The sequence below is a fragment of the Pseudoalteromonas sp. CO325X genome (genome assembly GCF_004208955.1).
GTDB classification, from domain to species: Bacteria; Pseudomonadota; Gammaproteobacteria; order Enterobacterales; family Alteromonadaceae; genus Pseudoalteromonas; species Pseudoalteromonas ruthenica.
This window is the reverse complement of the sequence record NZ_SGPG01000021.1, coordinates 173014-230684: the sequence shown is the minus strand read 5'-3', so window position 1 is coordinate 230684 and position 57671 is coordinate 173014. Positions and strand designations below refer to the sequence as shown.

The 57671-nt window shown below is 46.6% G+C and carries 57 protein-coding genes (1 of these 57 running past the window's edge); 40 read left to right on the top strand and 17 right to left on the bottom strand.

Annotation, left to right across the window (positions count from 1 at the left end):
• Positions 1-116 precede the first annotated feature (116 nt).
• Complete coding sequence (locus EXT46_RS11810) at positions 117-650, top strand: thioesterase family protein (RefSeq protein WP_022945283.1); 534 nt, start codon at positions 117-119, stop codon at positions 648-650.
• 45 nt (positions 651-695) lie between these two features.
• Here the strand turns inward: EXT46_RS11810 and EXT46_RS11805 are convergent, their stop codons facing one another.
• A complete protein-coding gene (locus EXT46_RS11805) occupies positions 696-1349 on the bottom strand; it encodes an OmpW family outer membrane protein (RefSeq protein WP_022945282.1) in 654 nt (217 codons plus the stop codon).
• A 246-nt stretch (positions 1350-1595) separates the two neighbouring features.
• Here EXT46_RS11805 and dapE point away from each other — a divergent pair, with 246 nt between their 5' ends.
• The gene (dapE, locus tag EXT46_RS11800) at positions 1596-2765 is read left to right on the top strand and encodes a succinyl-diaminopimelate desuccinylase (protein ID WP_130147451.1); all 1170 of its coding nucleotides are present in this window, start codon (positions 1596-1598) and stop codon (positions 2763-2765) included.
• A 57-nt stretch (positions 2766-2822) separates the two neighbouring features.
• On the opposite strand, the gene EXT46_RS11795 is transcribed toward dapE, so the two are convergent.
• Positions 2823-4565, bottom strand: a complete 1743-nt coding sequence (locus EXT46_RS11795) for a lysophospholipid acyltransferase family protein (RefSeq protein ID WP_130147449.1) — start codon at positions 4563-4565, stop codon at positions 2823-2825.
• Positions 4566-4701: 136 nt separating this feature from the next.
• Here EXT46_RS11795 and EXT46_RS11790 point away from each other — a divergent pair, with 136 nt between their 5' ends.
• Complete coding sequence (locus tag EXT46_RS11790) at positions 4702-5625, top strand: glyoxylate/hydroxypyruvate reductase A (RefSeq protein WP_130147447.1); 924 nt, start codon at positions 4702-4704, stop codon at positions 5623-5625.
• A 319-nt stretch (positions 5626-5944) separates the two neighbouring features.
• Here the strand turns inward: EXT46_RS11790 and smrA are convergent, their stop codons facing one another.
• The 3 genes from smrA to EXT46_RS11775 form a co-directional block, all read right to left on the bottom strand.
• Positions 5945-6538 carry a DNA endonuclease SmrA gene (smrA, locus tag EXT46_RS11785; protein WP_053910275.1) on the bottom strand — a complete coding sequence of 198 codons (594 nt, stop codon included), beginning with the start codon at positions 6536-6538 and terminating at the stop codon, positions 5945-5947.
• 113 nt (positions 6539-6651) lie between these two features.
• Positions 6652-6876 (bottom strand): hypothetical protein, encoded by a 225-nt coding sequence (locus EXT46_RS11780; protein ID WP_231658063.1) that lies wholly within the window; start codon positions 6874-6876, stop codon positions 6652-6654.
• A gap of 115 nt (positions 6877-6991) precedes the next feature.
• On the bottom strand, positions 6992-7447 hold the full coding sequence (locus tag EXT46_RS11775) for a hypothetical protein (protein ID WP_165381112.1): 456 nt from the start codon (positions 7445-7447) through the stop codon (positions 6992-6994).
• A 135-nt stretch (positions 7448-7582) separates the two neighbouring features.
• On the opposite strand from EXT46_RS11775, the gene EXT46_RS11770 reads away from it, so the two are divergent.
• Positions 7583-7966, top strand: coding sequence for a response regulator (locus EXT46_RS11770; protein ID WP_022945274.1), 384 nt, complete (start codon positions 7583-7585; stop codon positions 7964-7966).
• A gap of 65 nt (positions 7967-8031) precedes the next feature.
• Here EXT46_RS11770 and rpsT read toward each other — a convergent pair whose 3' ends face one another.
• The gene (gene rpsT, locus EXT46_RS11765) at positions 8032-8292 is read right to left on the bottom strand and encodes a 30S ribosomal protein S20 (protein ID WP_022945273.1); all 261 of its coding nucleotides are present in this window, start codon (positions 8290-8292) and stop codon (positions 8032-8034) included.
• Positions 8293-8617: 325 nt separating this feature from the next.
• Between rpsT and murJ the strand changes: the two genes are divergently transcribed.
• The 14 genes from murJ (at position 8618) to tnpA (ending at position 23971) form a co-directional block, all read left to right on the top strand.
• Positions 8618-10198 carry a murein biosynthesis integral membrane protein MurJ gene (gene murJ / locus EXT46_RS11760; RefSeq protein WP_081604425.1) on the top strand — a complete coding sequence of 527 codons (1581 nt, stop codon included), beginning with the start codon at positions 8618-8620 and terminating at the stop codon, positions 10196-10198.
• 61 nt (positions 10199-10259) lie between these two features.
• The gene (gene ribF / locus EXT46_RS11755) at positions 10260-11213 is read left to right on the top strand and encodes a bifunctional riboflavin kinase/FAD synthetase (RefSeq protein ID WP_130147443.1); all 954 of its coding nucleotides are present in this window, start codon (positions 10260-10262) and stop codon (positions 11211-11213) included.
• A gap of 21 nt (positions 11214-11234) precedes the next feature.
• Positions 11235-14057: an isoleucine--tRNA ligase gene (gene ileS / locus EXT46_RS11750; protein WP_130147441.1), complete on the top strand. Its 2823-nt coding sequence runs from the start codon at positions 11235-11237 to the stop codon at positions 14055-14057.
• Positions 14058-14077: 20 nt separating this feature from the next.
• Entirely contained in the window at positions 14078-14575 is a 498-nt protein-coding gene (lspA, locus tag EXT46_RS11745; protein WP_022945269.1) for a signal peptidase II, read from the top strand.
• Positions 14568-15011, top strand: a complete 444-nt coding sequence (gene fkpB, locus EXT46_RS11740; protein WP_130147439.1) for an FKBP-type peptidyl-prolyl cis-trans isomerase — start codon at positions 14568-14570, stop codon at positions 15009-15011. The genes lspA and fkpB overlap by 8 nt, the downstream gene beginning before the upstream one ends.
• The gene (ispH, locus tag EXT46_RS11735) at positions 15008-15937 is read left to right on the top strand and encodes a 4-hydroxy-3-methylbut-2-enyl diphosphate reductase (protein WP_053910278.1); all 930 of its coding nucleotides are present in this window, start codon (positions 15008-15010) and stop codon (positions 15935-15937) included. Before fkpB ends, ispH begins: the two co-directional genes overlap by 4 nt.
• A gap of 17 nt (positions 15938-15954) precedes the next feature.
• On the top strand, positions 15955-17004 hold the full coding sequence (locus EXT46_RS11730; RefSeq protein ID WP_022945266.1) for a histidine kinase: 1050 nt from the start codon (positions 15955-15957) through the stop codon (positions 17002-17004).
• Positions 16985-17701, top strand: a complete 717-nt coding sequence (locus EXT46_RS11725; RefSeq protein ID WP_053910280.1) for a LytTR family DNA-binding domain-containing protein — start codon at positions 16985-16987, stop codon at positions 17699-17701. The genes EXT46_RS11730 and EXT46_RS11725 overlap by 20 nt, the downstream gene beginning before the upstream one ends.
• 107 nt (positions 17702-17808) lie before the next feature.
• A complete protein-coding gene (pilV, locus tag EXT46_RS11720; protein WP_130147437.1) occupies positions 17809-18366 on the top strand; it encodes a type IV pilus modification protein PilV in 558 nt (185 codons plus the stop codon).
• A gap of 2 nt (positions 18367-18368) precedes the next feature.
• Positions 18369-19376 carry a PilW family protein gene (locus EXT46_RS11715; RefSeq protein WP_130147435.1) on the top strand — a complete coding sequence of 336 codons (1008 nt, stop codon included), beginning with the start codon at positions 18369-18371 and terminating at the stop codon, positions 19374-19376.
• Positions 19364-19843 carry a pilus assembly protein PilX gene (locus EXT46_RS11710; RefSeq protein ID WP_130147433.1) on the top strand — a complete coding sequence of 160 codons (480 nt, stop codon included), beginning with the start codon at positions 19364-19366 and terminating at the stop codon, positions 19841-19843. The genes EXT46_RS11715 and EXT46_RS11710 overlap by 13 nt, the downstream gene beginning before the upstream one ends.
• A gap of 18 nt (positions 19844-19861) precedes the next feature.
• The gene (locus EXT46_RS11705; protein WP_130147431.1) at positions 19862-22903 is read left to right on the top strand and encodes a PilC/PilY family type IV pilus protein; all 3042 of its coding nucleotides are present in this window, start codon (positions 19862-19864) and stop codon (positions 22901-22903) included.
• The gene (locus EXT46_RS11700) at positions 22893-23306 is read left to right on the top strand and encodes a type IV pilin protein (RefSeq protein WP_130147429.1); all 414 of its coding nucleotides are present in this window, start codon (positions 22893-22895) and stop codon (positions 23304-23306) included. The genes EXT46_RS11705 and EXT46_RS11700 overlap by 11 nt, the downstream gene beginning before the upstream one ends.
• A gap of 230 nt (positions 23307-23536) precedes the next feature.
• Positions 23537-23971 (top strand): IS200/IS605 family transposase, encoded by a 435-nt coding sequence (tnpA, locus tag EXT46_RS11695; protein WP_130147427.1) that lies wholly within the window; start codon positions 23537-23539, stop codon positions 23969-23971.
• A 60-nt stretch (positions 23972-24031) separates the two neighbouring features.
• On the opposite strand, the gene EXT46_RS11690 is transcribed toward tnpA, so the two are convergent.
• A complete protein-coding gene (locus EXT46_RS11690; protein ID WP_130147425.1) occupies positions 24032-24559 on the bottom strand; it encodes a GspH/FimT family pseudopilin in 528 nt (175 codons plus the stop codon).
• 1205 nt (positions 24560-25764) lie between these two features.
• On the opposite strand from EXT46_RS11690, the gene pilV (EXT46_RS11685) reads away from it, so the two are divergent.
• Genes pilV (EXT46_RS11685) through EXT46_RS11660 form a run of 6 tightly spaced genes read left to right on the top strand, consistent with a single transcriptional unit; the run spans position 25765 to position 32191 of the window.
• Entirely contained in the window at positions 25765-26304 is a 540-nt protein-coding gene (pilV, locus tag EXT46_RS11685; protein WP_130147423.1) for a type IV pilus modification protein PilV, read from the top strand.
• Positions 26294-27310, top strand: coding sequence for a PilW family protein (locus EXT46_RS11680; RefSeq protein WP_130147421.1), 1017 nt, complete (start codon positions 26294-26296; stop codon positions 27308-27310). The genes pilV (EXT46_RS11685) and EXT46_RS11680 overlap by 11 nt, the downstream gene beginning before the upstream one ends.
• Positions 27304-27792 (top strand): hypothetical protein, encoded by a 489-nt coding sequence (locus EXT46_RS11675; protein WP_053910287.1) that lies wholly within the window; start codon positions 27304-27306, stop codon positions 27790-27792. The genes EXT46_RS11680 and EXT46_RS11675 overlap by 7 nt, the downstream gene beginning before the upstream one ends.
• Positions 27793-27810: 18 nt before the next feature.
• The gene (locus EXT46_RS11670; RefSeq protein WP_130147419.1) at positions 27811-31473 is read left to right on the top strand and encodes a PilC/PilY family type IV pilus protein; all 3663 of its coding nucleotides are present in this window, start codon (positions 27811-27813) and stop codon (positions 31471-31473) included.
• The gene (locus tag EXT46_RS11665; RefSeq protein WP_130147417.1) at positions 31473-31877 is read left to right on the top strand and encodes a type IV pilin protein; all 405 of its coding nucleotides are present in this window, start codon (positions 31473-31475) and stop codon (positions 31875-31877) included. Before EXT46_RS11670 ends, EXT46_RS11665 begins: the two co-directional genes overlap by 1 nt.
• Before the next feature lie 5 nt (positions 31878-31882).
• Positions 31883-32191 (top strand): TapY2 family type IVa secretion system protein, encoded by a 309-nt coding sequence (locus tag EXT46_RS11660; RefSeq protein WP_130147415.1) that lies wholly within the window; start codon positions 31883-31885, stop codon positions 32189-32191.
• 3 nt (positions 32192-32194) lie between these two features.
• Here EXT46_RS11660 and EXT46_RS11655 read toward each other — a convergent pair whose 3' ends face one another.
• Positions 32195-32734: a GspH/FimT family protein gene (locus EXT46_RS11655; RefSeq protein WP_130147413.1), complete on the bottom strand. Its 540-nt coding sequence runs from the start codon at positions 32732-32734 to the stop codon at positions 32195-32197.
• A 48-nt stretch (positions 32735-32782) separates the two neighbouring features.
• Positions 32783-33337 carry a GspH/FimT family pseudopilin gene (locus EXT46_RS11650; protein ID WP_130147566.1) on the bottom strand — a complete coding sequence of 185 codons (555 nt, stop codon included), beginning with the start codon at positions 33335-33337 and terminating at the stop codon, positions 32783-32785.
• Between the two features lie 129 nt (positions 33338-33466).
• Between EXT46_RS11650 and EXT46_RS11645 the strand changes: the two genes are divergently transcribed.
• Positions 33467-33805 (top strand): P-II family nitrogen regulator, encoded by a 339-nt coding sequence (locus EXT46_RS11645; protein WP_022945250.1) that lies wholly within the window; start codon positions 33467-33469, stop codon positions 33803-33805.
• Positions 33806-33867: 62 nt separating this feature from the next.
• Here EXT46_RS11645 and EXT46_RS11640 read toward each other — a convergent pair whose 3' ends face one another.
• Positions 33868-34626: an outer membrane protein assembly factor BamD gene (locus EXT46_RS11640; RefSeq protein ID WP_045978199.1), complete on the bottom strand. Its 759-nt coding sequence runs from the start codon at positions 34624-34626 to the stop codon at positions 33868-33870.
• A 123-nt stretch (positions 34627-34749) separates the two neighbouring features.
• Between EXT46_RS11640 and rluD the strand changes: the two genes are divergently transcribed.
• The 6 genes from rluD (at position 34750) to EXT46_RS11610 (ending at position 42546) form a co-directional block, all read left to right on the top strand.
• Positions 34750-35727, top strand: coding sequence for a 23S rRNA pseudouridine(1911/1915/1917) synthase RluD (rluD, locus tag EXT46_RS11635; protein WP_130147411.1), 978 nt, complete (start codon positions 34750-34752; stop codon positions 35725-35727).
• Positions 35717-36457: a peptidoglycan editing factor PgeF gene (gene pgeF, locus EXT46_RS11630; RefSeq protein ID WP_130147409.1), complete on the top strand. Its 741-nt coding sequence runs from the start codon at positions 35717-35719 to the stop codon at positions 36455-36457. Before rluD ends, pgeF begins: the two co-directional genes overlap by 11 nt.
• 86 nt (positions 36458-36543) lie before the next feature.
• Entirely contained in the window at positions 36544-39120 is a 2577-nt protein-coding gene (clpB, locus tag EXT46_RS11625; protein WP_130147407.1) for an ATP-dependent chaperone ClpB, read from the top strand.
• Between the two features lie 116 nt (positions 39121-39236).
• Positions 39237-40178 carry an NADP-dependent oxidoreductase gene (locus EXT46_RS11620; RefSeq protein ID WP_130147405.1) on the top strand — a complete coding sequence of 314 codons (942 nt, stop codon included), beginning with the start codon at positions 39237-39239 and terminating at the stop codon, positions 40176-40178.
• A 60-nt stretch (positions 40179-40238) separates the two neighbouring features.
• The gene (gene gshA, locus EXT46_RS11615; RefSeq protein WP_130147403.1) at positions 40239-41828 is read left to right on the top strand and encodes a glutamate--cysteine ligase; all 1590 of its coding nucleotides are present in this window, start codon (positions 40239-40241) and stop codon (positions 41826-41828) included.
• Positions 41829-41937: 109 nt separating this feature from the next.
• Complete coding sequence (locus tag EXT46_RS11610; protein ID WP_022945765.1) at positions 41938-42546, top strand: transglycosylase SLT domain-containing protein; 609 nt, start codon at positions 41938-41940, stop codon at positions 42544-42546.
• Here the strand turns inward: EXT46_RS11610 and EXT46_RS11605 are convergent.
• From EXT46_RS11605 to ccsA, 6 genes are all read right to left on the bottom strand, one after another.
• Positions 42535-42948 carry a GFA family protein gene (locus EXT46_RS11605; RefSeq protein ID WP_130147401.1) on the bottom strand — a complete coding sequence of 138 codons (414 nt, stop codon included), beginning with the start codon at positions 42946-42948 and terminating at the stop codon, positions 42535-42537. The genes EXT46_RS11610 and EXT46_RS11605 overlap by 12 nt on opposite strands.
• A gap of 59 nt (positions 42949-43007) precedes the next feature.
• On the bottom strand, positions 43008-43832 hold the full coding sequence (locus EXT46_RS11600) for an alpha/beta hydrolase-fold protein (protein WP_240701127.1): 825 nt from the start codon (positions 43830-43832) through the stop codon (positions 43008-43010).
• Positions 43833-43857: 25 nt separating this feature from the next.
• Positions 43858-44895, bottom strand: coding sequence for an acyltransferase (locus EXT46_RS11595; RefSeq protein ID WP_130147399.1), 1038 nt, complete (start codon positions 44893-44895; stop codon positions 43858-43860).
• Between the two features lie 131 nt (positions 44896-45026).
• Entirely contained in the window at positions 45027-45476 is a 450-nt protein-coding gene (locus EXT46_RS11590) for a GyrI-like domain-containing protein (protein ID WP_130147397.1), read from the bottom strand.
• A 286-nt stretch (positions 45477-45762) separates the two neighbouring features.
• Positions 45763-47046, bottom strand: a complete 1284-nt coding sequence (locus EXT46_RS11585; RefSeq protein WP_130147395.1) for an HlyC/CorC family transporter — start codon at positions 47044-47046, stop codon at positions 45763-45765.
• Positions 47047-47136: 90 nt separating this feature from the next.
• Positions 47137-47943 carry a cytochrome c biogenesis protein CcsA gene (gene ccsA, locus EXT46_RS11580; protein ID WP_022945759.1) on the bottom strand — a complete coding sequence of 269 codons (807 nt, stop codon included), beginning with the start codon at positions 47941-47943 and terminating at the stop codon, positions 47137-47139.
• A 167-nt stretch (positions 47944-48110) separates the two neighbouring features.
• On the opposite strand from ccsA, the gene ffh reads away from it, so the two are divergent.
• The 8 genes from ffh to tyrA all read left to right on the top strand — a co-directional run bounded on the left by ffh (position 48111) and on the right by tyrA (position 54117).
• Positions 48111-49493 (top strand): signal recognition particle protein, encoded by a 1383-nt coding sequence (gene ffh, locus EXT46_RS11575; protein WP_022945758.1) that lies wholly within the window; start codon positions 48111-48113, stop codon positions 49491-49493.
• Positions 49494-49607: 114 nt separating this feature from the next.
• The gene (locus EXT46_RS11570; RefSeq protein ID WP_053910303.1) at positions 49608-50132 is read left to right on the top strand and encodes a DUF3750 domain-containing protein; all 525 of its coding nucleotides are present in this window, start codon (positions 49608-49610) and stop codon (positions 50130-50132) included.
• Positions 50122-50625, top strand: coding sequence for a GNAT family protein (locus tag EXT46_RS11565; protein ID WP_130147393.1), 504 nt, complete (start codon positions 50122-50124; stop codon positions 50623-50625). Before EXT46_RS11570 ends, EXT46_RS11565 begins: the two co-directional genes overlap by 11 nt.
• Positions 50626-50802: 177 nt before the next feature.
• The gene (gene rpsP, locus EXT46_RS11560) at positions 50803-51051 is read left to right on the top strand and encodes a 30S ribosomal protein S16 (RefSeq protein WP_022945755.1); all 249 of its coding nucleotides are present in this window, start codon (positions 50803-50805) and stop codon (positions 51049-51051) included.
• A gap of 17 nt (positions 51052-51068) precedes the next feature.
• Positions 51069-51605: a ribosome maturation factor RimM gene (gene rimM / locus EXT46_RS11555; RefSeq protein WP_022945754.1), complete on the top strand. Its 537-nt coding sequence runs from the start codon at positions 51069-51071 to the stop codon at positions 51603-51605.
• On the top strand, positions 51605-52357 hold the full coding sequence (trmD, locus tag EXT46_RS11550; protein ID WP_130147391.1) for a tRNA (guanosine(37)-N1)-methyltransferase TrmD: 753 nt from the start codon (positions 51605-51607) through the stop codon (positions 52355-52357). The genes rimM and trmD overlap by 1 nt, the downstream gene beginning before the upstream one ends.
• 44 nt (positions 52358-52401) lie before the next feature.
• Entirely contained in the window at positions 52402-52761 is a 360-nt protein-coding gene (gene rplS, locus EXT46_RS11545) for a 50S ribosomal protein L19 (RefSeq protein WP_022945752.1), read from the top strand.
• 216 nt (positions 52762-52977) lie between these two features.
• Positions 52978-54117, top strand: coding sequence for a bifunctional chorismate mutase/prephenate dehydrogenase (gene tyrA, locus EXT46_RS11540; protein ID WP_130147389.1), 1140 nt, complete (start codon positions 52978-52980; stop codon positions 54115-54117).
• A 69-nt stretch (positions 54118-54186) separates the two neighbouring features.
• On the opposite strand, the gene EXT46_RS11535 is transcribed toward tyrA, so the two are convergent.
• Positions 54187-55344, bottom strand: a complete 1158-nt coding sequence (locus EXT46_RS11535; protein ID WP_130147387.1) for a chorismate mutase — start codon at positions 55342-55344, stop codon at positions 54187-54189.
• A 435-nt stretch (positions 55345-55779) separates the two neighbouring features.
• Here EXT46_RS11535 and EXT46_RS11530 point away from each other — a divergent pair, with 435 nt between their 5' ends.
• Positions 55780-57671 carry the 5' portion of an EAL domain-containing protein gene (locus EXT46_RS11530; RefSeq protein ID WP_130147385.1) on the top strand. Its footprint extends 1108 nt past the window's final position, so only the first 1892 of its 3000 coding nucleotides appear in the window; the start codon lies at positions 55780-55782; the stop codon falls past the right edge of the window.

Below are 57671 nucleotides of genomic sequence, written 5' to 3'. Positions count from 1 at the left end.
ACCATAAATGACCTAGCGTCGCTGCGCAACTAACGCACTAAGGTGCTCGACGACTCAAGCAATGCTATGATGGTGGTCTTACCTGTTTCTTAACACGCTACCACAAGGAGAGCGCGGTGAACTTATACTTCCGTTTATTATGGCTGTTTTTCAAAATCAAAGGTAATAAAACACAACAGCCGCTGTTGGATACGGTCGATATTGACTTTCGGGCCTGGCCACTGGATTGCGACATTAATTTACATTTAACGAATTCTCGTTATTTGGCGTTAATGGATATCGCTCGGACATGGATGACTGCGCGTTTAGGACTATTGCGAGCGGTGATGAAACGCCGTTGGTTCCCTGTGGTTAATGCGACAGCAATCACCTATATTCGCGATGTAAAACCATGGCAAAAATTCACGGTTTCGACCCGATTGGTAGGCTGGGATCACAAGTATTTTTACATCGAGCAAAAATTCACCTCACACCGAGGCCTGCATGCCATTGCTTATGTACGGGGCGTGTTTCGCTCGCGAAAAGGGGTCGTCGATATCGAAGAGATTTTGGCGCTGGCTGATTTTAATGATGAGGCACCCATTTTGCCGCCGGAAATCATGCACTGGAAAGCCATGTTGGAGCAAAAAAAAGCGACTAACAAGAATTAGCCGCTTTAGTTGCTTACATTAGCAAGTGGTAACCGTGAATCGGTATTAGAAGGTGTAACGCACACCTAGCATCGCCACAACAGGGTCAATTTTGACATCGACGGTCAGCGCTTTCTGGCCGTTTGCATATACACTGGCATCGCTATCAATGTCCATGTAGCTCACCATACCGTGTAAACCCCAGTGCTTGTCGAATGCATAGTTAAAGCCAACTTGAGCGGCCAAACCAACTGAGTCGTCAAGCTTGAGTTCAACATCATCAGTCCCTAACGTGGTTTTTAAGTCTTGGCTTGCTTGCTCATCAAAAAACACCGTGTAGTTTACGCCGGCACCCACAAAGGCACGGAACTTATCACCTGCTTGGCCAAAGTGGTATTGACCTAATAGCGTGGGTGGAAGGTGCTTAATGTTACCAATTTTCGCACCTTCAAGGCCAAGGCGACCATTAACGTCATGGCTAAATGGCGTGGCGGCGATAAGTTCAATGGTCCAATTGTCATTGAGTGCATAATCGAACGTGAGACCAAGCTGAGTATCATCGTCGGCGTTAAGCCCTAAGGTTGGGGCTTCGTTAATTTTAGACACTTCACTATCAGGGTTTACGTTGATAGCGCCAACGTTAACACTTAGGTTAGCGTGAGCGTATGAAGAGGTGCCAAGGAAAAGGCCAATTAGAGCTGCGCTGAGTGTTTTTTTCATCATCATATTCCTGTTCGATACATCGGAAAAGCTTTGCTGTTGGCGCCATTATCACTACTTAAGAAAAATAAAAACTGTTCTAGATCAAGCTTTGCCTCAGGTACGCTGCAGAGCGATTAAAAACCTTGATTTAGATTAAACTTTTATCCATTTCATGCACACAAAGGAGAGTTCATAAGCTGACATTAAGATGTCATATGAGCAGGTTGTAATAGCCTTACCAACAGCTGCAACAGGGCAGGCGTTATGCAATTGAACACATCGCAACAACAACGCGTTAATCAAGATAATGTCGTTTCATATTTACAACAGCTTATTCGGTTTCGCTCCATTACCCCTGAGCAAGGTAGGGCTATCAATTGGTTACAACAACAGCTGCAACAGCGTGGTTTTAATTGTCATGTATTCACCTGTCATGGTGTCACGAACCTTGTTGCCGATTGCTACTTTGGTCCAGGCGTCAAGTTTGCCTTTTGTGGCCATATCGATGTTGTACCTGCTGATGCATCGCGGTGGCATGTTGATCCCTTTGCTGCTGAGATAATCAATGGTGAAATTATTGGCCGAGGAGCCGCTGATATGAAAGGCGGCGTCGCAGCAATGTTGGAAGCGACCGATAGGGTGCTCATGCAAAGCCCAACACAGGGGCACTTTTATTGGTTGATCACCTCTGATGAGGAAGGTGAGGCTCTTTATGGCAGTGCGGAAATAGCTAACTATCTCGCCGCCCAAGGTAAACATCTTGATGTCTGCCTAGTAGGTGAGCCCACAGCGGATAAACGCGTTGGCGATACCATCAAAAATGGCCGCCGTGGTGCACTTTCAGCACGTATTGAAGTTCTTGGTAAAGCCGGGCATGTGGCTTACCCCGAGCACAGTGTGAATGCCGCACATTTGGCTGCTCAGATGAGCATGGCCTTGCAACAAATAGATTGGCAAAAAGATATTGAAGGGTCGAAAACAACATTACAAATAACTGGTCTCACAGTCCCTAACAGTTTAGATAATTTGGTGCCAGCCAGCTGCTTTATAGAGTTTAATGTGCGTTATAGTCATGGTTATCGTAGTGAAAGCGTTAAACGCTTAATCACCGCCGCCTTGGCGCCTTGGCAGCAACATACGACAATTAGTTGGCAGCGTCCCTGTGAGCCTTATTACACGGCGGGTGGGGGAGCGTACGACCTGCTCGCAGCGTTGGAAGAAGCTATTTACCAAAGCACTCAGAGTTACCCGCAACTGAGTACCAGTGGCGGCACCTCTGATGGGCGCTTTTTTGCCAGTGCTGACACCCAAGTGGTCGAATGCGGTGTACGTAACCACACCATACATCAAGACAATGAGCGTGTGGCTGTGAGTGATTTAGCTAAGATCACCGAAATCTATGAGCGCACATTGGCGCATTTTTTCACTAAATAACTCAAGTGAGTCATGAAAAAGCCGGCATACGCCGGCTATTTTTTGGTTGGGGGTTGGTTAATCCCTATTGCAGGTGCGCTTAATGAGGGTTTCGTTGTTAAGGTAACGGCGCGCCTTTTTTTCTTTTAGCTTTGCCATATCTACCAGTACTAGGCCATCGATACAGTTGTTGAAGTCGGGGTCCACACTGAAGCTTAAAAATGAGACGCCCTGAGGCTGGCAAAGTTCAGTGTATTGTTTGAAGAGCGTGGGAACTTGTGCTCCCATATTGGCAAGCACGTGTTTTAACTCTGCAAAGTCAGCTTTTGCATCACTGCCATTAAACAAACGTTGGCACTGCTCTTTTACACATTCGCTGTATTTAAACTCATGTTTAGCCGTTGCCAACGGCTGTTGCTGAGCGTAGTAATGCTGATAATAATAAACTAATAGCTCTTTGGCATTTTGAGGCAGAGCATTAGATAAACTGACGGCCCCAAATAAATAGCGATATTGCGGGTAGCGACTAATAAACGCACCAATACCAAACCATAAGTAATCGAGGCTTTTGCGGCCCCAGTACTTGGGTTGCACAAAGCTTCTGCCAAGTTCGATGCCAGCACCGAAGTAAGGCGCCATATCGTCTTGGTAGTTAAACAAACTGTCCGTGTATAACCCTTGGCGTCCGTGTTTGGCAATAATATCATCGGCACATGCAAGGCGGTAAGCGCCCACAAGCTCTAGCTGCTTAGGATCCCATAGAATGAGGTGGTGATAGTCCATGTCATATTTATCGATATCACGGCGGCGACCACTGCCTTCGCCAACAGCGCGAAAGGCGATTTCACGAAGGCGTCCGAGCTCACGAAATAGCGGTGAACTGCCTTGGTAATTATATAAGTAGATTTGCATGCCATCTTGGGTTTCTCCCAGACGCTCGCATTCACCAAGCGCCCCTACTAAGGCTTGGCGGCACTCGGCGTGGGCAATAGGGGCTTGGGTTTTTAACAGTTCAGGCTTTTTAGTCCCCAATCTATATAGCTGTTTACGAATAAGTCGGCTGATCTCTTTGTCATTAAGGTTATCAATAAGGTAAGACTTCGGCGGAATGGCAGTGCCTATTTCGAACTCCAGCGACTTTTGCCGTTGCTTAAACATTTCTTGAACTAATAATAAGGTGGCAAGCGGCTTGTAAATCATCGACGTACCGTAAAACAGCGGACTGTTCTTAGCTTTTACTAAAATCGGTAAGATGGCCGCATTGGCCTTTTTGGCTATACGCAGATAGCCATTGTTCCACTTGCAGTCTTTAACGCCTGTTGGGCGTAGCCGCGACACTTCGCCAGCAGGGAAAATCAACAAGGCTCCTTCAGCTTTAAGGTGCTGATGAATGGCATTGAGTTCTTGCTTGCGGCTGTTGCCAGACATGTTATCAACCGGCAGTAGTAATGAGTGCATTGGCGTTACACTCATCAGCAAACGGTTGGCAACAACACGGATATCCGGGCGTACGCGAGCTAGCACACTGATCAGCGCCAAGCCATCCAGTGAGCCAATTGGGTGATTCGCGATAATTACTAGGCGGCCTTCGCTTGGGATATTATCCAACTGTGATGAGCTAAAGCGAGCACTGAAGTCCAGCTCTTCGAGTACTTGCTCGATAAACTCTAATCCTTGTAGGTGAGGATAGGTATCGGCAAAAGCAACAAACTCTTGTTCGTGTAATAAATAGCCCAGCCCTTTCTTTACCAGGCCTTTTACTTTTGGTGAGTTGGCAAGACTCGGTAAGTTATCTTCAACCACTTTATCAATACTGATCATATTACCACCCTTTGGTAACGAGATTAGCCACAGGGTAAGAATTAACCATGACATCAAAGTGTAAAATAGATGACAGTTTCAAGACGACATCGGGTTGTGGGATACTGAGGCAAACTATCGCTGTGATGGAGATAATATGAGTTTATTAGTGGCAATTGCGAACAGAAATACAGATAAGCTGCAGAGCATGCTTAAACAGCAACTGGGTGAGCAGCAAGTGCAAGTATGGCCTGATATTGAGGATGCTGCAGCGATTGATATGGTGCTTGGCTGGCAGGTACCAGCTGAGGTGTTTAGTGCTTTACCAAATCTAAAAGCGGTGTCTTCTTTTGGTGCCGGTGTCGACGGCCTTAACCTGGATGCCATTGCAGATCATGTGCCGGTCACGCGTATTGTTGATAATGAGCTGGCAGCAGATATGGCTGAATACGTATTAACTCACGTGCTGCTGCATAAATCTCATATGCCTCGTTACTGGCGCCAACAAAGTAGCAAACAATGGCGAGCGAAGCGGGTGCGCGCACACAATCGCGTCGGCCTGCTCGGTTATGGTCAGCTTGGTAGCGCTATTGCGCAGCGTTTAGCGGCTAATGGCTTTACTATCAAAGCGTGGTCGAACTCAGAAAAACCTGACACAGCGACGGTGACACACTTTTGCGGTGATAGCGGCCTAAACGAGATGCTTGCGCATGTCGATTTTTTGGTTTGTATACTGCCTTTGACTGCTAAGACCCGCAATATAATTGATGCTGAGCTGTTGGCAAAACTGCCTGCGCATGCGGTATTAATTAATGTTGGCAGAGGAGAGCATGTATGTGAAAGACCATTACAAACCGCACTATCAAAACACACTTTAGGCGGTGCCACCCTTGATGTGTTTCGCCAAGAACCTTTGCCAGAGGAGAGCCCTTTATGGCACCAAGAAAACCTCATTTTGACCCCGCATTGCAGTGCGCTTAGCCGCATTGAAACGGTTGTTGAGCAAGTGGTCGACAACTATCAACGCTTGCAGTCTGGGCAAACATTAAAGCATCTTATTAGCCGCGAACGAGCTTATTAAGTTGTTTTAATAGGAACTAAACACTGTGTAAGTAAACAGCTTGTTAAGTTTTAGTCAGTTGCTATAGTAAACAAGCTACATGCTTGATGTATAAAAAAAATAACAAGTTAGGCTATTTTATTAGCCGCAACCTTTATAGGAAGCGCTATGAAACATAATCAAGGCGGAGCTAAGCTCAGCTATGTGTTGTTTTGGGTTGCTTTGCTGGGACTCGCAGCTTGGTTCAACCAAGCCAATGCCATGCCGCTGTAAAGCTCCTATTTGTAACTGACATTCGACGGACAAAATGCCGAAGCCTAGGGTTTCGGCATTTTTATTTTCAGCGTTTAGCGTGGCGTTCGCGGTTTTCTAATTTCTTATCGGCACTTTTCTTTAATAGCACGTAGGTTGCGCCTAGGCCGCCATGGGGCTTCAACGCACTGTGGCAGGCAAGCACACAGGACAATTGTTTGAGCCAATGATTGACGTAGCTTTTGAGCAGCCCTTTCTGGGATTGATTACGCTCCCCAGTGCCGTGACGCACTAACAATACGCGAATGTTACGCTGGTGGCAGTCGCTCACCGTTTCATACAGTGCCTGGCGTGCCTGAAGCAGTGATTGACCGTGCAAGTCGAGTGTGGCGTCAACGCCATATTTTCCTAAGCGAAGGTTTTTGTACACGCCGTCTTGTACACCATCTTTTTTGTAGGCGATAAAATCGAGTGGGTCAATCAAATCAATGTATTCGGTGCTGAGGATGTTGTCATCTAACTCTGCATCTAACTGCGCCGCCAAACGTTTGTGTTGTTGCGCGAGGGTGGGCGTGGTGTGCGGTTCGAAGTAGCTTACCTTATCGTTTTGCTTGAGCGGCGTTACATCCTCCATTAGCTCTGCGAAAAGATCCGAGTCTGGGCTTTTATGAGACGCTGTCATGATGACCTCGCTTACATGGTTACTACTAGCTTTATACTAGCCCAATATACGGTGTCAGTACTATGATGATCACTCTCGATAGTACTGACTGCGTATTTTTAAACCAATTCAAGCTAAACCGATGGGCCACTGATGCGCTGTGTGTACACCTTAAATAAATAAAACGTATTAATTAAAACCAGGGAGATGTTAGTCAGTCCATTGGGGGTTACTAATTGTTGCGCATGCACAAAAAATAACAGACCAATCGCTACACTTGCGCCAATGCGCAGTAAGCGTCCATGACTAATAAAAAATGCGCCAATAGCCAGTGCTCCAAGCAAAATCTGAATTCCCAAGTTGACGTCCAAGGTGTATCGCTCCACAACGTGATGGTTAAAAAAGGAGCGCTATTATGCGAACGTGAAGGCCCTTAAGCAAGCGAAAAAATATATCTTTTTCGGATAAGTTTTTCTAACTTGAAAAAAGATGCACTAAGACTGCAAAAAAACCTTCTTGTTTGATGATTTCATAGCGATGACAAGTATCTGCTTGCGTGCGATCTCGGCATAAGTACATGGCCTTGTTGGCGTCTATGGATTGCAGGTAAAGCTCTGAATCTACGAGTGTTGGGCCACCAAGTAGGGTGGGCACGTAAATGCTACTGGCCACTAACCCCAGCTTTTGATAAGTGATCAACTGAGGTTTTGGCATCAGCATAAATATTGCCAGCAGCGCTAATAACGTAAATAAAATAATTTGGCCTAACTTACCCTTTGGTTTGGTGCGCTGCGGAGCTCCTTGGCGCGACGGCTCATCCTGCTGTGCTTGGTGCTGCGAGGCGTTATCTGCCGAAGAGGGCGGCCGCTTAATTCTTTTTGGCGTCGCTGCTTGCTTCAAGAGTGAATGCTTTTTAGTTTTTTTTACCATAACGCTCTACACACAGGTTTACTTGGCCTAAACTATATAGGACTCTATAATATAAACGTTTTTTTAGTATAGCGTGGCTAGGGCTGGAAGTTAACTTAAACCCCAGTGGCTAAGGCGCAAATTAGGGAAGGTCCAATGGATGAGGATATAGCGATTTTAATCGTGGATGATGTGGGTACGGTGCGTAGCTTTTTACATCAAACGTTAATGCATTTAGGCATTGAAAATGTAGATGAGGCGGCAAACGCTGCGCAATGCATGTCTGCGTGCGCGAATAAAGAGTACGATATTATCTTTCTCGACATCGAATTGCCTGACGGCGATGGCAAAGACATGATTGCAGACATAAATAGTCAGCTCCCCGAGGCCAATGTGGTTATGGTCAGCGCTCACTCAACAATTGATAATGTTAAGGACGCAATTGATAAAGGCGCTAAGGGGTTTGTGGTTAAGCCGTTTTCGCCCAAGAAAATAGCAGCCATGCTGAAAAAGTTTTATCCCAACATGGAATTTGTTTGATTTCTTGAATTATAGGCATAAAAAAACCGGCTAATGCCGGTTTTTTGCGTTATCAAAAAACTAAATTATAGTGCTTTGATTTTCGCTGCAAGACGGCTCTTATGGCGAGCAGCCTTGTTTTTATGGATTAGACCCTTAGTCGCGTAACGGTCTAGGATAGGTGTTGCTTGTGCGAAAGCAGCTTGTGCCGCTTCTTTGTCGCCAGCTTCAATAGCAGCAGATACTTTTTTGAAGTATGTACGCATCATTGAACGACGGCTTGCGTTGTGCTGACGGCGTTTTTCGCTCGTTACAGCGCGTTTCTTTGCAGACTTGATGTTAGCCAAGGTTTGCTCCTAACAATCTTAAATAAAGCTTATATTTAAAGGCCGTGGACTATGCCCTCTTTTTTCCAATTTGTCAATCAAATTAACAAAAGACAAAGCAAACTGCGGGAGTAACGAATCGCCAATGGCTACCGGGAGACACATATATACAGTGCAAAGTTGGGTTAACGCACTATATACCCAAATAAATGATTGGTCTGTTATTGCAGTTTAGGCCTCTGACCTCGGCGGATTATAGCAAAGCTATTAGGCAACCACCAGCGCTGTATTCGCTGCCTATTTGTTGGCATAATGCCGCCATTATCGTTTGCCTCAGTGAGGATATGTGGCTAACAGTTTATTTCGTTCTGGCATGATAGTCAGCGCCATGACCATGATATCGCGCGTACTGGGCTTAGTGCGTGACGCCGTTGTGGCAAATCTTTTAGGAGCTAATGCGGCTGCCGACGTATTCTTATTTGCTAATCGCATTCCCAATTTTTTACGCCGTTTATTTGCAGAAGGGGCCTTTGCCCAAGCTTTTGTGCCAGTGCTCAGTGAAATCAAGGAGCAGCAAGGTGATGATGCCGTGCGCTTATTTGTAGCGCGGGCGGCAGGCACCTTAGGCACTATCTTGTTGGTGGTGACCATTGTTGGCGTGATAGGTTCGCCCATAATCGCCGCACTGTTTGGTGCTGGGTGGTTTGTTGATTGGTACCAAGGCACAGGTGAGGGCGATAAATTTATTTTAGCTTCGGCGCTGTTGAAGTGGACCTTCCCGTATTTATTTTTTGTTTCGCTGGTCGCGCTCAGTGGCGCCATATTGAATGTGTATAACCGCTTCGCGGTGGCGGCCTTCACCCCGGTGCTGTTGAACGTCGCCATTATCAGCAGCGCTATATACTTGCATCAGTATGTCAGCATTGGAGCTTACGCTTTAGCTATCGGTGTGTTCATTGGTGGGGCGGTGCAATTAGCCTTTCAGTTACCGTTTCTATACCGCGCCAAAATGCTAGTGAAACCACGATGGGGGTGGCAAGACCCTGGCGTGGTCAAAGTGCGAAAACTGATGATCCCAGCGTTATTTGGTGTATCGGTATCGCAAATCAACCTCTTTCTCGATACCGTGATTGCCTCTTTTTTGGTGACTGGCTCCATCGCCTGGTTGTACTACGCGGACAGGCTCATTGAATTTCCTTTGGGTTTATTCGGCATTGGCATTGCCACGGTGATTTTACCGACCTTATCCAAACTCCACGCCGGTGATAAAGGATCTGATTTTCAGCACACCTTAGATTGGGGAGTGCGTTTTGTGATCTTTCTAGGGTTGCCTGCCATGCTAGGACTGATGGTAATAAGCCCGTTGATTATTACCGTGTTATTTGACCACGGTGCGTTCGCAAGCGCTGAGGTGGATCATGTCCGCGCAGTGTCCTTGGGGGTGGCCGCCTATGCCGTTGGTCTGGTCAGCTTTATGCTGATTAAGGTATTAGCGCCGGGCTTTTACGCTCGTCAGGATACCCGCACGCCGGTGCGCATCGGCATTATCGCCATGGTTTTGAATATGGTATTTAACTTACTGCTCGCCCCGTTTATTGGGTATTTGGGCCTCGCGTTGGCCACCGCACTCTCTGCGACTTGTAACGCCCTATTGTTATATCGACAGCTGGCTAAAGAGCAGGTTTATCATTTTTCAAAAACCAGTGTCATCTTTACTGGCAAATGCTTATTTGCTACTGCCTGTATGGGGGCGGCGGTGTATGCTTTACAAAGCCAGTTTATGTGGCAGCAATGGCCTTTTTATGAGCAAATCGCTTTGTTGGCAGGGCTGATTTTTGTGGCGATGAGTTGTTACTTTGGCGTGCTATTCATTATGGGCGTGCGCCCAAGTATGATAAAAAACGTGGCAACTACTGAATCACATTAAAAAAAAGATTATAATCGAGCACTTTCGTCAGTCGTAGTGCGTAAAACAAGGCCTTTTAGAAATGGAGCTGATACGCGGGATCCACAATATTCGAAGCCAACATCATGGCTGTGTACTCACCATAGGCAATTTTGATGGTGTGCACCTGGGTCATCGAGAGGTGATAAAAGGTTTATTGCGTGATGCTAGCGCGCTGAACTTACCCAGCACCGTGATGTTATTTGAGCCGCAGCCGCAAGAGTTCTTTTTAAAAGAACGGGCTCCGGCACGCTTGACTCGACTACGTGATAAGCTTGCCTTACTCGCTAAGCTGGGCGTGGAGCGGGTGGTCTGCGTGAGCTTTAATAGCCGCTTTGCCAGCCAAAGTGCAGCTGAATTTGTTAGTGAAGTATTGCTGAAAAAGCTTGGCGTCAAAGCACTCACTGTGGGCGACGACTTCCGCTTTGGCAAAGGCCGCAGTGGAGACTTCTCGTTGCTCAAAGCCATGGGTGAAACAGCCGGTATGGCGGTGAAAAGCACCGAGAGTTTTAAAAAGGCCAATGCACGAGTCAGCAGTACAGCTATTCGTGAAGCGCTCAGAGCCGGTGACTTAGAACTGGCTAAAGCGATGCTGGGTCACGATTACGCCATTAGCGGACGCGTGATTCACGGTTGGAAAAAAGGCCGGGAGCTTGGCTTTCCAACGGCCAATGTGGCTCTGAAGCGGCAAGTTTGTCCGCTCAGCGGTGTCTTTGCGGTGCAAGCTAAAGTGGGTACGCACACTTATAACGGCGTCGCGAATGTGGGCAATAAGCCCACCTTTAACGGTACCCGAGCCTTGTTGGAAGTACACTTGTTTGATTTCCAACAAAGCATCTATGGGCAATTTATCGAAGTGCAGCTTAAAGCTAAGCTGCGCGATGAACACAAATTCAATGGTCTTGATGCCTTGGTGGCGCAAATTAATCAAGATATTATCGAGGCCAAACAGTTTTTTACTTTATCGACTACCGCAGATGTCAGCGGCGGTCTGTAGCCGGAACGGAAAGTAGGATTAATGAGCGACTATAAACATACCTTAAATTTACCGGAAACTGAGTTTCCCATGCGCGGCAACCTGGCCAAACGCGAACCAACCATGCTTAAGCAATGGTACGAGCAAGACTTGTACGGCAAAATTCGTGCAGCAAAAAAAGGTAAGCCGTCTTTCATTTTGCATGATGGCCCTCCTTATGCGAACGGTAACATTCACTTAGGTCACTCTGTTAATAAAATCCTTAAAGACATTATTATCAAGTCTAAGACGCTTTCAGATTATGATGCGCCTTATATTCCCGGCTGGGATTGTCACGGGCTACCGATCGAGCTGATGGTAGAAAAGAAAGTCGGTAAGCCAGGCAAAAAAGTGTCGGTGGCGGAATTTCGCCAAAAATGTCGTGAGTATGCGGCGAAACAGGTAGACGGCCAAAAAACTGATTTCAAACGCTTGGGTGTGTTAGGGGATTGGGATAAGCCTTACCTGACAATGAACTATGATTTTGAAGCCAATGCCATCCGCACCCTAGGTCGCATTATCGATAAAGGTCACCTGCATAAAGGGGCGAAACCGGTGCACTGGTGTACCGACTGTGGTTCAGCGTTGGCGGAAGCCGAAGTGGAGTACCAGGATAAACAGTCACCGGCTATCGATGTGAAATTCACCTTCGTCGATCAGCAGGCCATTGTTAGTGCTTTTGACTTGGCTGAGGGCCATCAAGGAAATGGTCCAGTAGCCACAGCGATTTGGACGACAACGCCATGGACTCTACCGGCAAACCGCGCCGTTGCTGTACATGAGAATTTAGAATATGCCCTAGTGCAGGTCGAAGATGAAGGCCTGCAGCAGCGTTTTGTGCTGGGTTCAGAGTTGGTCAAAGACTGCATGGACCGTTTTGGCTTTAAGCACTATCACACTTTGGGTTATGTTAAAGGTGAAGCGCTTGATAAATTGAGCGTTGCGCATCCGTTCCTCGATATCAATGTGCCTGTTATTTTGGCTGATCACGTTACCACCGACTCAGGTACGGGCATTGTTCATACCGCGCCAGGCCACGGTCAAGAAGACTATGTTGCAGGCCAAGCCTACGGCTTAGAAGTGGCCAACCCAGTGGGTGCAAACGGCGTCTATTTGCCAGACACCCCTATTTTTGCCGGTCAGCACGTATTTAAAGCCAACCCTAATGTGATTGAGCTGTTGCAAGAGAAAGGGGCGTTGTTGCATCACCATGCACTTGAGCATAGCTATCCGCATTGCTGGCGTCACAAAACCCCCATTATTTTCCGCGCCACACCGCAGTGGTTTATCTCTATGGACAAAGCCGGCCTGCGTAAAGACTCTATAGCCGAAATTAAAAAGACTCAATGGTTACCAGGATGGGGTGAAAGCCGCATTGAAAATATGGTTGAGGGGCGCCCGGATTGGTGTATTTCGCGTCAGCGTACTTGGGGCGTACCTATTGCCTTGTTCGTAGATAAAGACACCGGTGATTTGCACCCTAACAGCGCAGAATTGATTGAACAAGCTGCGCAGCTAGTGGAAAAAGACGGTATCCAGGCGTGGTACGACTTAGAGCCGCACACCTTATTAGGTGATGATGCTGAGCAGTACGTGAAGGTACAAGATACTTTAGATGTGTGGTTTGATTCTGGCGTAACCCATGCCTGCGTGATTGATGCACGTGACGAACTGACGCGCCCTGCCGATCTTTACCTTGAGGGTTCAGATCAACACCGTGGTTGGTTTATGTCATCTCTGATGACCAGTGTGGCAATTCATGGTCACGCGCCATATCGCCAAGTAATGACCCACGGCTTCACGGTGGATGAAAAAGGCCGCAAGATGTCAAAGTCTTTGGGCAATGTTATTTCACCGCAAGACGTGATGAATAAAATGGGCGCGGATATTTTGCGTCTATGGGTGGCTTCGAGTGACTTCACCGCAGAGATGACCGTGTCTGATGAAATATTCAAGCGCTCGGCGGACCGTTATCGTCGTATCCGAAATACCAGCCGCTACTTGTTAGCCAACCTTAATGGTTTTAACCCTGAGACTGACCTTGTTGAGGTGGCAGAGATGGTTGAGCTAGACCGCTGGATTGTTTCTCGCGCTGCCAGTCTACAAGAAGAGCTCATTAAGGCATACGACGAGTATCAGTTGCTATTAGTAACGCAAAAGCTCATGAACTTCTGCACGGGAGAGCTTGGCTCATTCTACTTGGATGTGATTAAAGACCGCCAGTACACGGCAAAGGCAGACTCTCATGCGCGTCGTTCGTGTCAGAGTGCGCTGTACCATATTGCCGAGGCTATGACCCGCTGGATGGCGCCAATTCTGAGCTTTACTGCGCAGGAAATTTGGCAGGCACTGCCCGGTGAGCGCGAAGAGTTTGTCTTTACCGGACAGTGGTATAACGGCCTTCAGGCGGTATCAGGTAAGTTCACTGATGAGCAGTGGCAACACGTATTAGAAGTGCGTGATGCAGTGAACAGAGTACTGGAGAATGCTCGTAAAGAAGACATTATCGGTGCCACCTTGCAAGCTGAGGTAACGCTTTATGCCGACGATACGTTAAAAGCAACACTGGATGCCCTGGGTGAAGAGCTGCGCTTTGTGTTGTTAACATCAAAAGTAACGGTGCAAGCGCTCAGTACTAAACCGGCAGAGATTGCGGATTCAGAGCTGTCAGGGCTTGGCGTACAAGTGGTGGCGACCTCGGCGAGCAAATGTGAGCGCTGTTGGCATTACTGCGATGATGTTGGCACCCACGATAAGTATGACGATCTGTGTGGGCGTTGCGTAACTAACGTTGAGGGCGATGGCGAAACACGCCAGTTTGCCTAAGCAGTAAGTAAGGAGCGAAGGTGTTAGCAAAGCGAAGTGGGCTTATATGGCTGACGCTTTCAGCGCTGGTTTTAGTGCTCGATTGGGGCACTAAAACTTGGGTTGTCAGCGCTATGTCGTTACGGGAAAGCATTGATGTTTTGCCGTTTTTTAATATTACCTATGTACATAATTATGGTGCCGCATTTAGTTTTCTCAGTGATGCCGGTGGCTGGCAGCGTTGGTTCTTAAGTGCCATTGCAGTGACTATCTCGGTGCTGCTGGTATGGTGGCTAAAGCGCTTGCCAGCGACCAATAAGCTGCTCGGCAGTGCTTATGCATTGGTGCTCGCGGGAGCACTCGGTAACCTTTACGACCGACTACACTATGGGTATGTTATCGACTTTATCCATGTCTATTATCAGGACTGGCATTATCCCGCGTTTAACATTGCCGATTGCGCCATTTGTATTGGTGCGGCGCTGTTATTATTCGATGCCTTTAAATCCAGCAGTAAAGAGGAGCAGGCCCATGAGTAACATGGTGATCGGTGCTAATTCCGAGGTTGTTTTTCATTTCTCTATCAAGCTCAGCGATGGCTCTGCAGCGGATTCTACTAAAGTGCACGATAAGCCGGCTAAGCTGACCATTGGCGATGGCAGCTTAACGGAAAACTTTGAAAAATGTTTGCTAGGGCTGTCGGCTGGTGATGAGAAAAGCTTTGAGCTTGAGCCAGAGGATGCCTTTGGCCAGCCTAACCCTGACAATATTTATCATGTTGATAGAAGCAAATTCGGCAGTGATGCACCGGCTCAAGTCGGTGCCATTATTGCGTTTACTCAGCCCGATGGTACTGAACTTCCTGGTGTTGTTCGCGAAGTGGTTGGCGAGTCGGTCACTATTGACTTTAACCACCCGTTAGCCGGGCAAAAGTTAACCTTTGAAGTGGAAATTTTGGAGGTCACAAACCCATGAAAATAGTGCTTGCTAACCCGCGTGGGTTTTGTGCTGGTGTCGACCGGGCTATCAGTATTGTTGAGCGGGCTTTGGATATTTTTGAGGCGCCAATTTATGTGCGTCATGAAGTCGTGCATAACAAATATGTGGTTAATGGTTTAAAAAACCGAGGTGCCGTGTTTGTTGAAGAGCTGCATCAAGTGCCCGACGACAGCATCGTCATTTTTAGTGCTCACGGCGTCTCCCAAGCCGTGCGTCAAGAGGCCAAACGTCGCGAGTTAAAAGTATTCGATGCCACCTGTCCGTTAGTCACGAAAGTGCATATGGAAGTGACGCGAGCATCACGCAAAGCGATCGAGTGTATTCTCATTGGTCACCATGGCCACCCTGAGGTAGAGGGCACCATGGGGCAATACGATAATCCCCAAGGCGGGATTTATCTGGTCGAAACTCCAGAGGACGTCGCTAAGCTTGAAGTGAAAAACCCAAGCAACTTGTTCTATTGTAGTCAAACCACGTTATCGGTAGACGATACTGCTGATGTGATTGATGCGCTGCGGGCTAAATTCCCAGATATAGACGGTCCGCGCAAAGACGATATTTGTTATGCCACGCAAAACCGTCAGGATGCAGTGCGTGATCTGGCGGATAAAGTGGATGTGCTGTTAGTGGTGGGTGCGAAAAACAGTTCAAACTCTAATCGGTTGCGAGAGCTTGCCAGTAAGATGGGCACCAAAGCCTATCTTATCGATGATGCTAGCAGCATTGATGCCAGCTGGCTTGAGGGCATTGATTCTGTGGGCGTGACAGCAGGCGCATCAGCACCTGAGGTGTTAGTACAAGAAGTGATTACTCACCTGCAGTGTGCAGGTGGTGAGCAAGTCACGGAAAACCCCGGGCGTGAAGAAGACATCGTGTTTGCTGTGCCGGCCGAGCTACGATAGCAAGTATCGAGGTAAGCGTGGAACCAGCATCGCAACCGCACAGCAATCGCTACAGCCTGCTGACCACGCTTTGTCAGACCCGAGGGGTATTAAGTGCCTTGGTCGTAGGGGAGGCATTGGCGCTGATCATTAGCTTTAGTGTCAGTGCGTTGGAAAACTTCTGGGTCGTGTTAGGTCAGGTCAGCCTGCTGGTGCAGTTCATTGTTTCTCTTAGTTTTGCTCTGCTGTATGCGTTGAATGGCATTAGAGCGCAATTGAGTGACAATATCCAAGCTGGTGCAGTGATCGGCACTTTGGTGCTTGTCACTTTCATGACCACTTTATATATCAGTTATTTGGCGCTGTTTGCCGAACAAGCGCCAGTGTGGTTCGTAATTAAAAGCTGCGCCATTAGTGCGTTAGTCGCTGCGCTGTTCGTGCAGTTTATGGCCATTTATAATGAACATGCTAAGGCGCACTCAGCCTACGCCAGTGCTCAATTGGACGCGTTACAAGCGCGTATCCGCCCGCATTTTTTATTCAATACCTTGAACACCATCGCTGAATTAGCGCATCAAGATGCCCATGCTGCAGAGGACTCGGCATTAGCACTGGCATCGTTATCTCGCGCTGCTATGAACGTAGGAAAGCAAAGTACCCTTAATGACGAGCTCCAGTTAGCTCAGCGCTATATCGCTCTTGAACAATGGCGCTTTGGCACACGCCTAGCTGTGCAGTGGTCGATTCCTGATACGGTACATAACATTGCTATGCCGTGCTTGACCTTGCAGCCGTTACTAGAAAACGCAGTGTTGCACGGAGTGGAGGCTAGCGCGACCGGCTCGCTGATAGAAGTCGAGGTGTACCTCAGTGAGCAAAGCGCAACGGTGATAGTCAGCAATAGTGTGTCAGCTAACAGTGAGTCAAAACGCAGTCACAACGGCATTGCCTTAGCCAACATCCGCAAACGGCTGGCGATTTTATATCATGGTAGAGCACGATTAAGTCAGCATCGCTTTGACAATCGTTACCGAGTAAAGCTTGTGATCCCAAGAATGGAGTCTTTTAATGAAAGTATTAATCGTTGATGATGAACCGCTCGCCCAAGCCCGCGTCGCTCGCCTACTAGGTACCTACGGGCACATCCATATTGCCGGTTATGCTAGTAGTGGCGCCGAGGCGCTTGAATTGGCTGCGAAAACACAGCCAGATGTTGTCTTTATTGATGTTGAAATGCCGCAAATGAATGGTTTAGAGGCTGCTCAGCAACTCTCCGAACAGTCATTACCCCCGGCTATCGTGTTTATTACTGCCCACCCGAACCATGCTCTGGATGCCTTTAAAGTGATGCCTACAGCTTATTTGCTCAAACCACTGGAAGCGGCAGAGCTGGATAAGGTCATCAATAAGCTCGGTCAGCAAAATCGTGCGCAAGTGAACCATAAACAGCGTCAGCAATTGAGCTATAAACTGGGGAACCAGCTAAAAACACTTAGCCTTGATGAAGTGCTTTATGTCGCTCGAGATGGTAAATATACTCAGGCAGTGTGCGAAAGCACACAAGTGTTATTAGATACAAGCTTAAAAGAGCTAGAGCAGCAATTTCCCACTACATTACTCAGAGTGCACCGAAATACCTTAGTGAACCGCAATAAAGTCACATCGCTCACGCAAAGCCAGCGCCAATACCAAATTTTTCTACAAGGGTGTGAGCAACCACTGCCAGTGAGCCGTCGTGAAGTGAGCAAAGTCAAAGACTTACTCTATGGTGATAGTTCCCAATAAATGACCGTTTATACCTAATATAGTACCGCTTATTCCTTCCTGGCTTGTTCCTAATTTTAATATCATTATCCTGCCGTTAACAAAAATTAAAACATCAGGTACATTTCATGTCAGGAAGACACTCGCGACCAGCGCATCAATCTGGCTTCACCCTGCTCGAAGCACTGATTGCATTCATTATTCTCACCATCGGCTTATTGGGCACGGTTGCGCTTCAAGCCAAAGCTAAACAAGCCTCATTCGATTCTATGCAGCGCTCAGCGGCATTGGCTTTAGGCGGCGATATCATGCAACGCATTCGTGTAAATGATACGCAGACGATCGCTGCTCTGTACGCGATGACGTTTAATAGCGCCGACCCCATACAAACAATTGATTGTAACAACCAAGTTTGCGGGCCTGCTGAACTCGCTAACTATGATAGAAATCAATGGCTTGCTGCTATTAAGGCGAGAGATAACAGTGGTTCACTAGATGATGCCACCGTCTGTATCAATACCACTGAAACCGATGGGGTTGTGACCGATCGTGTGGAAGTGGAAATCATTATTGCTTGGCGGGGTAGGCAAGAACTTAATGGTGGTGACAACAGCGTTGCCTGTGGAAACTATGGAAATAACCGCCGCTTGGTGAGGTTAACCAGCACAATTCACATGAGAGCGTAACGATGAATAATAGATTTAAGAGACAGCAAGGTTTAACGCTCGTAGAAGTCATGGTGTCATTGATCGTCGGTGCGGTGATCCTCGCCGGAGTAATGTTTACTTACATTGCTATGAAAGGCACCACGAGAGACACCCTGACTATTGGTGAGCTGCAAGAAACGGGACGTTTAGCTTTGGACATCATGACCGCCGACATAGCGCAAGCCGGTTTTTGGGGAACATTTTACGAATCTAGTTTCACTGCAGCAAATACGACCATCCCTGCCGCTCCGGCGAATGATTGCCAAAGCGGCTTAAATAATGGCTCTTTTCCTGATGGCAGTAGTGTCGAATTCCGATATATTTTTGCGATTACTTCTGCTGGAGGACCGCAGCTTAACTGTATCGATGATACGGTAGCTAATTCTGATATATTGCAAGTCAAGCGCTTGGATGGGCAAAATGTCGCTCCTGGCGCGACTAATGCGCAACGCTTTTATTTCTTAGCGGCTCAAAATAGGGCCGAGTTCTCTGATAGCCCTGCCGCCGTTCTCCCGCGTCCAGATGCAACATTGTGGCCTTACAGCCATCATGTTTACTACGTGCAGGAACAGACCTTTCAAGTTCAGGGACAAACCCGTGTTATTCCCACTTTGATGCGCAATCGACTAACCACGGGCGCAGGGGGAGCAGCACCTATTCAGTCAGACGTAATTATGGAAGGAGTCGAGAACATTCACTTGTTGTTCGGTTTGGACACCAATGGTGACTCTCGTGTTGATCAATACAGTACCAGTAACAACATGACCGTTGAGCAGTGGCAGCAACAAACTGCCAAGGTATTAACTGTACAAATTAGTATTTTGATTCGTTCATTAACGCCAGATCCAGGTTTGAATTTACGAAACCAAACCTACCAACTAGGGGGCGCCAATGGGCGTGAATTAACCTTTAACGATGAATTCCGTCGTGCTGTATTCACCTCAACAGTGCAATTACGCAATGTAGGAGAAAATTTGTGGGCAATTTAAAAACTCAGCAAGGGGTCGTGCTCGTTGTAGCCTTGGTTATGCTGGTTGCTGTGACTGGGATAGCGGTGACATTAATGAGTAGCTCAAGCATTGATGTCAAAGCTACAAACGCCGCCTTGATTCGTGAAGAAGCAGATCACGAAGTTCTTGGCGAGCAAGAAACGGTGATCGCCGATGAAGTAAATCAAGAGAGCAACAGTGAGTTTTTAAACTCTCGAGCTCAAATGCCAGCGTTTGGAAACACCATTACTTTAGCTACAAATGGTGATGCAACCACATTGATGCGTGATCTCAATCCTGGCCCGATGATGTTAAATTGTCCGCGTAAGTTCAACTTTACAGAGGGCATCGTATGTAATTTGGTGGAAGTGCAGACCGCCTATGACTATGGCGCTAAAACAAGGCACCAACTTAATCTTCTCAGCGGAATCGCCCAAGAGATGTTAGAAACCAATAAAGCCCGTTGATATTCAAGGATGTAACCTGTGAAATTATTTAAATACAGCGCCATCGCGGCAGCGGTGAGCGTGAGCTCGTTTACAACTTATGCAGATGACACCGATCTTTATCTGAATCGTGATGCAAACTCTGAAGAAAAACCGAAGGTGATGATCATTTTCGATACTTCGGGGAGTATGGAGGATAATGTTGAGGATGATTGTACTGGTGATGGTTGTGATACTAAGATGGCAGTTGCTCAGCAAGCAATGAATGCCGTTATTGATGCAAATGAAGACGTGGATTTTGGCTTGGCAAGGCTTCGTAATTATTATGGTGGCTATATAGTTAAAAAAATTGGTAGCGATCATCAACAAATAAAAAGCAAGATTAGCGAGTTTGACGCTGAAGATTGGACACCTATTTCTGAAACACTGTATGAGGTCTATCGCTACATTCAAGGGGGTAGCTTAGACCAAGCCAAAAATGTCAAAAAAAGAGATAAAAGCATTGATAATGGCAGGAAGTACACCTCTCCTTTTGCCAGTGATACAGCAGCGCGATGTGATAATTCGGTGAACATAGTCTTGATGACTGACGGTGATCCCACATGGGATATGGATAGAAATACCGAAATAGAAACAGAGTTCTTTGATACTTTTAACCACTTACCCTCTCCACTACCAGGAAAGCCTGGCGATGCTAGTGATGGGACAGGAGATAGTCACCTTCATTCTTTGGCAAGGTTGATGTACGGTATTCCTGCGACTGCCAATAATAATGGCTTTGCTGTTGACCTCTATAAACCAAATGATAACGTCAAGCACTTTGCCCGTGTGTTTACTGTGGGCTTTGGTGATGGACTTTCTTCCCAGGGCTTAAAAATTCTCGAAGATACTGCCGCATATGGCGGGGGGCAATATAAAAAAGCAGATAATGCCAGTGAGCTATCTTCCGCGCTAACACAAACCATTAATAGTATTCGCCAAGTGAGCGATACATTTGCGGCACCTGCCTTTGCCAGTAATAACTTCGATAAAACACAAAGCCGCGACTCGCTTTATTATGCCATGTTCTATCCTAGTGAAACGTCGCGATGGTCAGGCAATTTGAAAAAGTTGAAAGTTAAAGGTGATAAGGTCGTGGCCACCGGAGAAGTCGAAGCGTTAACAGAGACTGGTGCAATAAAAAAGGAAGTCACTACATTTTGGGCGCAGCCCAATACCTCGCCTGATGGAGCCAGTGTTAACGCTGGTGGAGTAAATGGCACTTTGGCCTCTGCTAACAGCCGTACAGTCTATACTCATCTGCATGGAATGATGGAGGAGTTATCGTACGATATACTTGAGGCCGCATTGCCTGAAGAAGACCTGAAAAATTATTTCGGTGAAGATGTAACTAAAGCTAGAAAAATGATTGATTGGTCAATGGGTAAAGATACGTTTGATGAGGATGGTGATGGCAACTTCTCCGAGATGCGTCAAGCTGTATTGGGTGATCCCTTACATTCAAAGCCTTTGGCTATTGATTACGGCAATGATATTCGCATTTTGCTTGGTACTAACGCTGGCTATATCCATATGTTCAAGGACAATGAAGCAACGGATAACACCAACAATACGGTGGAAGAAAGTTGGGCGTTCATCCCGCAAGAATTACTCTCTGTCGTTGAGCCTTTATATGATAATAGGGCAGAAAAAGTCTATGGTATGGATGGCCCTATTTCCTTGTTTTTTGATGATAAAGGACAACCCAATGTAGTCGATGGTGGTGATAGAGTGTGGGCATACTTTGCTATGCGCAGAGGCGGTTCTAGCTATTATGCAATGGATATCACTAACCCTGACAACCCGACCTTACTATGGCAAATATCTGATAAAACCCCGGGGTTTGAAGAACTTGGCCAATCTTGGTCTCGTGCAGAGGTGATATACGTCAATATTGATGGTTATAAAGATAAACCATTGCTTGTATTTGGTGCAGGCTACGATACTAACAAAGATAATGTCGCCAGTGGTGCAGATAGCAAGGGTAGGGGCATCTATATCGTCGATGCCGAGACAGGCAAAAAAGTTTGGTCACTCACACCGCAAAATGGCTTTGCAGGCAATCATAGTATTGTGGCGAATATTGCCTATCTTGATTCCGATTATGATGGTTATGTGGACCGTTTATATGCAGCTGATTTAGGCGGAGATATATGGCGTGTGGATATGCCTAGTAGCAACCCCGCGGACAGCGCTAATCCTTGGACTCATCATAAGCTTGCCGCGTTAGGCGGCAGTGGCAGCAATCGACGGTTTTTCTATCGCCCTGTTGTAGCAAGAACTTATTTTAGTAAAGTCAGTAAGACTACCACTAAGGTAAATGGTCAAACTAAAACGATGATCACGCGAAACACCACCCCTTACGAGGCAATACTTGTAGGCAGTGGGAACCGTGCATCACCATTGGATAACACCATTAATGACCGGTTGTTTATGGTGCGTGATGAGAACACCTTAACCCAATCTTTTAATGAAGGATTACCGCAAACCATTAATCTAGGTGATTTACTGGATATTACCGGTGACCCCTTCGCCAATGCTCTTGACGATGAAGCGCAATTTAGAAGCTTAGAGCTTGATATTGGAGAGAACTTTAACGGTTGGCAGTATCGAATCAGCGTAGGTGAGAAAGCGTTAGCTTCGCCCACAGTGGTCGGAGGAGTTGCCTATTTCCCTACTTTTAAGCCCTCATCAACCGATTCAACAGTAGGGAAATGCTCACTTGCACCTGGTCAAGGCGGAGTGTACGCCTTACATCTACATTATGGTACTAAAGTCTATAACTGGCGATACAAAGAAGTCGGTGAACTGGTTCCTGATACACCTACCGTGATTTGGCAGAAGGATGGAAATAATAAAAGCTCAGGAAAAATTGTATTGCCAAATGGCGTACTAGACCCTAAAGAGCTGGTAGAGCAAGAGGTACCCAGAGATATGAACGGTGACGGAAAAATAGACCTAGTTAAAGCCGGATTAGGGATCAGCCTCAAAACACAGCAAACGTATATATATAGACGGGAGGACAATCGAGATGAATTCTAATCACACTCAGGAACAGGGGTTTACATTAATCGAATTGATGATCGCAGTCGCTATAGTTGGCATTTTAGCTGCAATTGCCTACCCATCATATGCTCAGTATGTGCAGAAATCAGCTCGGGCAGAGGCGCGAGCTGCACTTCTTGATGTCGCTAATCGTCAAGAGCAGTTTTTTGTCGATAACAGGCAATATACAGCAAATTTAAATGACTTAGGGCTACCCTCAAGTGACACTGAGTCAGGTTTTTATGGGTTAACTGTGGCAGTAAACCCAAATGCGTTTATCGTAACGGCAACGGCAAAGAAAGGACCAGCTAAGAAAGATGTATGTCAGAGCCTTAGTATTGATGAGGCAGGGGGGAAGAGCTCATCTGGTGCTAGCAAAGAAGAATGTTGGGGGTTATAGGGAGGGAGACAAGTCTCAGGATAAGTTGATAGCCATAGACTGGAAAATGGGATGTCTAAGCTCAAATAAAAGTAAAAAAGCCTCAGAGAGAGGCTTTTTTACTTTTTTTATTTTCGGCCCCTAAACCACCTACTTCAGTAGGTGGTTATCATCAATTTAGGCTTGGCCTGAAAAAGCTACCCATGTTAATTGCTCTGTTGGTTTTTAGCGAAGTCAAAAGGACAAGAAACATGAGTAGATACGAGAAAGCATCGCATGTGTATTGGCGATGTCAATATCATATAGTTTGGACCCCAAAATACCGTTTTAGAATTCTGAAGAACAAGGTAGGTAAAGATGTCTATCGCTGTATTCACGTTTACAGTGAGCAACTTGGTTGCAAAGTGGTAGAGCTCAATGTGCATTTAGACCATGTTCATTTAGTTATCAAGGTCCCACCGAAGTTGTCGATATCGAGCCTGATGGGGGCACTCAAAGGTAAAATAGCACTAAAGCTATTTAGTAAATATCCGTACTTGAGAAAAAATAAGATGTGGGGCAACCATTTTTGGCAACGAGGATATTTTGTCGATACGGTTGGAATAAATGAAGAGATAATAAGGCGTTACGTAAGGCATCAAGAGAAAGAAGAGAAGCAAGAGCAAGCCCAGTTAACGCTGGAGTAAACAACGCCCCCTTTGAGGGGGCATTTACAAAGCCACCTTCTTCAGAAGGTGGATTCTTTACTAACCGCATTCAGTGGTTGTTTGGCCTTGATAGAGCACCGTGCCAGACTGGCTCAGACGTAAACGTCTATTGGATTCTGGTTTTCCACCATGAGGACAGTATGTAAATGTACCTGCTTGAGTATTACCTACACGACCAGTCGCATTATAAACTATGGGACTTGAACCCGTATAGCTTAAAGTGTCTTTATTAATTGTTCCTACCATCTCTCTTAACAATGGCTCGTCAGCATCGCGTTGATTATTGTTATTATTATCTACAAATACAGCAATATCATCATTTGTCCAATCTGCTGAGCACTGATTAATGGATAATGGGCAAATAACTACTCTTGATTCAGTGGTGGTAGCTGTAGTACGGGCAAAAGAGAGATTCCTTTTTAACTCTAGCAGCTGATTCTCCGCCCTTCCTTTTGTTAGCAATGCTGTTGAACTTGGGGCTGCAATCGCTGCCAATATACTGACTATTCCAATAGTAATTAGTAACTCCAGCAGAGTTACACCGAACTGGCTTTTTTTGTATCTCACCCTGACAATTTCCTTGTTTTTTAATTGGAAACAATTATATCATTTTGGTTATACATGTCATTAACTTTACTAGAAACGTAGCATCTTTTATTTTTTATTATTAGGATGCGAATTTTTATCCGGATAGCATCAATCGTTAAGTAATACAACCAATGGTAGTTTAAGTCTAAGGCGGCTGACATTTAAGGTATACTCAACATGGATCTCCGGCTATCTGTTGCCCTTCTTGAATGCTTATCTTTACGTATATACTGCCCTGTAGGCTGTTGAATTCGCGGGCACGTAACCCACGTTTTCATGAAGAAAGGGGATCGCGAAATAGATGTCTGCGTTTAGCTGCCTAAAACCAATTCATAGTCACAGAGCTCACGGCCATTGTCTGCTGTAATAATGCGAGCTTGGAGGTGTCATCACCACAATATGCCTCTTATGGCTTTGCTTATATCCGCTGCACCTTTTTCAGACAGTTTACGTATCAGTTACGGCTTATTTTTTCACTTTACCAAACTAACTCCTGCGACTATTCCTAGCTTGTCTAAGACTTTACCGGCTTACTGTCGCAAAACTTATCTCATATTACTAAGCTGTATATGCACTCATAACTTACTGGGTGCCCAATTATGCAATTGTTCTGAGCTCAATCCGAGTTCGACAAACGTGACGTCAGCGCAGAAGCACAACCTAATATCGTCGTTCAATTGTCTTCGCTTGAGCCATCTCCCGTGAATCGTGATTATATCGAGTACTGTTGCGCTGGGCTTCACGACTAATCCCACCGTGACTCACCTTCAGAAGCACTCCACTCTCTCGGTAGTCTAAACTATGGAGTAACAGGGCTTCGATCTGATATCGCGACCTTTAGAAGAGATACTTGTAACTCATCGCCATACTCTGGCTTTGACGATGAGAGAGTATCGCTAGTGAGTGGTTGCTCTCTTATCTACGTTTAACCATAAGTAACGCAATTATTATTCAAAATCAGACGTAGTTGATAAGTCAAAATTTTTCGGGAAATAGTTGCGCTAAACGGGTTAATGATAATGACCTAGTAAGATAGGTTGGTCATGGCTTCTATCATGGTTTGTTGGTCAATCAAGGGTACCGTTCATGACTGATTTAGTACCGTTGGTAACTCTTTGAGTTGTGGCTTTTGCATCAGTTACTAGAATGTTAACTATGAAGTTGCAAATTAGAGTTTGACGATTATGCGAGAGCAAAATGGCTTTACTTTATTAGAAACATTAATAGCCTTTATTGTGCTTGTTTTTGGTTTACTGGGCGCAGTTGCGCTACAAGCCAAAGCTAAGCAAGCCACCTACGATTCTATGCAGCGCTCTGCTGCGTTAGGCGTTGCTCATGATGTTATTGGCCGTATCAAAGCCAATACGCTAGCAGCAATGGCGGGAGCATATAACGTCACCGTCTCAAGCGACGATCCTGTTGCTGCTAATTACGCCTCGTGTATCAATGCTAATTGTGGTTCAGGCGCACTTGCCGCATTTGATATCGAACAGTGGCGTCGGGCAATAAGAGCTCAAGAAAACACTGGTGCACTAGCCGATGCAACTGTTTGTGTTGACACACGTGTCAATGGCGAACAGCTAGATATCGATGTCATTGTTTCTTGGGCATCTCGCCAAGAGCTCGCGAGCATCGGGGATATTGTTCAAAGCAAAGATGAGTGCGGTGGTCAGAGTAATCAACGAAGAGCCCTCGCTTTGGAGTCGTTCGCCTATGTTCGCTAATTCTATTCCTTTAAATAAAGCTCATGGCTTTACGCTAATTGAGCTTATGGTAGCTATGGTAGTGGGTTTATTTCTTCTAGGCGGAGTCATGTTTACCTACCTAAGTATGAAAACAACGACGTCCGATACCGTCGAAATGGGTGAGCTACAGGAAACCGGCCGAATGGCCTTAGACATCATCAGTCGCGACTTGGAAATGGCGGGATTCTGGGGCACTTACGGTATGAGTTCTCTTAGTACCGGTAGTGTCGATGTCACTGGGGTGGTCAATCCTGGCAATGATTGCACTGCTGGGCTGAATAATGCCAGTTTCCCCGTTAACAGTCCAAGCAGCTTTAAATATTTGTACAGTATCACTGCGGTGGCTGGCGCTAATTTAGGGTGCATAGATGATGCGGTCGCTAATAGTGACATTATTCAAATTAAGCGTGTCTCTGGAGACGACGTAACCGGTCAGGCAACCAGTAAAAATGATTACTATATTGAAACAGATTTATCCTCAGCCCGCATCTTCATAGGAGATGGCGCAATTGCCACTCCTACCAATATGAATGGTGCGGTATGGCGCTATACCCACCATGTTTACTACGTCAATGAGCAGTCGTACCAGTCAGCAGATGAAACCGTTACTGTCCCCGTACTAATGAGAAAGCGCCTTACACCAACAGGCGGTATGGTGACTGAATCGGTGCTTGAGGGAGTGGAGAATATTCGTCTTCTTTACGGACTGGATAATAACGGTGACCGCAACGTCGATACCTATTTAAGCGCAGCGCAAATGAGCGCCTCTGAGTGGGAACAAGTAAGCTCTAAAGTGCTAACCGTGCAGCTATTTGCGCTAGTACGGGCCACAGAGTCAGATAGAAATATGAGTAAAACAAACCAAACATATATCTTAGGTGGGGAAGGTGGAACTGAGCGACGTTTAAGCTTTGATGATAATTTCCGTCGTCTCGTTTATGTATCCACTGTTCAAGTACGCAATGCAGAGGTCGAAACATGGTGAATACGCAGCAATATCAAGGTGGGGTCGTGCTTATCGCATCTTTAGTTATGGTGCTTATCGTATCCGGTATCGCGGTAACACTTATGAGTGCAAGCAGTGTGGATATGAAAGTTGTGAACGCTGCACAAGATTACGATGTTGCCAGTGAGCAAGCATTGGCTGACTCGGAGCGCGCGGTGTTCGATGAAAAGCAAAAGGCAGCGACGGTAAGCGCGCTTTATTTCAACCGAGGCGAATTTAACGCCGGTGGCAATGAATTTGTGCAACTTGAGCCTGCGGGAGCACAAGCATCGCTGCGATTATTTCACAATAACGACGGCCCCCAAGACTTGGACTGTCCACCCAGAGCCAACCCAACACCAGGTATAAAGTGCAACATGCTGAGCCTGCGAAGTCGCGTTGAGTATGGTAAATCGAATAGGCATAACGTGACTGTTGTCTCGGGGTTAGCTCAAGAGATGGCAAGTATATCGAGCCAGTAAGTCATATAGGTGAATGACATGAAACTGTTTAAATTATTAGTAATAGCATCGCTCACCTTCAGTGTGAGCAAATCCTTTGGTGAGGATATTGAACTTTATGTGGGCAATAAATTTTTCACCTCATCAGGAAAGCCTCAAGTACTTATTATTTTTGATAACTCAGCCAGTATGAATGGGCTGATAGAAACGACAAAAAGCTACGACCCTAATGTGACTTATGATGTCGTATCCTCTTTTGATAACTCGCTTAATGAAGATTTCGTTTATTTTACTATCGGTTCAGGCGTGGATCAGCAGCTACCGCGTACTGACAGCAACAGTGATACTAAACGCTTTCATAGCTATGTTAATGGGTGTGATGCTGCGAGAGAGTCTTTGCAGCAATATGGCTTTTATACTGGCTATATTCGAGAGCACCAATATAAAGGAAATACCGGCTCTTGGGTTGATCTCAAAGACAATAGCGGTGCTAATACTATATCCGCACTTGACTGCCTCGATGATATTCTTGATGAAAATACCGATAATACCGGGTTGGAGATAAAGATAGGCGGTACAACCTATAAGTCTGGGGATACCGAGCTGACGGGCTTACCTATTAGCGGTGCATCAAAAAGCTCAAATGACTTTTACACTCAATCAAGCTCTGTAACGAAGGAGCAAAAAGACAAAGCCAGCGCGGATTTCAGTGGCGGCGAGGTTGTGACACTTTACCATCCTAACTACTTGCGTTGGTATCATGCTACGGATAAAGACACGGAAATTAAGTCCAAGTTAGATGTGGCCAAAGAATCCATCACGACTGTGCTTAATGCCACACCCATTGTCGATTTCGGCTTAATGGTATTTAACCTTAACTACCCCAAAGAAAATACCCGTGATGGTGGTAGGGTCATTGCCAATTTTGGTCAAAGTAACGCCGATATTATCGGTGAAATTTCCGGCATTGATGGTGAAACCAATACACCATTATGTGAGACAACTTACGAGGCATTCCGCTTTTTCGCTGGCCAAAGTGTATGGTACGGCGACGATGACACTAACTGTAGAAGTAACGAATGTGACTTTAAATATACTGGCAACACCCCTGCAATGGATCTATCGGTAGTCAGCAATAGTGTATATAAATCACCGTTTTCTGGTGGTTGCTCTAAAGAGGCTTACATTATTCTCATTACTGATGGTGTTCCAACGGTGGACAAAGCGGCAGATGGCTTAGTGTCTTCCCTTGTCTCTACGACTAATCAGCCTGATATCAGTGATCCAGTGGTGACCTCAACGACTCCCTATAATGATGACACGTTAAGCACTTCTAACTATCTGCCGAACTTAACCCATTGGATGCATCACAATGATGTGAATACCTCGGTAGACGATGTACAACGTGTGAGTACTTTTACCATTGGTTTTAGTGATGGTGCTGATGATGCTGCAGGACTACTCAAAGAGGCGGCGACGGCAACGAAAAGTAACGGTGATAAAGGGTATTTTGCGGCGCAAAATGCCATTGAACTATCGCAATCTTTTGGCCAAGCGTTGGCAGAAATCCTCAAGGTAAATACTACATTTACGGCGCCAGCCGTTGCCAGTAACAACTTCGATAGAACCCAAACACTCGACTCGGTCTACTATGCCATGTTTTTACCTGAAGAAGGTGCGCGTTGGTCGGGTAATTTGAAAAAGTTAAAAGTAGATGGCACCAAAATTGTTGACAGTAAGGGCAACTTGGCTATTGATGGTGCCTCAGGGAGTGAAGGAAATATTAAAGACAGCGCCGTTACTTTTTGGACGAAAGATGGCAAAGCCGATGGCAACGAGGTTAAAAAAGGTGGCGTAAACGCGGTGCTGGCGGGTCTTAATAGTCGTTCTATTTACACTGATATTGGCGCAGGGACAGGCGAAATGCCGAAATTCACCTTGGCGAATGCGTTATCCTATGCAGGCTCTCAAGCCGACCTTGGCTCTTATATCGGCACACCCGTTGAACGACTAGACTCATTATTCGAATGGGCTAAAGGTAAAGACGTTGATGATGATGACTCCGATGGTAATACATCAGAGCTGCGTAGTGATATATTCGCCGACCCGCTGCATTCTAAACCACTTGCTATAGCCTACAGCGACGGCAGTATCCGGATTGCGGTAGGAACCAATGGCGGTTCATTGCATCTTTTCAAAGACAATGGCAATACTATTGAAGAGGAGTGGAGCTTCATTCCTTATGAACTCTATCCGAACCTCACGACTTTACGTCGCAATATTAAAGGCGAGAAAGTCTATGGTATGGATGGTTCGCCCTCTATGTACTTCGATGATAAAAATGAGAACGGTGTCGTCGACCCCTCTGACCGAGTATGGTTATTCACGGGTATGCGTCGTGGCGGTGATTCTTACTACGCCTTTGATATCAGTACCCCAAGCTCGCCAAAATTAATGTGGAAGGTAGACGCCAACACCAACGGAATGGAAGAACTCGGGCAAACATGGTCTCAGCCTAAAGTCACGTTTATAGAGAAAAACGGCACTAAACCAGTTGTGATTGTAGGCGCAGGCTATGACATAAATAAAGATGCTGACAATATTAGCCCGGACAACTCTGGCCGGGGTGTTTATATCTTAGATGCACAAACCGGCGATTTAGTGTGGTCTTTTACTCCTGGCGCTAATGGTAATGGTAATACCACCTATGAGGGACAGCACAGCATTCCCGGTGACATAGCGTTGCTTGATTCTGATTACGATGGTTTCACCGATCGGCTTTACGCAGCTGATACCGGTGGTGATGTGTGGCGGTTTGATTTACCGACGGATAATCCTGTAGGTAGTGAGCCATGGACTGCCGTGCAGATTGCTGATTTGTCAATTACCGGCAATGAACGTCGATTCTTCTATCAGCCCGAGGTGGCGAGGACTTACTTTAGTAAAGTATCCGAATACACCACTATCATTGATGAAGAGTCTTCGACACAAGTTGTGCGTGAGGAAACTCCTTATGAAGCGATTGTGCTTGGAAGTGGTAATCGGGCTCATCCACTTGATGAAAGTGAAAATAATCATCTAATTATGCTGCGTGATGAAAATACTATAACGCAGTCGTTGCGCGGTGAAGATATACCAGCCGTTATCACTATGGATGATTTAATGGATATTACTAATGATCCGTTCACCGCCAAATTAAATGACGACAGTGGTTTTGTAGAGCTAGAGAAAGATCTCGCTCAATTCTCAGGGTGGAAGTATAACCTAGGAGCGAATGAGAAGTCGTTGTCGGCAGCTGCCGTGGTCGGTGGTGTCGCTTATTTCACTACTTTTGTTCCCTCGGAAGAGAATGATCTGCAGCAGTGCTCGCTCAAAGGCGGTGGGGGTAGTTTGTATGCATTCCATCTGCACTACGGTGCAAAAGTCTATGATCAACTAAAATTTGATGTAGGGAATAAAGTGCCTGATACGCCGACATTATTCTTTACCAAAGTAGATGATCCAGATACCGCAGAGGAAGAAAGCGAAAGTCAGTTTATTTTAATTGGCACGGGTAAAGGTGATGGTGAAGGCACCTTGAAGGCGAAATCGATTGAGCCAAACGGACGTCCCGGCAACTGCGGTATGGCAAGTTGTGATGAAAACCCGTTTGGATTTAAAACGCACCGCACTTACATATATAAAGAGGAGACAATTGATTAATGAAGCATGTAAAAGGGTTTACCTTGATTGAGCTCATGATAGCTGTAGCTATTGTAGGTATTTTGGCAGCCATTGCTTATCCTTCTTATCAGCAATTTGTTATTAGTAGCGGGCGATCCGAGGCCATGACGGCCTTGCTAGATGCAGCAAGCAAACAAGAGCAGTTTTTCGCTGATAACCGGCAGTACACAGCCTCCATGGCCGACCTCGGGCTTTCAAATTCAACGGAGTCAGATTTGTACTCATTGTCAGCAACAGTGAATGCGCAGAGTTTTATTATTACTGCTACTCCAGCATCTGGGGTGGCTTTAGAAGATGGTGAGTGCACGTCTTTCACAATTAACGAAGTGGGTGTGAAGGGGTCCACGGGAAGCGCTGACACCGACACTTGCTGGAAAAGGTGATATAAATGTTCAGATATATGTTTTTGGCCTTAGTCGTAATAGCTGCGGCTCAGGCCAGTGCGAAAGTAGAGCTTAGGTTACTTAATGAATATAAGTGTTACGTATCGCTTGAAACCGGTGTAAACCAGGTTATTGATGTGCAAGTGAAGCAAAAAAGCCGACACCAAGCGGAGCTTGCTGCGTATCAAAGGGGATACGCAGCACCACAACAGCAGCAAGCGACGAGAGTTGAACAAGTCATTCAGTGTGTTGAATTCAAACAACAGTTTGGCTCAGCTGAGGCTCGCGCGCTAGATGCTAAAAAGCTGCGCTAGCTTTTAGCACTTATCACTGTCTTGCTTTATCCGCAATCGACCAGTCTGACTAACGGTAATACGATAGGCGGGCTGGTTTAATTTATCTTCCACTGAGCAGTACACAAAGCTACCAGATTGAAAGCCACCTAGAGCCCCTGTAGGTTTAAAAGTAACAGCTCGCCTTGGGTAGTCGATGGTATCGTTGCCAATCGGAACAGTGAGAATATTCAAGATCGGCTCATCGCCGCCGCGCTGTTTATCGTTATTACTATCAACAAACACCATTATATTATTTTGCCAATTCGGTACGCAGCGCTCAGCAATTGCAGGGCATACGCTGACGTAATGGTTGTTGAATATAGCGTACGATCTTGCCGCAAACAGGTGCGTGTAGAGTTGTTCAATATAATCTGAGCGACGGTTTTGATACGCCCAATCTTGGGCATTAAATAAAGTGACGGCTGCAAACATCGCGGCAATACCTATAGTAACAAGCAGCTCAATCAAGGTTGTGCCTACATTTGATATATGTGAGCACATGGGGGTTGCAAGCGCGTTCATCCTTGACGCCTCAATAATCCTTTATTGGTCTTGTAAATAGTAGAACAGTTAGCCCGATGTGCAAGCTTGCTCGGTCTTACCTAAGTCTCGTACCGTTCCCGAGGCCATTACTGAGACTGCCACGTTATGTTCGTTGTCATCGGTGGGACAAAATATAAAGGAACCGTTTTGTCCTGCGGTCAGCTGGCCGCGTTGGTCAAACCGCAAGCTTCGTGCATTGCCACTGTGTACAAGCTGACTGTTGGCGACCAAATTGTTGATAGAGCGATGTAGGATGTCCGCGTTGGCCTCGAATGTGCCGTTGTTATTTATGTCTGAGAAAATGACGATGGTGCCATTTTGCCAGCTATTGAGGCAATTTCCTGAGCTACCAGGATTGGTCATCGCACACACAATCACAGGGTCGCCCGTGGTCATCGCTTTGGCTCGGGCGAACTTAACGTTACGTTTGAGCTCGGTACTAAAATTGCTCGCTTTTTCCTGTGCTGACATTTGTGTGCTATCAAATAATGTGATAGCCAGTAATATGCCTGCAATTGCAATGGTCACCATGAGTTCTATAAGAGTGAAGCCCTTAGATGTTGAGGTGTTACAGGTTTTCATAACTTCATCCTGATGTGGGTATTATATTAATTTTAACACTATTAACGCATTAGTCACCCCTTGGGCGTTTGCTTCAACACTCACAATTGACTAAAATCGGCGCATCTGTCATCGCGAATATAAAAAGTCATGAAAAAAATAGAAGCCATCATCAAGCCATTTAAGTTAGACGACGTCCGTGAAGCCCTTTCAGAAGTTGGTATCACCGGTATGACGGTCTGTGAGGTTAAGGGATTTGGTCGCCAAAAAGGCCATACTGAGCTTTATCGCGGTGCCGAGTACATGGTCGACTTTTTACCAAAAGTGAAGCTCGATATCGTGCTAGCCGATGAAGATGTCGAGCGTGCTATCGAAGTTATAGTGAAAACCGCACAAACCGGCAAAATAGGCGATGGTAAAATTTTCGTGACGGAAGTCGAGCGAGTGGTACGTATCCGTACGCAAGAGGAAGACGAAGAAGCGATTTAATAACTTATAAATATAAAAAAACCGATGCCTTCACAGCATCGGTTTTTTTATGTGTGCGTTACTTAGCGTTCGCGTTTATTTGCCTCAAGGGTTTGTTGTGCATGTTCAGCCATATCTGGTAAGCCAAGTTTTTCGTAGCTTTTCACCATCATTTCTAACGCAGGCTCAAGGTAACTGCTTTGCGAGAAATGCTCAACAACGTACTTACCGCGATTTGCTGCGGCCAGGTAAGCTTCACGCTCGTAATAATACTGTGCCACTTTCAATTCGTTGCGAGCCATGCGGTTGAGTAGCCAAGCAAGACGACGCTTTGCCTCAGGTGCATATTTGCTGTCAGGGTAGTTGTTGACTAGAGTTGATAAGTCTTTATAGGCCACTCGAGTGCGTTTTGCGTCTCTATCGGCTCGATCTACACCAAAGTATTCTTGGAAGGCATTCTTATCGGCCTTAATATTGACCAAGCCACGCATGTAGTACATGTAGTCTAAGTCTTTGTGGTTCGGGTTTAAGCGAATAAAGCGGTCAATAGTGGCCAAAGCTTGCTCTGTATTGCCAGTTTGGTAATGCGCATAGACTAAGTCCATTTGCACTTGTTTAGAGAAAGGGCCAAACGGATAGCGAGAATCAATGGCGGTAAGTAGCTCGATTGCCCGGGCATATAAGCCTGAATCTAAGGTTTCGCGTGCATCTTCATACAAAGCTTGTGCGGATTTGTTGGGTACGCGCTCAATTTCTTGTTGTTCTGGCGCGGATGAACATGCGCTAAGTAAGGAGGCCGTAAATACGACTGCAAGTGCCCGTTTACTTATTTTATTTATCATTAATTAGGTACCTTCGTTGTCTTCGGCTAGGCCAAGTAGGTAAAACCGAGTAAACTATGCGAATTATGCGATTCTAACCCAGTCGAGCAGAGCTTGCACTGGTAAATTAGGTAAAACTTGCTTATGGCAGAACAAATTTCCCTCAGTGCAGAGGTCCCCGTGGAACTAGGCGGTAAACGTCTAGACCAAATTTTGGCGCAATTGTTCCCGGACTATTCGCGCTCACGAATAAAAACCTGGATTCTCGATGACATGGTGCAGGTTGATGGCCTCACCTTCAACACCCCCAAAGAAAAGCTTTTGGGCGGTGAACACGTAGAGATCAACGCGCAAATTGAGGCGCCGCGAGAATATGAAGCACAAGATATTGCTTTAGATATCGTCTACGAAGATGATGATATTTTGGTGATCAATAAACCTGCGGGCTTAGTGGTTCATCCTGGTGCCGGCAACCCCGATGGCACGGTGTTAAATGCGTTATTGCATCATTGTCCAGAGATTGAAAATATCCCTCGTGCGGGTATCGTCCATCGTCTTGATAAAGACACCACAGGGTTGATGGTGGTTGCGAAAACCTTGCCAGCACAAACGCATTTGGTTGCGGCATTGCAAAAACGTGAAAATTTCACCCGTGAGTATGAAGCTATCTGTTATGGCACCATGACCGCCGGCGGTATGGTCGATGCGCCCATCGGTCGTCACGGCACTAAGCGTACGCATATGGCCGTTAATGAATTTGGTAAACCTGCGGTGACGCACTACCGAGTTGCTGAAAAGTTCCGTGCTCATACGCGCTTACGGCTGCGTCTAGAGTCTGGTCGTACCCACCAAATCCGTGTGCATATGGCGCATATCAGTCACCCACTTGTTGGTGACCCGTTTTACGGCGGACGCCCACGTCCTCCTAAGCATGCCAGTGAAGAGTTTATGGCGACCTTACGAGGCTTCAAACGCCAGGCTTTGCATGCCATTAAGTTGCAGTTAGCACACCCGATCACCGGTGAGCAAATGCGTTGGCAGGCCCCAGTCCCTGAGGACATGGTGGCACTGACCGAAGCGCTGCGCCAAGACACCGAAGCTAACGGCTACGATGACCTCTAAAACACCATTTTATACCCCAACCTGGGGCGCTGATGAGTCCCTGGTAGGGGTGCTGCAAAGCACCCGTCAAGGCGGGCATAGTCAGGGCGTGTATCGCGGTCTTAATGTGGGGCTGCATGTAGGCGACGAAGAATCGCTAGTGCTCGCCAATCGCGCTGTGCTCAATAGCCAACTGCCGCGTCCTGCCTGTTATGTAAACCAAGTACATGGCACCCATATTCATTGTGTTACTCAGTACAGTGAACAGCTTAGAATCGAAGCGGATGGCCTGTTCACACGCATGCCAAAGCAGCCTTTGGCTATTATGACTGCTGATTGCTTGCCGCTTTTATTAGCCAGCCAAGATGGCGCTGAAGTGGCCGCTTTGCATTGTGGTTGGCGCTCCCTCGTCGGAGGCATCATCGAGCGGGCGTTACCTTTATTTAACACCCCCGCAAAAGATATTCATGCTTGGCTTGGGCCTGCTATTGGCCCCTCAGCCTTTGCGGTCGGGAATGAGGTTAAAAGCCAATTTTGCGCTCACAGCGGCGACTATCAGCAGGGCTTTAAAGCACATGGCAACAAGTTTCTCGCCAACTTGCCACTATTAGCCGAGCTTGCGCTTAATCGGGCTGGTGTGAGTAATGTCACCCAAGCTCATGCCTGCACTTATACCCTTGCCGATACCTACTTTTCTTATCGACGCGATGGCCAAACCGGTCGTATGGCCAGTGTGATCTGGCGCAAATAATCACCAAAAATTTAACCGTATAACTTGATCAAACGCGCGCTAGCACCCATTAAATAGGTAATTAAAGTTTTAGTGGAAACAAACAGATGCGTTTAGATAGATTTACCAGTAAATTTCAGCAAGCGCTCTCCGATGCTCAATCATTAGCACTCGGTCGCGATCATCAATTTATTGAACCCGTACACCTAATGTACGCACTATTGCAGCAAACAGGCTCGAGTGTGCGTGCTCTTTTTGCGCAAGCAGGCGTCAGCGCTGATGAGCTCAACACCAAGCTTTCTCAAGAAATTGAGAAGTTGTTTAAAGTGGAGGGCGTCGGTGGCGACGTGCAATTGTCCAATAACATGGTGTCATTGCTGAACTTATGCGACAAATATGCGCAAAAGCGTAAAGACAAATATATTTCCAGCGAGCTGTTCGTACTGGCTGCCTGTGAAGATAAAGGGCCTTTAGGAGAGATTTTTAAAGCTCTAAATATCACCACAGGTAAGGTGGAAAAAGCCATAGACGCACTGCGCGGCGGGCAAAAAGTGGATGACCCCAACGCTGAAGACACTCGTCAGGCGCTTGAGAAATTCACCATCGATCTCACCGAGCGGGCTGAGCAAGGCAAGCTTGATCCCGTTATTGGTCGTGACGAGGAAATCCGTCGCACCGTGCAAGTGTTACAACGGCGCACTAAAAACAACCCTGTGTTAATTGGTGAACCGGGCGTTGGTAAAACGGCGATAGTTGAGGGCCTAGCGCAGCGTATCGTAAACGGTGAGGTTCCTGAAGGTCTTAAGAATAAGCGCGTGCTATCGCTCGATTTGGGCGCCTTAGTGGCCGGAGCTAAATACCGTGGCGAATTTGAGGAGCGTCTTAAATCAGTCTTGAATGAGCTGGCTAAAGAAGAGGGGCAAATTATCCTCTTTATCGATGAAATTCATACCATGGTCGGCGCCGGCAAGACCGATGGTGCCATGGATGCCGGCAATATGCTTAAACCGGCGCTAGCCCGAGGTGAATTGCACTGTGTTGGGGCGACGACGTTAGACGAGTACCGTCAATATATAGAAAAAGATGCGGCTTTAGAGCGCCGTTTTCAAAAGGTATTGGTAAATGAGCCGAGTGTTGAAGACACCATTGCCATTTTGCGTGGGTTAAAAGAGCGCTATGAGCTGCACCATTCTGTGGAAATCACCGATCCGGCGATCGTTGCAGCGGCGAATTTATCGCACCGTTATATTAGCGACCGGCAATTGCCCGATAAAGCCATCGACTTAATAGACGAGGCGGGCTCTTCCATTCGTTTACAAATTGACTCTAAGCCAGAGCAGTTGGACCGCCTTGAGCGGCGCATCATTCAGTTGAAACTTGAAGACAATGCCTTAGCTAAAGAAAAGGACGAGGCCAGCCAAAAGCGCCGTGAGGAAATGCAGGAGCTGATCCAAGAGCTGGAAAGTGAATATGCTGAGTTGGACGAAGTATGGAACGCGGAAAAGGCCTCGCTGCAAGGCACTCAAGTGATTAAAGCGGAGCTGGAGCAAGCGCGTTTGGACTTAGAGGTGGCACGTCGAGCTAGTGATCTACAGCGAATGTCGGAACTTCAGTACGGCCGAATTCCCGAGCTGGAGCGCAAATTAGACCTTGCCTCGCAAGTTGAAATGCAAGATATGAATTTGCTGCGTAATAAAGTGGGTGAAGACGAAATTGCCGAGATCCTCTCACGCTGGACTGGTATTCCAGTGGCGAAAATGCTTCAGGGCGAGCGTGAGAAGCTGCTACAGATGGAAGACGAGCTGCACCAGCGCGTTATCGGCCAAGACGAAGCGGTCACCGCTGTTGCCAATGCCATCCGTCGCTCTCGCGCAGGATTAGCTGATCCCAATCGACCCATAGGCTCATTCTTATTCTTGGGCCCTACAGGGGTGGGTAAAACCGAGCTTACCAAAGCATTGGCGCAACTGATGTTTGACACCGAAGATGCCATGGTTCGTATCGATATGTCAGAGTTTATGGAGAAACATTCAGTGGCGCGTTTGGTCGGTGCGCCTCCGGGCTATGTTGGTTATGAAGAGGGCGGCTACCTCACCGAGGCTGTGCGCCGTCGTCCTTACTCGGTGGTACTGCTTGACGAAGTGGAGAAGGCGCACCCAGACGTATTCAATATCTTGCTACAGGTATTGGATGATGGTCGTCTCACTGACGGGCAAGGGCGCACCGTGGACTTTAAAAACACGGTGATCATTATGACTTCTAACTTGGGCTCGGATGTGATCCAAGAGCAAGCTGGGAATAATGATTACGCCACATTGAAAGACAAAGTGATGATGGTGCTGGCGCAGCAATTTAGGCCAGAGTTTATAAACCGTATTGATGAAACCGTGGTATTCCACCCACTAGCCGGAGAGCACATCAAGCAGATTGCTGATATTCAGTTGGCGAAGTTGCACGAGCGGCTCACTGAAAAAGGCTACCTGTTGGAAATCACCGATGCGGCATTAGCTAAGCTGGCCGAGGGCGGGTTCGATCCGGTCTATGGTGCTCGACCTTTAAAACGGGCTATCCAGCAGGCCATTGAAAACCCACTGGCGCAGAAGCTGTTGGCGGGTGAGTTGGCTGATGGCAACTTGATTTCCATCGATGCTGACGAGCAAGGCTTTTTATTTAGCTGTAAATAAAGGTCAGTTATAACTCATACGAAAGGCGGCAATAATTTGTCGCCTTTTTTATTGTGTCCATGCAGTGGTAATGTCAATATAGGTTTAGGAGCAATCATTCAACAATAGTGTTAGCTATGGAACACGGATACCAAGCTATGGTCATTCATGCTTTTGGTGAGCCAGGGGTGCTAAAACCAGTGACCCTATCGCGGCCAAAGCCCGGTGAGCATGAGTTACTTATCAAGGTGCTGAGCACCGCTATTAACCCCATTGATGTAAAAACCCGCGCCGGTATCGGCTTTGCGGCAGAGCAAAACAAACATCACCTGCCTATGAGCTTAGGCTATGATCTGTTTGGCGAGGTGGTCGCCTGTGGTGAGGCGGTAAAAACGCTTAAAAAGGGTGATAAGGTAATGGGTATGGTTGGCTTTGCCACCCAGCCAGGGACCTATGCACAGTATTGTTTGGCCCGTGAAAACGAACTCATTAAAGTCGATGCGGTGAATGAAGATGTGGTGCTATCCGGTCTGTGTTTGGCAGGGTTAACGGCCTTCCAAGCGCTCTCGGCGCTCGCCTGTCCAAAAAGTCAGCCCATTTACATTAATGGTGCTAATGGCACAGTCGGCTCGTTAGCTGCACAAATTGCCGCGCGAATGGGGTACCAAGTTGTTGCTATTAGCCGCAGTGAGCTGCCAAAAAGTGTCGCTTCTTGCGCTCAGCAAATGAGTTATGACCAGTTTGTGGCTGAGCAACGTAAGGGTTATTTGCTCGATGTTGTGGGCCTGGAGGTCGGGAAGCGTTGTTTACAAGGATTAAGTGCACACAGTCGTGTAGTCACTATCCCGACATTGTCACAAAAAGAGATTATTGCTGCGGCCAATGAGCAAGGAGTGACTGCATGCGCCGTGCTGGTGGTTAAAAACAATGCCCAGCTCAAACGTATTTATCAGTGGTATCGCCAAGGTCACTTAGCGCTGGATCACTGCACTATGCCGCTCTCGGCGGCGGGCATGGCGCATCAGCGCTTAGAGCAAAATAGCAGCAAAGAGAAAGTTATTTTACTGCCTTGGACTTGAGTATTTGGCAGCGCACCCCATAACAACAGAATTAAGCCGCTTGGCTAGAGGTAGTATTTTTTGACTTGTACACAATTAAATCAGCGTCTTAGCGAATTGTCGTCCGCTGAAAATCAAGCCGCAATTGTCGGCATTGTTCGGGGTATTGAGCGCGAGGCGCTGCGTACCAATCGCAGCGGCGGGTTATCGACAAAGCCCCACCCAGTGGCGATTGGTTGTGCCTTAACCAACTCGATGATCACCACCGATTTTTCTGAAGCTTTACTTGAATTCATTACCCCAGTAAGCACCGATCCTGAGGAAACATTGGCTCAGTTGCGTGACCTACAAAAGTTCACTCTTGCGCAACTCGAAGATGAATTATTGTGGCCAGTGAGTATGCCGTGTTATATCCAAAGCCAAGATGAAATCCCGTTGGCGCAATTCGGCTCATCCAATGTCGGTCGTATGAAAACGCTATACCGAGAGGGGTTAAAAAACCGCTACGGCAGTATGATGCAGGCCATAGCCGGGGTGCATTTCAATATCTCTTATCCGCAAACGTTTTGGCAAACCTTGCAGGGTTTAGCTGGGCAAAGTGGTGACTTACAGTCTTTTATTTCCGACAATTACTTAGGGTTAATTCGTAACTTTAAACGCGAATTGTGGTTAATTAGCTATTTATTTGGTGCTTCACCGGCATTGTGCGGCTCCTTTTTAGAAGGGCAAGAAACCTCACTACCGTTTAAAAAGCTTGGTAAAGGTAGCCTATACCTCGAGCATGGTACCGCCCTGCGGTTAGGTGATTTGGGTTACACTAATAGCGCCCAATCGAGCTTGCGGGTAATGTATAACTCATTGGAGGAATATGTTGCCGGCTTAAAGAGCGCGATCAACTCACCTTCTGAGTTGTACCAGCATCTTGATGATTACCATGCACCAAAACCGCAGCAATTAAATAAAAATATTCTGCAAATTGAAAACGAGTTTTACTCGCCTATCCGCCCGAAACGCAATGCTCGCTCTGGCGAGAAGCCAACGCAGGCGTTATTGCGCGGCGGCATTGAATACATCGAAATTCGCGCCTTGGATGTGAACCCCTTTGCGGATACCGGCATCGATTTAACGCAAATTCGTTTCTTGGATGTGTTTTTGACCTACTGCTTATTAAAGGCATCGCCGCACATGGATTGGCAGGAGCAAGGCCAGACACAAGAGAACCTCGATCGGGTGGTCAATCAAGGCCGCGATCCGCAATTGCAGTTGCAACGCGGTGACGAGTCTGTCTCTTTGCAGCAATGGGCTGAGGATATTTTTACCGACCTTGCGAAAGTTGCTGAGTATATGGACCAAGCGCATGGCAGCGATGTTTATCAGCATACCATTGCTGAGCTACAGAGCTGGGTGAGCGATCCTAGTAAGACCATATCAGGGCGCTACCTACAACAACTGCTCAGTGATGATGTTGACAATGGTCAGTTTGCCTTGCAATTGGCACAACGTTACAGCGACGCTCATAGTCAGTGGCAGTACCAATGCTTTGACGACGCACATTTAGCTGAGCAAGCTGAGCTGTCAGTTAAGGCACAACAGCAGGTGGAGCAGGAAGACACTGTGAGCTTTGAAGCCTTTTTAGATGAATACTTTGCGGTGGAAAAGGTAGAGGCATAAAAAAAGCGCGGCTAAGGTAGCCGCGCAAATTATTCTACAGGGATGAAACAATGCTAAACTGCTGCATTCATAAGTTCAGACTCAGGCTTGCGGATTAAGTTCAAAATAAATGAAAAAAAATTTATCGCTTATTTTTACCCTGTTTATACTTGCTGGATGTGCGACCGCGCCACCTAAGCAACCCGATGATATCTGCAAGATTTTTGAAGAGAAAGAAGATTGGTATTTTGATGCCAAGGACGCACAAGAGCGCTGGGGCTCACCTAAACATGTGTTAATGGCGATGATGTATCAAGAGAGCTCCTTTCGTCATGATGCTGCCCCGCCCATGGAATATTTCTTATGGATCATCCCCACAGGTCGTGCCAGTGACGCCTATGGTTACTCACAGGCAAAGACCATGACCTGGGAAGATTACACACGTGAAACCGATAACGGCGGCGCTGATCGTGACGATTTTGACGATGCAATCGATTTTATGGCGTGGTTTGTGTGGAAAACACATCAGATTAACGGCATTTCGAAGTGGGATGCGTATGCTCAATACCTTAACTATCACGAAGGGTGGGGCGGTTATAAACGCGGCACCTATCGCAGTAAGGCTTGGTTAATGCGCGCCGCGAATAAAGTGAAACGTCGTGCCAGTCGCTACGCGGTTCAGCTTAAGCGCTGCGAAGAGGAGTTAGATAAGAACTGGTTTGAGCGCTTATTCTTCTGATTGCTGCAACTTAGGAGCACCACTGAAGCGCTGGATATCTTCAAAGCCCTTCTCCCAGCGCGCTTTATCGGCGTAAAAAATATGTGCTGTGACATTGATATTAGGGTCATCGTCGAGCGAGCCTGCAGGAACAACGAGTAAGTCTCCTTGTTGTTGATACATGGGTAATGCCGAGCCACACCGACTACAAAAGCTTTTGCAGTGAGCGCTGTGTGGGGTTTGGTAATGTCTTACCAACGGCTCACCTGATAACCAAGTTAGTGTAGCCGAGTTTGAGAACAAGTTTGCTCCGTGCGCCGACCCACTGTTTTTGCGGCAGTGACTGCAGTGACATAAATAGAAATGACTGAACTCACCTTTTATTTCGAAGCGTACCTGTGCGCATAAGCAGCTGCCTTGCATAAGCCTTCTCCTTTGTTTTCATTACTACAAGTTTAGCCAGTGCTACTGTCGTTGCTCATTTATTGCTGCGCATAAATCCAGTCCAATCCTTGGATCAAGGTGCTCGGAAACGCTGTCGCGTGTTTAGCCCCTTCAATAATGCGAAACTTAATCGTCGTATTTTTTCCGCATTCAGCGGTCATTTTCTCTATTAGTTTTTGCGCCCCAGCCACCATATGCTGCTTTTCTCCATACTTTGGCTGTTCCAAGCTGCCCACTGATACATAGACCTTGGTTGGTAAACGAGGTTTTATCACAGATGAGTGTAAAATAACGTTATTGGCAAACCATACCGATGGGCTACCGATTATATAACTGCTGAACATATCAGGGTAATTGAACAGGATATAGGCGCCAAACAACCCCCCTAATGAGTGTCCCACAAAGGTGCGTTGTGAGGGGAGGGTTCGGTAGTTCTGCTCAATATAGGCGAAGACGCTCTCGCGGATAAACTTAGCATGACCATCAGCATGGCCAGTTTGAAACTTCCAATTTGTGGCTTGCACCGGAGTGTAGTCTCTTATTCGACTAGATGGGCCTTTTGAGCCTCGTGAATAGGATATCCCCACAATGATAGCCTCTTTCATTGTGCCGCTGTTCATCGGAAAGCGTGTAGCACCTGAAGCAATCTGAAAGCTATACCAGGCATCCATCAGATAAATAACGGGATACTTCTTATCTTTGTTTATCGCATAGGAGTGAGGCAGCTTTATAAATACAGGGTATACCCGTTTGCTCGCAGGCTCTGTTAATTCGATAACTGCACTTCTTGGTATTTCAAAGGGCTCGTTTGCGAGCCCTGTAGCGCATGTAACGATAAGAATAAAATACAGTAAATAACTCAAGGTCGTCTCCATAATAGACAATAGTTTAACTGGCGCGCATAGGCGCATCCTGTGCTTTGGACGCTGTGAGGTGACGAATACGCTTGGCGATAGGTTGCTCGAAGTATCGGTATGACAAGTAGGCCACCATTATGCTTAGTGCTAAGGCGACAATGAGTTTGAGCTCAACAGTTAACGCTAACTTATTTACCTGCATAATAATGGGCATATGCAGCAGGTATAGCGAATAGGAGGTTTTGCCGATGAAATCACCAAGGCGATTGGCGAGTACAATATTGTTATCAGGGACAAGAAATACGACGCAAAAGAATACCGTGCTCATAACTAGTAACACTTCGTAGCTTAGCCACATTCGTCTTTCATCGCCGCTGGTTAGCGGAGTGAATTGTGGATACATAAGCGGTATTAACAGAAGAACCATTACAAAGCGGTGCTTTCGCATGTAGTTAGGCACTTTTAGGGTGGGGTACAGTAAGCCCAAAATCACACCCACAAAAAAGAAAGGTAAGGTACGCAATATGCTAAAGAGGTTATAGGGTATTCCATAAATATCGCCATAAATCCTCGGAAAGTTGGTAAAAAACAGCACAATCATTACCGCCACAATAGCGAGATAAATATAGCCTGTTCTGTTTTTAGCCAGCATCCAAAAAGCAATAAAAACCACATAAAAGTGTATTTCAGGTGGAATAGTCCAAAGCACGCTCTCGCCGTGAATAAATAGCAAGTGGCCGAGTAAGGCGTTGACATCAGGTATGTTATATAGGCTGTCATTCCCGTTCTTAGCGAGTATGAACGAGGTAAACACCACAGCTAGGTACAAGGGCAGCACTCTTGCTGCTCGGGCCAATAAATAGCGCGTGAGGTTAGTGCGATTGAACTCTTTACCTAAATAAAGGTATGCCATCAAAAAGCCGCTTAGTAAAAAGAATAGCATCACCCCATAGGCACCGGAGCCACCTCCTAGTGCGCCGTCAAGCCAGAGGGTTATATCACTGAAATGTGTAAAGAAAACAATAAGTGCAGCGAACCCTCGCAAGGCATTCAGCTTTCTAATTTCCAACCTAGACTCCTAATCTGAGCATTATTTTTTATTATAATTCGCCGTAGGGCGTGAAGAGTTAGCGCTGCAGTTGAAATTATTAACTAACATTATTGCAGCCAGTTATTGCTAGGCTTACCGGCTGTTTATGCTCATTTTAATGCAATATAAATATCTACTTCAGTATCATTTTTATAGTACTCAAAATCTGTTGTATAGGCTCTTTGATAGGGGCAATTAGGTGAATTGAAATAGTGCCAAACTTCGCGCCAAAGTTTTATAACTGCTTGTGGCATTTCACCATCTGATGAAAAAATGAGGTACTTACCTGAACGAACTTCGGCATGTATCAATTCTGATATCATGTTTGGTGATAATGTGTCCGAGCACGCGATCACATCAAAAGCCCCAGTAAAATCAGAGTCATAGTTTGTGTATAAACCAAATATTCTTGATTGACCGGTTAGGTGTGGAGCTGCACTTGTGTTGAACTTAGCCCAAAGGTTGCTAATCTTTGCTCGAGTAGGGGTGGCTTCGTTTTCATTCGTCGTGCGAGCCAAAAAACCTGTCACTGCAAAGCCATCTAATTCATGTATCTTCATATCGCTTCCTTGCTATTTAACTATGTACTGCCTGTATACCTGGCCTAGTGCATATTATTTATCCATAAAGTCATGAAGTTAGCAAAGGCAAAGGATAATGTCTAAGTATATGTTGGGCGCTGAAAGCGAGCATGACTCCTTAAGGGGCATTTCTCGGCGACCACAAACACAGTCAGATTAAAAACCGATTTGGTTTGTGGGTCTTTTTATCGCTTTGCGGACTTTTAGGTTGGTTGAACATGGACAGAGGCTGCTACCAGGAAAGGTAGCAGCCCTAAAAGGACGGCTAGTCTTTAGACTTCTTGCGGCGCTGCTGTGGGAGCACACGTACCAGCTTAATCATGTTTTCTTTTACTTCCATGACCTCAATCGGGTAGCCCTCAATTTTAAGCCCTAAATTGGCGTCGGGAATATCTTCTAAATATTCGACAATCAGGCCGCTGAGAGTTTTTGGCCCATCTTGGGGAAGGTGCCAACCCATTTCTTTATTGAGATCACGAATATTAGCACCACCATCAACTAGCACTGAGCCATCGTCCTGCTCACTGACTTCCTCGCTTGGTGGTCGGGTTTGTGTGGTGGTGAAGTCGCCAACCACTTCTTCGAGAATATCCTCAAGTGTGACTAGACCTTGAATATCACCATATTCGTCAACAACCAAGCCAATACGCTCTTTAACCTGCTGAAACTTGTGTAACTGGGTATTCAAAGAGGTGCCTTCGGGAATAAAGTAAATCTCCCTTACTGCGCGAAGCAGCGACGACTTATTAAACTGCTCTTTGGTGAGTAGACGAAGTGCGTCTCGAGCATGAATAAAGCCCACGGCATCATCGATTTGGTCACGATATAAAAGCACCCGGGTGTGCTGCAAATTGGTAAGCTGCTTACTGATCGCCTTCCAGTCATCATTAACATCAATGGCGTTAATTTCATTACGCGGGATCATAATGTCCTCCACGGTGACCTGCTCAAGGTCTAAAATCGACGTCAGCATGCTTTTGTGCTTGGCTGGCAACATGGCCCCGGCTTCACTTACCACGGTTTTCAGCTCTTCTTTAGAAAGGCTGTGCTCTTCCATTTGCTCTGGGCTAAAGCCGAGCAGACGCAACAAACCGTTAGTGATCCAGTTTAGAGCAATCACAAAAGGCAAAGTTAAGCGCAGCAAATTTTTAAGAATCAGCGAGCTTGGAAAGGCGATTTTCTCTGGGTACAGGGCGGCAATGGTTTTCGGAGTCACCTCTGCAAAAACCAATAAAATAAAGGTCAACCCAAAAGTGGCCACCGCTAAGCCGACAACATCGCCAAACAGGCGAATACCAATAATCGTGGCCACTGAAGAGGCCGCAATATTAACAAGGTTATTGCCAATAAGGATCAAGCCGATAAGGCGATCAGGGCGCTTGAGTAGGCTGCTGACTCGCGTGGCTCCGGCGTGTTTTTGTTTTTCTAGGTGGCGTAGTCGAAATTTATTTATCGACAACATCCCAGTTTCGGAGCTAGAGAAGTATGCGGAGAGTACGATCAGTATTGCTAGAATGATAAACAACGTACTCGTCGATATGTCGTCCAAAGAAGGATCCTTCTATTAAAAATCAAGGTATATTAAGCGGCACTCGCCGCGCGTAGTCAAGTGAACTTGCCCTGAAGATAAAGTAATTGCTTAAAAACGCTGCAATATTACTTCTTGGACAAAGCGACTGCCAAAATAGGCAAGAGTGAGTAGGCCGGCACCGACCATAATGGTGATCACAGAGGATTTGCCGCGCCAACCTCGCAGCTTGCGGCCAATAACAACGGCTAAAAATACCCCCCAGGCGATAATGGAAAGCACCGTTTTATGCGCGTTTTCAATAGCCAGCATGGAATCTAGGAATACAAACCCAGAGAGCAGGGCGAGGCTCAACAAAGCTGTGCCAACAAACACTAATTGGTAAAGTTGCCGTTCGACCACCATCAGCGGTGGCAGGTGGCTGTATACAATGGCTAGGTCTTTGCGTTTAAGGCGTTTGTCGATGAAATAAAACTGCACCGCATACAAGGTAGCAATCACCAGCACGCAATAAGCCAGCAGTGAAATAGAGATATGTGTCACTAACCCAATTTCCAGGCGAATACTTTGCACGATGATATCGTGCGGCATAAATAGGCTAGCGAATAATAAAATAGTGGCAAACCCATACACGACAGGTAGCAATAAGGTGGCAGGAAAGCGCAGTGACACAGCGGTCACTGATAATACGATAACCCAGCAGGTCAGCAGCGATACATTAATAAAAGATAGGTCTTGGCCTTGGGTGGTGAATACCGCATTTACGAGCAACACCATGTGCGTCAAAATCGCAAGCGTACTGAGGATCACCGTAGTTTTTTGCGATGGGCCTTTGGCATCAAACAAGCGAGACAATACGTGCGCGGTAGCAGCACCGTAAAAAGCACAACTCAACAGTGTCAAAATTGTAATCAGCATGATGACCTTTTTTGCTCGTAGTTATTATTCCATCAAGAAGCCATTGTATTTAAAGCGAACACGCTTGCCTAGATCTAATTGCCTTTGCTTTGCACTTGGTGCTGGGATTTGCCCCCCGCTTTCAGTTATAATCGGCGAAAATGTAAGTAGCAACGGAATCGTTAGCGATGTTTGAAAATCTGCAGGAACGATTAGGGAAGACCCTAAAAACCATCAGTGGCCGTGGCCGCCTCACTGAAGACAATATTAAAGAGACGCTGCGTGAAGTGCGTATGGCTTTGCTTGAAGCTGACGTCGCTTTGCCCGTTGTTCGTGATTTCGTCAAGCAAGTCAAAGAGCGTGCCGTTGGCACAGAGGTGACTAAAAGCCTGACTCCTGGCCAAGTGTTTGTCAAAATAGTCCGTGAAGAGCTTGAAAAAGCCATGGGCGAGGCTAACGAAGAACTTAACCTCAATGCCCAGCCGCCGGCAGTCATTATGATGGCTGGCTTACAAGGGGCGGGTAAAACCACCAGTGTTGGCAAGTTGGCGAAGTTTCTAAAAGAGCGCAAGAAAAAGTCGGTATTGGTGGTGAGTGCCGATATTTATCGACCAGCGGCAATTAAACAGCTTGAAACTCTAGCATCTGAAGTAGATGTCGAGTTTTTTCCCAGCGATACCTCGCAAGACCCAGTTGATATCGCCAATGGCGCCATTGCTCACGCCAAGAAAAAGTTTATTGATGTGGTGTTAGTGGATACCGCCGGTCGTCTTCACGTTGATGAAGACATGATGAGCGAGATTAAAGCACTGCACAGCGCTATTAACCCAATTGAAACGCTGTTCGTGGTTGATTCCATGACCGGTCAGGATGCGGCGAATACCGCGAAAGCTTTTGATGAAGCACTGCCACTTAGTGGCGTGATCTTAACCAAGACCGATGGTGATGCCCGTGGTGGTGCCGCGCTATCGATTCGCCATATTACCGGTAAACCCATTAAGTTTATCGGTGTTGGTGAGCGTAGCGATGCTCTAGAGCCGTTCCACCCCGATCGTGTCGCGTCGCGTATTCTCGGTATGGGCGACGTTTTGTCTCTTATCGAAGAAGTGGAAATGAAGGTCGATAAAGACAAAGCTGCAAAAGTAGCGGACAAGGTCTTTAAAGGCAGCGGCTTTACATTAGAGGACTTTGCTGACCAACTGCGACAAATGAAAAACATGGGTGGCATGATGTCCATGCTTGATAAGTTGCCAGGCATGAGTAACTTACCTGAAGGAGTAAAAGGGCAAGTTAACGACAAAACATTTGTGCAAATGGAAGCCATTATCAACTCCATGACACCGAAAGAGCGCGCGCGTCCGGAAATTATTAAAGGCTCACGCAAAAAGCGTATTGCTGCGGGCTCTGGCACACAAGTACAAGACATCAACAAGCTGCTGAAGCAATTTACACAGATGCAGAAAATGATGAAAAAGATGAAAGGCAAAGGCGGCATGATGAAAATGATGCGCGGCATGAAAGGGATGATGCCACCAGGAATGATGGGTGGTCCCGGCGGCCCTAAGTTCTGAGCCAATGCGTTATATAAAAAAAGCGTGACAACCGTCGCGCTTTTTTTTTGCGTTGCAAAGCGCGTTGAGCGGTGAAATAGTAGGTTCTATATCAATGTAACAAGCGAGGTTGATATGAGAGCGCTCATTATTACCATGCTCTTTTGGGTATTGGTTGGCTGTACAAGCACGGATTGGCGTACTGCCAGTCGTGAAAGTGCGGGTATTGCGCAGCCGGTGAGTGAGCCGGGGGCGGTGATTGAGTTTTATGCTGCTGATGCATTCAGCTGGCGTGGTTGGTTTGCCGTGCATACTTGGCTTGCAATAAAAGAGCAGGGGGCACAGCAGTATACAGTGTATGAAGTGGTTGGCTGGGGCGTGGACCAAGGTCGACCGGCTTTGCGCAGCTATAAAACATCCACACCTGATCGTTACTGGTACGGTGCTAAGCCTGATAAATTTCATGTGGTTAGCGGCGCCAAAGCAGCGGAGCTTATCCCTAAAATCCAAGCTGCTGCGAAGCAGTATCCATGGGAAAACGAATACACGCTCTTTCCAGGGCCGAACAGCAATACCTTTCCCGCATGGATAGGCAGGCAAGTTCCCGAACTTGAACTGGCGATGCCTTTTAGTGCTATTGGCAGTGGTTATGGCGATTAGCTTACGTCGTTTTGTCCAAGGCGATGAGCACGCGTTAGTGTCTTTGCTCAATAATGCCCAGGTACAACGTTTCTTATCGCCCAAAATCCCTTATCCTTACACTGAGGCGGATGCCAGTTGGTGGGTTCGAGAGGGCGCTCAAAGCGAGCACATTTACGCCATTGAGCACGATAATGAGTTGATTGGCTGTATCAGCGCCACAGTGGGGCAGTTCGAGTATGCTAAATCAGCTGAGGTAGGTTATTGGCTGGGTCAGCCTTATTGGCACCAAGGCTTTGCGAGTGAAGCGCTGCAACAGCTATTAAACAAGCTCGCTCATGGAACTGATTTACTGCGCCTGCATGCAGTCGTATTTGCGGGGAATAAAGCTTCTCAGGCGCTGTTAGCGCGCTGTGGCTTTGTCCTCGAAGGACAGCTAAGGCAAGCAATAGTGAAGCAGGGCCAGCGTTTTGATGGCCTTATTTATGGGTTATTACTTGACGACATACGCTGAACAAACCGGCCCTTAGCGGCAGCTCAAAAGCCAAGATCATCATTTAACCCACACAAACCACGTATTTAATGCAGTTCTTACTTGCATTGTGGCAAAAAATTCGTACAATTCCCGAGCTTCCCTGTATGGGGAAGTTTCACTTATTAATGAAAACAGTCAATCTATTTAGAGGACGGTATGGTAACTATTCGTTTGCAACGTGGTGGCGCTAAGAAGCGTCCTTTCTATCAAATTGTGGTTGCGGATAGCCGTTTCTCGCGTGACGGTCGTTTCATCGAGAAAGTAGGTTTCTTTAACCCTATTGCTGCTGGTCAGGAAGAAAAACTTCGTCTAGACCTTGCCCGTGTTGATCACTGGGTAGGCCAAGGCGCGGCTCTTTCAGATCGCGTAGCAAAGCTAGTTAAAGACGCTCGTAAAGCGGCTTAATAGGCGTAAGTGTAACCATGAGTCAACAAGAGCAAGCCTCAACAATCGTCGTTGGCAAACTCGGAGCCCCGTATGGGATCAAGGGTTGGCTTAAGGTACATTCATTTACTGATGATCCCCAAGGGATCTTCGATTTCAGCCCATGGTTGATAGGGCAACAAGGTAAATGGCAAACCTTTGAAGTGAGTGACTGGCGTCGCCACAACAAAGGCTTTATCGCCAAGTTTGCGCAAATTAATGACCGTGACCAAGCAATGGCAATGACCAATGCGGAAATCTCGGTTGAAGTGGCGCAATTACCAGAGCTTCCCGAAGGGGAGTTTTATTGGCGAGATCTCATCGGCATGGCCGTGGTAACCACAAAAGGTTATGACTTAGGTCAAGTTGATGACTTGATGGAGACAGGCTCGAATGATGTGCTGGTTGTGAAAGCAAACAGTAAAGATGCATTCGGCAAAGGCGAGCGTTTAATCCCATTTTTGACCGATTCGGTCATTATCAATGTGGACCATGACGAGCGTCAGATTACTGTGGACTGGGACCCAGGCTTTTAATGGCACAAACACCGTTTTGGATGGGGGTAATAAGCCTCTTTCCAGAGATGTTTTCGGCAATTACTGATCAGGGCGTAACAGGCCGCGCAGTGAAACGTGGTTTAATCGACTTTCACTGCTGGAACCCGCGCGATTATGCAACGGATAAGCATCGTACCGTGGACGACCGCCCTTATGGTGGAGGTCCAGGCATGTTGATGATGGTTGAACCATTGAAGCAGGCCATACTCGATGCGAAAGCTGCGGCAGGCGAGGGTGCTAAGGTAATTTACATGTCCCCACAAGGGCGAAAACTAGATCAGCAAGGCGCACAAGAGCTCGCTCAGTGCGATAAACTGATTTTAGTAGCTGGTCGTTATGAAGGTATAGATGAACGGCTCATCGAATCCTATATCGATGAAGAATGGTCGATTGGGGATTTTATCCTCAGCGGCGGTGAACTACCGGCCATGACATTAATTGACGCTGTTGCGCGATTAGTGCCAGGGGTGTTAGGTCATAACCAATCGGCTGAGCAAGATTCATTTTCGGATGGCTTGCTCGATTGTCCGCACTATACCCGGCCAGAGATATTGGATGGCAAAGCGGTTCCACCGATTTTACTCAGTGGTAACCACCAAGCAATCGCAAAATGGCGGCAAAAGCAGTCATTAGGGAGAACTTGGCAAAGACGTCCAGACTTGTTGCAAAACCTAGCTCTGACTGAGGAGCAAGCACAGTTACTTGCTGAATATCAGCAAGAAAACTCATAGCTTGTGGCTAGAAGACAGTTACACCTAGGAAAGTGAGAAATAAAATGGCAAAAGTAAACCAAAATATTATTAAAGAGCTTGAAGCTGAACAGCTTAAGCAAGACGTACCAAGCTTTGGCGCTGGTGACACAGTTGTTGTACAGGTACGTGTAAAAGAGGGTAACAAAGAGCGTCTACAGGCCTTTGAAGGTGTTGTAATCGCTAAGCGTAACCGTGGCCTACACTCTGCATTCACCGTGCGTAAAATTTCAAGCGGTGAAGGCGTTGAGCGTGTATTCCAAACGCACAGCCCACTTGTAGATAGCATCACAGTTAAGCGTCGCGGTGCAGTACGTCGCGCGAAACTTTACTACTTGCGTGAGCGTTCTGGTAAGTCTGCACGTATTAAAGAAAAACTTAATTAATACGCGCGTTTTACTAAGACGTGATAAAGCGGGCCAGCTAGCAATAGCTGGCCCGCTTTGGTTTTTACAGGCAGCGCCTTATGCTCCCTCTTGCCGCAGGTGACTCCTCGCATATTATTCAACACCTTGATACCTCTTGCCCCTTTTCCTGACTTACTAATATTGCTACTATCAATGTATTAATTAGTTTACCAAGTGTAATTTTAAGTTTACATTATGACCTCAGAGCAGCAGCTAGCCCAACTTCGCAATCAAATCGATGCCTGTGATACCGAACTCGTTCGCCTCCTTGCCAAGCGCAATCAAATCACCGAGCAGGTAGGCAAAATAAAGCAACAAAGCGGCGCTCCTTTGCATGCCCCCGAACGCGAGGCGGCGTTGATCGCGGCTCGGCGTAAAGAGGCTGAAGAAGCGGCGGTCAACCCTGACTTGGTCGAAGATATTTTGCGGCGCATGATGCGAGAGGCCTATCAAAACCAACAAAGCGAGTTGGCTTGTGTTTGTAAGTCGCTCAATCCGGTGGCGATTGTCGGTGGCCGTGGAGCGATGGGGCAACTATTTGCTAAGCAGCTAACCCGCAGTGGTGTTGAGGTGCGTATTATTGACCGCCAAGAGCAGCAAAGTGGCGAAGCTGCAAAGTTACTCAAAGGCGCTAAATGTGTGCTTATTAGTGTACCTATCAACGCCGTGGAGGAGGTTGTCGCCAACCTTCCTGCTTTGGACGACGATGCCTTGCTAGTTGATATCACGTCCGTGAAAGAAAAGCCCTTAGCGGCGCTGACCAACAAACACAGCGGTCCGGTATTGGGCTTGCACCCGATGTTTGGACCAGATATCAGCCATTGGGTTAAACAAACTGTGGTGGTGTGCAAAGACGTAGAGAGTGCAGCGGGTGAGGCGTTGTTGGCTCAGCTTAAAGTGTGGGGGTGTCAACTTGTCACTATGAGCGCACGCAAACACGACGAAGCCATGCAAATAATCCAGGTTATGCGCCACTTAACCACCTTCGTATATGGCCAGTTTCTAGCTAAACAAGAACATAGCTTAGCAGAAATTCGCGATTGCTCGTCCCCTATCTATCAGCTGGAATTAATGATGGTGGGCCGTTTGTTTGCACAAAGCCCGGAGCTGTATAGCGACATTATGCTTGCGCAGTTTGAGCGCGTAGAGCCGCTCTTGGAGGCGTATAAAAATACCTATGAACATACTTTAAGCATGCTGCGTGATAAAGACAAAGAAGCGTTAATGACTGCATTCTCTGATGCAAAAGTGTTCTTTAGTGATGCCAGCGATCAGTTCTTAAGCCAAAGCCGAGCTTTGTTAAATAAAGCCAATGATGCCAAGGTGTTAGGTTAGTATTTGCTTTATCAAAGATGTGTTCCCTGAGTAGAAAGGCATTGCTGGCGCCTTTCTACACAGACAGGATTACATTTTTGGCGTAACCGCTTTAAGCGACTCACTTTGGTAGCAGCCTAAAACGCGGATAAACTCAGTGAAGGGTTTAAGCTCTTCTAAGGCTTGATTGACATTAGGGTCGTCGATGTTCGCTTCTAAGTCGACATAAAACACCTCTTCCCAAGGGTTGCCTGGCACTGGGCGAGACTCTAGTTTCACTAAGTTAATTTCACGCTGCTTGAAAATCATCAGAGCATCAGCTAGAGCGCCCACTTGCTGCGAGGTTGACATAATTAGCGATGTTTTTGTGGGAATTTGCATTGATACCTGAAGCGGTTTGCGTGCTACCACAATGAAGCGGCTGTGGTTTTCACTTTGATTAGCAATCGCCGTTTGCAGCACCTCTAACCCTAAATGTTTGCCGGCTTGCGCTGAGCCAATTGCCGCGCTGTGCTCGCATTCAAGCGCTGCTTTCATTGCACTGGTGGTGGAGTCGCAATGCTCGAGCTGCACCTGATTTAGCCCTTGAATAAACCGGCTACACTGAGCGAATGGCTGAGGGTGGCCAAAGAGCTTATTGATATCGCCCAGCTCGGTCCCTGGTTTGGCTAATACACAGTGCTCAACGCTGTGGGTTACTTCACCGACAATCGACACTTGGGCATGTTGTAAGAGATCAAACACCTCATTAATACTGCCAGAGCTGGTATTTTCAATAGGCAGTACGCCAAAGTCTGCTTGCCCTTTTTCCACTGCGCCGGTGATTTCATCAAATTGTGAACAGCCAAGTTCCACGAGCTTGCCTGGGCGGCGGCTGAAATACTTATGTACGGCCAGTTGCGAGTACGAGCCTTGCCCCCCTAAATAAGTGACTCGGTTGGTCGTCCCTAAGGCTTCAGGGTTGAGGTTTTGTTGCAACATGGCCTGTTGGTGCAACACCGAGTCCTCTAAAATACGCTGGAACACGTTGTTGATATAATAAGCGTCTAACCCTAAAGATTTGCCATAACTTATCAAGTTCTCCAGCAGTGCTTGTTCCCGGGCTTCATCACGTATGGGTTTATTGTTGTTAATTTTATATTCCACAACGGAGTGTGCGATACGACGGCGTTTAGCCAGCAAAATCAAAAGCTCGGAGTCTATTTCGTTAATATCCCGGCGCAATGCATGCAGTGTTTCGTTAGTCATTATTAGGTTTCCTCATTCCCAAAACGAAAAAAGCCTCCCGGTGGGGAGGCTTTAGCATATGGTGAATCTCACGTACTCGCTATCGGCCTCCCTAACAAGGGCGGAAGATAAAAAAGCGAAAAAATACGAAAGAGATACTGTTCATACTTTCAATCTACTGGTTCCACTCTATGCAAGTCAACAGCTAAATCGGGCTAATTTGATATTTCTCAATTTAATGTCTTAGCGCGGGTAAACTAGGTGAGTAGAAAACGTTATTGTGTTACAAATACTGTGCGAACTAGCAACGCGGTGTTATTGCTCATACCTTTGTATGGGCTGCAATACCGTGCAATCAATTATTCCACGAAAAAGGTTTATATAAGTGCCTGAGGCCTGTTATATTTGCTAGCTGGCTAAAAGTACATTAATCCAGAGACTTAAAAAGGATAGGCAGTGGTCTACAGGCGTCCGCCATCTCGGTTTGGCATTCATTCCCTCAGCATCAAGCTCTCGGCATTGATCTCTGCCATTTGTTTGATTGCCGGTATTTTTGCGGCGGTGCTGATGCTCAAGTCAGAGCAAAAGCAGTTGATGTTTGAAGAGCATGAACAGTTAAACCAATATAGTGCACGTTTTATCGGCCAGTTTGGCCGTTTTATTGATACTAAAACCAACATTGCTGAGCAGGCCAACGAGGTCGTTAAACGCGCTTTATTCACTCACACCAACACCAATGCTTCCTTTGAGTCACCTCAATTTATAATTACCGATGAACTAACATTGCGCAGCATGTCTGATGATGGCCTTTCTGCTGCCATCATCCCGAAAAAGAATTATTCACCTTCCTACGAGCGACTGTTTGCAAAATCAGAGCAGCTTTGGCAAGTCATTTCGCCCACGTTGATTCAAGACTATTTTAATTTCTATTTACTGACCGAGGATGACTTTGTCCGTGTAGCGCCGCCGAACTGGGCATTGGATGTACCAGCGGATTATCGCGCCGTGAACTCATTGAATTTTGATCGCGTTAATGAGCAAAATAACCCCACCCGCCAGGCAGTGTGGACGCCGGTGTACTATGACCCTATCTGGGGCAAATGGATTGTCAGTATTGTCACGCCCATTTATAAGCAGGATCAGCACGTCGCTCTTACGGGTGCGGATTTAGAACTGGATAAATTACTCGAATACTTACCAATAGATGACCCACATCAGCAGATGTTTGTTGTTGATGCACAGGGACAGTTATTGGCTCACCCGCGCTTAGACAACGCCACCTACCAACGCTATGGGCGCCAAGGTAAACCGCTACGCATGTCTGATTTTATTAATCCTAAACTGGTTGAATTAGTCAGTGGGGCGCTGCGTTTAAAATTGCCAACGGTGACAGAGCAATTCAGTTATGAGGGAGAGAACTACCTCACGACGATTCGCAAAGTTGAAGGGCTGGATTGGTACGTAGGCATTTACCGTAAGCAATCCAGTGCTCTGGAAGCGCTTGAGGCATTGCAAATAAAGTTTTTAGGGCTGTTTATTCTCTACGCCATTCTCGTTGCTCTGCTATTGCATCAAGCTTTGTATCAACTCGTGCTCCGGCGCATTTATTTGCTCGTGAATGCGGTATCCAGTTTTGGCAAAGGCAAAATGGACACCGATTTCCCGCCAGAGAGTAAAGATGAAATAGGCGTTCTCAATGGCTCATTTAAAGACATGAGTGTCGAGCTGAGTAACACCATAACCGGGCTTAATCAGCGTATTAAAGAAAAAGAAGTGGCTGAGCAGGCTGCCAACCGGCTCTCTAAAGCGGTCGCTTACTCTGGTACTGGGGTGTTGATCACCAACTATCAACTGCAAATTGAGTATGTGAACCCGAAAATGCTGGAGATGACCGGGTACAGCGAAGAGCACTTTATTGAGGCCAAATTACTCAGTGTTATTGCCCGGGAAATGGCGATTCTCAACGAAGACATTGAGTTTGACTTACGCTCACGTAATTATTGGCGTGGTGACACCATGCTGCAGCACATTGATGGTCGAGCCATATGGGTATCGCTCAGTATTTCTCCCATCCGTGATGAGGAAGGGGATGTCGATAGCTACGTCGTTTCCGCGCAAGACATTTCCTTTGTAAAAGAGAGTCAGCGCAAAATGGAGCAGCTGGCTTATTTTGATACCCTTACTGGTTTGGCCAACCGTACTTTCTTCCGTATGCAGCTACGTAAGTCGATGGCGCTCGCGGATAGAGGGCATTATGCTTTTGCCTTGTTTTACTTCGACCTTGATGAATTTAAACGCATTAATGACACCCTGGGTCATGATGTCGGTGACCAATTGCTGGTAGAGGT

Excerpts from the sequence above, each read along its gene's own strand:
- ccsA (WP_022945759.1), bottom strand. The coding sequence starts at position 47,943 with ATGCTGATTACAATTTTGACACTGTTGAGTTGTGCTTTTTACGGTGCT.
- ileS (WP_130147441.1), top strand. The coding sequence starts at position 11,235 with ATGAGCGACTATAAACATACCTTAAATTTACCGGAAACTGAGTTTCCC.
- EXT46_RS11680 (WP_130147421.1), top strand. The coding sequence starts at position 26,294 with ATGTTCGCTAATTCTATTCCTTTAAATAAAGCTCATGGCTTTACGCTA.
- rplS (WP_022945752.1), top strand. The coding sequence starts at position 52,402 with ATGGCAAAAGTAAACCAAAATATTATTAAAGAGCTTGAAGCTGAACAG.
- rimM (WP_022945754.1), top strand. The coding sequence starts at position 51,069 with ATGAGTCAACAAGAGCAAGCCTCAACAATCGTCGTTGGCAAACTCGGA.
- EXT46_RS11775 (WP_165381112.1), bottom strand. The coding sequence starts at position 7,447 with ATGGTAAAAAAAACTAAAAAGCATTCACTCTTGAAGCAAGCAGCGACG.
- pilV (WP_130147437.1), top strand. The coding sequence starts at position 17,809 with ATGTCAGGAAGACACTCGCGACCAGCGCATCAATCTGGCTTCACCCTG.
- ffh (WP_022945758.1), top strand. The coding sequence starts at position 48,111 with ATGTTTGAAAATCTGCAGGAACGATTAGGGAAGACCCTAAAAACCATC.
- ispH (WP_053910278.1), top strand. The coding sequence starts at position 15,008 with ATGAAAATAGTGCTTGCTAACCCGCGTGGGTTTTGTGCTGGTGTCGAC.
- dapE (WP_130147451.1), top strand. The coding sequence starts at position 1,596 with ATGCAATTGAACACATCGCAACAACAACGCGTTAATCAAGATAATGTC.
- EXT46_RS11570 (WP_053910303.1), top strand. The coding sequence starts at position 49,608 with ATGAGAGCGCTCATTATTACCATGCTCTTTTGGGTATTGGTTGGCTGT.
- EXT46_RS11670 (WP_130147419.1), top strand. The coding sequence starts at position 27,811 with ATGAAACTGTTTAAATTATTAGTAATAGCATCGCTCACCTTCAGTGTG.
- EXT46_RS11590 (WP_130147397.1), bottom strand. The coding sequence starts at position 45,476 with ATGAAGATACATGAATTAGATGGCTTTGCAGTGACAGGTTTTTTGGCT.
- EXT46_RS11535 (WP_130147387.1), bottom strand. The coding sequence starts at position 55,344 with ATGACTAACGAAACACTGCATGCATTGCGCCGGGATATTAACGAAATA.
- EXT46_RS11805 (WP_022945282.1), bottom strand. The coding sequence starts at position 1,349 with ATGAAAAAAACACTCAGCGCAGCTCTAATTGGCCTTTTCCTTGGCACC.
- EXT46_RS11660 (WP_130147415.1), top strand. The coding sequence starts at position 31,883 with ATGTTCAGATATATGTTTTTGGCCTTAGTCGTAATAGCTGCGGCTCAG.
- rluD (WP_130147411.1), top strand. The coding sequence starts at position 34,750 with ATGGCAGAACAAATTTCCCTCAGTGCAGAGGTCCCCGTGGAACTAGGC.
- EXT46_RS11655 (WP_130147413.1), bottom strand. The coding sequence starts at position 32,734 with ATGAACGCGCTTGCAACCCCCATGTGCTCACATATATCAAATGTAGGC.
- tnpA (WP_130147427.1), top strand. The coding sequence starts at position 23,537 with ATGAGTAGATACGAGAAAGCATCGCATGTGTATTGGCGATGTCAATAT.
- EXT46_RS11770 (WP_022945274.1), top strand. The coding sequence starts at position 7,583 with ATGGATGAGGATATAGCGATTTTAATCGTGGATGATGTGGGTACGGTG.
- rpsP (WP_022945755.1), top strand. The coding sequence starts at position 50,803 with ATGGTAACTATTCGTTTGCAACGTGGTGGCGCTAAGAAGCGTCCTTTC.
- EXT46_RS11725 (WP_053910280.1), top strand. The coding sequence starts at position 16,985 with ATGAAAGTATTAATCGTTGATGATGAACCGCTCGCCCAAGCCCGCGTC.
- EXT46_RS11650 (WP_130147566.1), bottom strand. The coding sequence starts at position 33,337 with ATGAAAACCTGTAACACCTCAACATCTAAGGGCTTCACTCTTATAGAA.
- ribF (WP_130147443.1), top strand. The coding sequence starts at position 10,260 with ATGGAGCTGATACGCGGGATCCACAATATTCGAAGCCAACATCATGGC.
- EXT46_RS11620 (WP_130147405.1), top strand. The coding sequence starts at position 39,237 with ATGGAACACGGATACCAAGCTATGGTCATTCATGCTTTTGGTGAGCCA.
- tyrA (WP_130147389.1), top strand. The coding sequence starts at position 52,978 with ATGACCTCAGAGCAGCAGCTAGCCCAACTTCGCAATCAAATCGATGCC.
- EXT46_RS11715 (WP_130147435.1), top strand. The coding sequence starts at position 18,369 with ATGAATAATAGATTTAAGAGACAGCAAGGTTTAACGCTCGTAGAAGTC.
- EXT46_RS11700 (WP_130147429.1), top strand. The coding sequence starts at position 22,893 with ATGAATTCTAATCACACTCAGGAACAGGGGTTTACATTAATCGAATTG.
- EXT46_RS11610 (WP_022945765.1), top strand. The coding sequence starts at position 41,938 with ATGAAAAAAAATTTATCGCTTATTTTTACCCTGTTTATACTTGCTGGA.
- fkpB (WP_130147439.1), top strand. The coding sequence starts at position 14,568 with ATGAGTAACATGGTGATCGGTGCTAATTCCGAGGTTGTTTTTCATTTC.
- EXT46_RS11640 (WP_045978199.1), bottom strand. The coding sequence starts at position 34,626 with ATGATAAATAAAATAAGTAAACGGGCACTTGCAGTCGTATTTACGGCC.
- EXT46_RS11675 (WP_053910287.1), top strand. The coding sequence starts at position 27,304 with ATGGTGAATACGCAGCAATATCAAGGTGGGGTCGTGCTTATCGCATCT.
- pilV (WP_130147423.1), top strand. The coding sequence starts at position 25,765 with ATGCGAGAGCAAAATGGCTTTACTTTATTAGAAACATTAATAGCCTTT.
- smrA (WP_053910275.1), bottom strand. The coding sequence starts at position 6,538 with ATGACAGCGTCTCATAAAAGCCCAGACTCGGATCTTTTCGCAGAGCTA.
- trmD (WP_130147391.1), top strand. The coding sequence starts at position 51,605 with ATGGCACAAACACCGTTTTGGATGGGGGTAATAAGCCTCTTTCCAGAG.
- EXT46_RS11645 (WP_022945250.1), top strand. The coding sequence starts at position 33,467 with ATGAAAAAAATAGAAGCCATCATCAAGCCATTTAAGTTAGACGACGTC.
- EXT46_RS11790 (WP_130147447.1), top strand. The coding sequence starts at position 4,702 with ATGAGTTTATTAGTGGCAATTGCGAACAGAAATACAGATAAGCTGCAG.
- EXT46_RS11565 (WP_130147393.1), top strand. The coding sequence starts at position 50,122 with ATGGCGATTAGCTTACGTCGTTTTGTCCAAGGCGATGAGCACGCGTTA.
- clpB (WP_130147407.1), top strand. The coding sequence starts at position 36,544 with ATGCGTTTAGATAGATTTACCAGTAAATTTCAGCAAGCGCTCTCCGAT.
- EXT46_RS11665 (WP_130147417.1), top strand. The coding sequence starts at position 31,473 with ATGAAGCATGTAAAAGGGTTTACCTTGATTGAGCTCATGATAGCTGTA.
- EXT46_RS11605 (WP_130147401.1), bottom strand. The coding sequence starts at position 42,948 with ATGCAAGGCAGCTGCTTATGCGCACAGGTACGCTTCGAAATAAAAGGT.
- EXT46_RS11795 (WP_130147449.1), bottom strand. The coding sequence starts at position 4,565 with ATGATCAGTATTGATAAAGTGGTTGAAGATAACTTACCGAGTCTTGCC.
- pgeF (WP_130147409.1), top strand. The coding sequence starts at position 35,717 with ATGACCTCTAAAACACCATTTTATACCCCAACCTGGGGCGCTGATGAG.